The following is a 55,030-nucleotide window of genomic DNA, read 5'->3' on the forward strand; positions in this document are numbered from 1 at the left end:
TCTTCAGGCCCCGCCTTTGTGCTCTTCCCAGGAGGTCGCAGGGGCCCCGCGCAAAACAAGTTCGCCCCATCGAGCACAGCTCGAAACTCGCGCCCGGGCCAATGCCGCAGGCGAGGCGTTGATCGTCGACGCCGCAGGCGAGCACGAGAGCCGGAACGCCCCACCACAATCCAGTCGCCCCACCCCACCCCATCAGCCACCATGTCCCGATGCGCGTAATCCGTCACACCACCCTCCACGACTTCTGGTCAGCCGTAGAGCACCTCTACTCCGCCGACCCAATCCGGCACACCGTCGCCATGACGGTCCTCACCCGCCTCCAAGCCCTACCCGAGCCGCCAGCAGACATCACGCTGCTCACCACCCACGACGGTGACGCACTAACCGGCGCGAGCTTCCAGTTCGGTCCCTGGCCTCTAGCCCTATCCGGGCTCCCCACCAGCACCCACGACGCCGTCATCGAGGACCTCCTGGTGCATGGCGACACAATCCGTCGCGCACAAGGCCCGCGTGACGTCGCCGACCACTTCATCGTCCGGTGGACCAGCGCAACCGGTACGACCGTCGAGCGACTGCGCTCCGAACGGCTCTTCCGGCTCGGCGACTTGGTGCACCCCACCGTCGAGGGCCAGGTCCGGTTCGGCACCATCGACGACCTGGAGCTCCTCGGCAGGTGGTGCACCGGGTTCAGCGACGAGGCCCTGGACGGCGACGAGGGCCTTCCCGATCCGGTGGAGTTCGCCCGGGACGCGGTGGTGGGCGGGCGTGGTGTGGCGATCTGGACCGACGGCGTGCCGGTCGCGATGGCCATGGCGACCAAGCCGGTCCGGGGGATGTCGCGGATCGGGCCGGTCTACACGCCCAAGGAGCACCGAGGACACGGGTACGCCAGCGCGGTGACCGCCGCGGCAGCGCGGTGGGCCGGGGAACGGGGTGCCGACGACGTGCTGCTGTTCGCTGACCTGGACAACCCCGTCGCCAACTCGATCTACCAGCGGATCGGCTTCCGGCCGGTGTTCGATGCCGTGGAGGCGACCTTCGCCGGACGGAATACCCTCGGGGCGTGACGTCAGTTCTGGTCGTGCAGCTCGATGACACCGATCCGCCCGGCAGGCTCGCCGAATGGCTGGCCGACGCCGGAGCCGAGATCACCCTCGCCCAGCCCTACCGGGAGCCGCTGCCCGAGGGGGAGTACGCGGCGGTCGTGTGCCTGGGCGGGCCGATGGGGGCGAACGACGTCATCGACCACCCGTGGCTGGTCGACGTGCGCAGGCTGCTGGCGACGTCGGTGACCAAGCGGACGCCGGTGCTCGCGGTGTGCCTGGGTGCGCAGCTGCTCGCGGTCGCGACCGGTGGCGTTGTCGAGGTCGGGGACAACGGTCCGGAGGTCGGCGGCGGGCTCGTCGCCAAGCGGGACCTGGGTGCCGCGGACCCGTTGTTCGCGGAGCTGCCGATGATGCCGGACGTGGTGCAGTTCCACCACGACGCCGTGACCAGGCTGCCCGTCGACGCCGCGCTGCTCGCCTCCGCGACCCGGTACCCGAACCAGGCGTTCCGGGTCGGGCCGGTCGCCTACGGCATCCAGTTCCACATCGAGACCACCCCCGAGACCCTGCTCGCCTGGGCCGCGGACAACCCGGAGAGCGCCGCGTGGGCCAAGCCCGGCGCGTTCGAACCCGACCGGGTGGCCGAGCTGCACGACGACGTCGAAGAGGTGTGGCGGCCGTTCGTCGAGCGGTTCGTGCGGCTCGCCCGGGGTGAGCTGGCCCCGGTGTCGCCCACCCGGCCGACGCTCCCGCTCATCTGACGCCATGGCCGACTCCGCGCGCCACATCTCCTCAGCCGCCCGCTTCGGCCTGACCGACCCGCGCGCGGAGCAGGACCTGCGCGCCGCGGGGCTCTGGGGTGACGCCGGACCGCGGCGGGAGACCATCCTCAGCGCGCTCTCCCGCAGCCCGGACCCGGACCTGGCCCTGCGCGGCCTCGACCGGATCCGCGAGGCGGACGAGGACGGCTGGCTGGTGCTGCGCGCCGAACTGGAGTCCGACCGCAGGCTGCGCGCGCGGCTCATCGCCGTGCTGGGGTCGTCCACCGCGTTCGCCGACTTCCTCACCGCGCACCCGGACCAATGGCGCAGGCTCGATGGTGGCGGTACCGCGGTAGAGGACTACACCGCAGCCCTCTATGCCGCCGTCGATGCCACAGGCGACATTCCTACCGCCGCTGTACGGGGACACGACGCCGTGCGCGCGCTCAAGTCCGCTTACCGTGGCCTTCTCATGGAAGTCGCCGCGGACGACTTGGGCCACCTCGTCGACTCAACGCTGCCGCGTCCTGACTACGACCACGTCGCCCGGCAGCTCAGTGAACTCGCGGAGGCCGCGCTGCGTGCCGCGCTCGCTGTCGCGTGGGCCGAGACCGGGGGCCAGAGCACCGCGCGGCTCGCGGTCATCGCCATGGGCAAGTGCGGTGGCGGCGAGCTGAACTACGTCAGCGATGTCGACGTCGTGTTCGTCGGCGAGGACGACACGGCGGTCGCGACCAGGGCGGCCAGCGCGATGATGCGGGTCGCCACCGAGGCCTGCTTCGAGGTCGACGCCGGGCTGCGCCCCGAGGGCCGCAACGGGGCGCTGGTCCGCACCCTCGACGGCCACAGCGCGTACTACAAGCGCTGGGCCAAGACCTGGGAGTTCCAGGCGCTGCTCAAGGCCAGGCCGGTCGCCGGGGACGCCGAGCTCGGCCAGGCCTACCTCGACGTCGTCACCCCCATGGTGTGGACCGCGGCGGACCGGGAGAACTTCGTCCCCGAGGTGCAGGCCATGCGCAGGCGGGTCGAGGACCACGTGCCGGCCGAGCTGGTCGACCGGGAGCTCAAGCTCGGCCGCGGCGGCCTGCGCGATGTCGAGTTCGCCGTGCAGCTGCTGCAACTGGTGCACGGCCGCACCGACGAGCTGCTCCGCCTCGGGTCCACAGTGGACGCACTGGCCGCGCTCGGCGCGGGCGGCTACGTCGGCCGGACCGATGCCGCCGAGCTGGCCGACTCGTACCGGTTCCTGCGCACCCTCGAACACCGCCTGCAGCTGCAACGGCTGCGCCGCACCCACCTGTTCCCCGCCGACAGCGAGACCGACGACCTGCGCTGGCTCGCCAGGGCCAGCGGCATCGGGCCCGAGCGCGGCCGCAACGCCGCCCAGGTCCTGCTGGCCGACTTCCGCAGGCACACCAACCGCATCCGGCGGCTGCACGAGAAGCTGTTCTACCGCCCGCTGCTCGACGCCGTCGCCCGCGTCCCGACCGAACAGCTGCGGCTGACCACCAACCAGGCGCACGCCCGGCTCGCCGCGCTCGGCTACAGCTCGCCGCAGGGCGCGCTGCAGCACATCAAGGCCCTCACCGAGGGCGTGTCCCGGCGCGCGGCGATCCAGGGCGCGATCCTGCCCGTGCTGCTCGACCTGCTGGGCTCCACACCGGACCCCGATGGCGGCCTTCTCGCGTACCGCAAGGTGTCCGAGGCGCTGTCATCCACGCCCTGGTACCTGCGGGTGTTGCGCGACGAGGGCGCCGTTGCCGAACGGTTGGCAACCTTGCTGGGGACGTCCAAGCTGGTGCCAGACCTCGTCGTGCGCGCGCCCGAGGTGTTGCGGCTGCTCGCCGAGCCCAAGGAATTGGCACTCCGTGCGCCCGCCGAGGTCGCGGAAGCATTGCGGGCAGCGGTGAAGCGGCATGGCTATCTGGGCAACGCCGTTGCCGCGGCACGGTCGTTGCGTCGGCACGAGCTGTTGCGGATCGCTTGTGCTGACCTGCTCGGGTTCACAGATGTGCTGTCGGTGTGCTCGGCGCTGTCGAGCGTGTGGTGCGCGGTGTTGCAGGCTTCGCTGGCCGCGGTGGACCGGGCTGAGGCGGCGTCCGCGGGCGGGCACCTGGCGACGATCGCCGTCATCGGCATGGGCAGGCTCGGGGGCAGCGAACTCGGCTACGGCTCCGACGCGGACGTCATGTTCGTGTGCGAGCCCGCGCCGGGCGTCGACGACAGCGACGCCCTGAAGTACGCGGGCCGCGTCGCGCAGACCGTGCGCAAACTGCTCGGGTCGCCCACGCAGGACCCGCCGCTCCAGGTGGACGTCGACCTGCGGCCCGAGGGACGGCAGGGCGCGATCGTGCGCACCATGGAGTCCTACCGCGCCTATTACGCGCAGTGGGGCGAGATCTGGGAGGCGCAGGCCCTGCTGCGCGCCCACCCGGTCGCGGGCGACGAGGCCCTGGGCGCCCGGTTCATCGAGATGATCAACCCCATCCGCTACCCGGCTGGCGGCCTGGACGCCGCCCAGGTCAGGGAGATCCGCCGCATCAAGGCCAGGGTCGACACCGAACGCCTCCCGCGCGGCGCCGACCCCGCCACCCACACCAAACTGGGCCGAGGCGGCCTAGCGGACGTCGAGTGGACCGTGCAACTGCTGCAGCTGCGCCACGCCCACACCGAACCCGCGCTGCGCACAACCTCCACAATGGACGGCCTAACCGCCGCCACCGACGCAGGCCTACTGACCCCCGAGGACGCCACCGCCCTACGCGAAGCCTGGCTCCTGGCCACCCGCGTCCGCAACGCCGCCACTTTGGTCCGAGGCAAGCAAACCGACCAACTCCCCACCCACGGCCGAGAACTGGCCGCCGTAGCCGCCGCCATGGGCACCCCCCTGACCGAAGACCCCGGCACCTTCACCGACACCTACCGCCGCACCACCCGCCACGCCCGAGCCGTCGTAGAACACGTCTTCTACGACTAACCCCCTCACGCAGTCGGCCTCGACGTGCCCCTCTCAGTCGTTGGCCTCAACGCGCCCCTCGCAGGCGTTGGTCCCACGCGCCCCTATGCAACGTTGGCCAACCACGCGCTCCTCACGATCGTTGGCCGACAACCGCTCCTCGGATCCGCTGGTGCCAGGCCGGCTCGATGGGGTGGACTTGTTTTGTGTGGGGTGGCGGCGTCCGTAAACTCGCCAGCGTGGGGGAGGGCCGTCTCTTCAGGCCCCGCCTTTGTGCTCTTCCCAGGAGGTCGCAGGGGCCCCGCGCAAAACAAGTTCGCCCCATCGAGCACAGCTCGAAACTCGCGCCCCGGCCAATGCCGAAGGCGAGGCGTTTCCGTCGACGGCGAAGCCGAGCACGAGAGCCGGAACAACCCAGCTCAAGATCAAACCCGCCACAGCAGCCCCCGATATACAGCCTACCGAGAGCCACCGACAAACCGGTCCGAGCGACCAAGCCCCCTGTGGACAACCCCCACCTACGCTCCCCCCATGACCTGGACCACCCCCATCACCGTCCGCAGCTACGAACTAGACGCCCTGGGCCACCTCAACCACGCCGTCTACCACCAATACGCCGAAGTAGCCCGAGTCCAAGGCTTCGCCGCAGCAGGCTGTGAATGGGACGGCCTCATCAAAGCAGGCACCGCCCCCGTGCTACTCCAGTCCACAATCAACTTCCGCCGCGAGCTCCGCGCAGGCGACACCGTCCACGTAGACCTGGTGCTCAAGTTCGGCGCAAGCAAGACCTTCTCCGCCGATTCCACCATCACCAAGCTCGACGGCACCGTCTCCGCCGAGGTCACCTGTCTGCTCGGTCTGATGGACCTCACAGCGCGCAAGTTGGTCGCCGACCCCCAGGCCGTGCTCGCTGGGCACGGCCTGGACGTCAGCGTCTTGGGCTAGGCGAGGACTTCGTCGACTCCGTGGTCGACCAGTTGGGTCTCGGCCGACTCGGCTACCGCGCGGCGGAGGAGTTCGCCCGCGAGGGCGGGGGACTGCAGGTCGAGCGGGCCGTACACCGGGACGTCCAGGCCTGCCTGGGCTTCGCGGACGGCCAGGGGGGAGGCGGTGAGCAGGCCGCTGACCGCGAGGACCGGGTGGTTGCCCGCGCGCAGCCGCTGCACGCCGTAGAGCGCGCCGGAGGAGTCGGCGGCCGCGAACAGGACGCCGCTGGTGATCTTGCGGATCTCCGGGCGGTCGAGCAGTTGCGCGGTCTCGGGCTGCAGCAGGCCGTCGGCGATCTCCAGCACGATGGCGTCGACGCCGCGGGCCATCAGGTGGCCGTGCAGCAGCAGGGAACTGGTCACCAGGCGTTCCAGCGGGATGCGGAACGTGGTGGCCATGCCCGCGTCGGTGAAGTCCAGGGCCGCCACCGCGCCCGAGTCGCGGAACAGCCACGGGTCGCCGCCCGCCGCGGTGCCGGTCAGCTTCGCCGCGCCGACCCGCAGGCCGGAGCGGGACAGGCCGTGCACGAGGGACGCGCACGTCGTGGTCTTGCCCGAGTTCATCGACGTGCCGACCACGACGAACGTCGGGGGCTTGCGCAGCGCGGCCAGCGGGGCGCCCAGCGCCAGGTCGGACACGTTGATGACGTGCCCGGCGTGGTCGCCGACCAGCCCGAGCGGGCGGACCGTGGTCGGCGCGCTCACCGCGGCGTTGCGGCTGCGGACCTTGCCCAGCACGCCACCGGCCGCGACCAGGTCGCAGGCGCCGAGGTCGTCGGGCAGCTCCGCCTCGAAGTGGTCCGGGGCGTAGCGCGCGCCGTAGGCGACCAGGATCTCGTCCCCCACGTACAGCTTCGCTTTCCGGCCATCGGTCAGCTCGAGCACCTGGTGGTACCCGACCTTGGTGACCTCGGCGAGCACCAGGTCCCCGTGCCGGGGTTGGTGATCGCTGTGGTGGACGAGGCTCAGGCTGGCGCAGCGATCGAGGTTGCGCACGGAGTAAGCCGTTTTGAGGCGTTCGACGCGCGCGGCATCAAGGGGTGCGAACATGGCTGGGTCCTCGTCGATAGCGGGGAAACGTCCGAACGAGACGTGACCGGACGTGTGCGCGGGAGCGTAAAGCCTGCCGAGCCGACAAGGGAATCCCGTACCAGGTCTCGATTCGGGAAACAGTTCTGTAACCCAGCTAACAGTGCTGGTGGAACCGGATGGTCTACCTGATCGGGTGGATTTCAGGCAGGCCCCGGCCACGCCGGACGCACCCGCAGCGCCACCCGACCGGCCCGCACCCCGGCCACCCCGGCCACCACCGCCCCCGGGTCGACCGCGGCGCGCAACGCCGAAGCCGGGTCCACTTGCGCCCCCAGCAGGGCTTCCTCGTCGAACACGGTGACGGTGACCTCGGTGGTGACGACGAACTGGCGTCCGGTGTTGGTCATGGCTCCGAGCCTGCCCGCGACCACCACCCCGGCACATCCGGACCGGACCCGGGTTCGTTCTCAGGGTCTTCCCCTCCGGGACGCCGAACGGCCGAGGGGCTGGCAGCCCCTCGGCCGTCGAGACTTCTTACGCTTACCGGGTCACACGTCGTAGTAGAGCCCGAACTCGTAGGGGTGCGGGCGCAGGCGCAGCGGGTCGATCTCGTGCTCGCGCTTGAACGCCACCCACGTCTCGATCACGTCGGGGGTGAACACGCCGCCCTCGAGCAGGTAGTCGTGGTCGGCCTCCAGCGCGGTCAGCACCTCGCCGAGCGACGCCGGGACCTGCGCGACCTCGCGGGCCTCCTCCGGGGGCAGCTCGTAGAGGTCCTTGTCGATCGGGGCGGGCGGCTCGATCTTGTTCTTCACGCCGTCCAGACCGGCCATCACGATCGCGGCGAACGCCAGGTACGGGTTACCCGAGGAGTCGGGGCAGCGGAACTCGACCCGCTTGGCCTTGGCGTTGTTGCCGGTGATCGGGATGCGCACGCAGGCGGAGCGGTTGCGCTGCGAGTAGACCAGGCTCACCGGGGCCTCGTAGCCGGGCACCAGGCGGTGGTAGGAGTTCACCGTCGGGTTGGTGAACGCCAGCAGCGACGGGGCGTGCGCGAGCAGGCCGCCGATGTAGTGCCGGGCGGTGTCGGACAGGCCCGCGTAGCCGGACTCGTCGTGGAACAGCGGCGTGCCGTCCTTCCACAGCGACGAGTGCACGTGCATGCCGGAGCCGTTGTCCCCGAAGAGCGGCTTGGGCATGAAGGTGGCCGACTTGTCCGCGGCCCACGCGGTGTTCTTGATGATGTACTTGAACAGCTGCAGGTCGTCCGCGGCGTGCAGCAGCGTGTTGAACCGGTAGTTGATCTCGGTCTGGCCGCCGGTGCCGACCTCGTGGTGCGCGCGCTCGACGTTGAAGCCCGCGCCCTGCATCTTGAGCACCATCTGGTCGCGCAGGTCGGCGAAGTGGTCGACCGGCGGCACCGGGAAGTAGCCGCCCTTGAAGCGGGTCTTGTACCCCTTGTTGTTGCCGTCCTCGAGCGCGCCGGTGTTCCACCAGCCCTCCACCGAGTCGATCTCGTGGAACGAGCCGTTCTCGGTGTAGTCGAAGCGGATCGAGTCGAAGATGTAGAACTCCGCCTCGGGGCCGAAGTACGCGGTGTCGGCGAACCCGGACTCGGCGATGTACTGCTCGGCCTTGCGGGCGATGTTGCGCGGGTCGCGGCTGTAGGCCTCGCGGGTGAACGGGTCGTGCACGAAGAAGTTCAGGATCAGCGTCTTCTCGATCCGGAACGGGTCGATCCGCGCCGTGTACGGGTCGGGCAGCAGCAGCATGTCGGACTCGTGGATCGACTGGAACCCGCGCACGGACGAGCCGTCGAAGGCCAGGCCCTCGGTGAAGGCGTCCTCGTCGAACGCGCTCGCGGGCAGGGTGAAGTGCTGCATCACGCCCGGCAGGTCGCAGAACCGGACATCGACGAACTTCACGTCCTCGTCGGCGATGAAGCGCAAGACCTCGTCGGAAGAGTTGAACACGCTGCTTAGCTCCTTCGTCTCCGTCACGGGACCAGACCCGGCCCACCGCCGTCGCGGCCCTGCCGTACCCGCTCGGTGATGACGCTATGAGGGCGGTGTTGCCCGACCGTCACCCGGATGTTTCGCCAGTGTTAACGACGCCACGACGGCGGTGACGAGCATGCCAGGGCGCGTCCGAGCGGGCACCTTCTACGCTGGTCGGGTGAGCAGATGGACCGGGACATGGCTGTCCGGGCCCGGCGCGGGCCTCGACCCCGCCGACGGCCCCGTGCGCTACCGCGGCGAGCGCCTCGGCGCGCCGGAGAACGGACCGGGGTCGGTGGCCTCCAACGGCATCCGGCTCGGCGCGCTGGTGATCGACCTGGTGCTGTCGTCCCTGGTGACGTCGGTGTTCCTGCGGCCCGACTACGACGACCCGACGCAGATGTGGCGGTTCAACATCTGGGCGGGCCTGGTCTGGCTGCTGATCACCGTCGCCGGGGTCGCGCTGGCCGGGTTCACCCCGGGCAAGGGCCTGCTCGGCCTGCGCGTGGTCCGGATGGACGGCACCGCCCTGGTCGGCCCGTTCCGCGCCCTGCCGAGGACCCTGCTGATCGCGGTGATCATCCCGGCGGCCATCACCGACAAGGACGGGCGCGGGCTGCACGACCGGCTCACCGGCACGATCGTCCTGCGCACCCGCTGACCCGGCCGTTCAGGCGCCCGGTTCGACCAGGTGGACGGCGTTGGCCGCCGTGGTGAAGCCGACGGTCCGGTAGACGCGGTCCGCGTCGTCACCACCGGGGGTGAGCCAGGTCAGGTCGGCGCCGCCCAGCTCGGCCGCCACCCGCACGGCGTGCGCGGTGACCAGCGCGCCGAGCCCCCGGCGCCGGTACCGCTCGTCGGTCGCGACCCCGACGACCTCGGTGATCCCGTCCGCCACCTGCGTCCACGACGCGACCGCCGCGGCCTCCCCGTCGACGGTGGCCAGCACCGACCCGCCATCGGCAGGCTCCGGCGGCGGCCCGGTGGGCACCTCGACCGGCATCCCGAACGCCGCACCCGCCACCCGGGCCCCGGCGACCCGCCCGGCCTCGGAGCTGACGTACTCGATGGTGACCCCGTGCTCGGTCTCCGGGACCCGCACCTGCCCCGGCACCAGGGTCATGACCGGCAACCGCGCCGTGACCTGCAACCCCGCCGCCTGGAGCAGCTCCGCCGCCCCCGGACACGCCTGCGAGATCAACTCGAACCGCAACGTCCCCGCCGGGAAGACCTCCCGGAGCAACTCAAGCCCCTGCGCCACCTCACGGGCATCATCAACCTCTTCCCCCGGCCGCGACGCGACAGCGTAAGAGAGGTAGGCAGGCCCATCCGTCGCGATCAACCCGGTGAACGGCCCCGCAGGCACCACATGCCTGGTCTGCAACAACACCGGCACCCCGTCATCCCCCACCACCCGCCTGGCCCGACTCAACCCAGACAACTGCGCGGCAGCGATACGAGACGCGAGCGGATCAGCAAGAGGCACGCGCGGACGTTATCCCCGCCCGCCCGTGTCCGCCTCTCGTTATTTGAGGTCCAGCGACACCGGGAACGGGATGTCTGTCGTGTAGTGCCCGGTGATCTCGTCGCCCGAGTGGTAGCCGAACTGCTCGCTCAGGTGAGCGGGCAGCAGGGACGTCGGCTCGTCGAGGTCGACGATCCAGTAGTGTGGGATCCCGGCCTCGGCGTACTCCGCGTACTTCACGACCCGGTCGGTCCGCTTGGAGCCGGGGGAGACGATCTCGATGACCACCAGGACCTCCGCGGCGCGGAGCAGGCCGCCCGTCTCCTGCCTGCGGGCCACCTCGGCCTTCGGCACGATCACCATGTCCGGCCTTCTGCTGTATCCGGGGCCACCCGGGTCCGCGATGCCCAGATCGATGTCGACCTCGAGGATCAGGTCGAGGTCACTCGGTAGTTGGTCGAACAACTGGTAGCCGAACCCGAACATCGCCTTCTGGTGTTCGGGCGTGGGGCTTGGGGACATCAACAAACGGCCCTCTAGCAGCTCTGTGTAGCCGACCGCGACCTCGTCGAGGTCGGCGTACTCCGCGATGGTCAGTAGGTGCGTGGGCGCGCTGGATTCGATGTGATGCCGTCGCATCGCGATCACGGGCTCCTCCTCGCAATAGACCAAAAGGGTGCCACGGGGCTACGACAAAAAGTCTAGCGGGGTGCCTACCTGCGGCGCATTGTGCGCTGGACGCTGCGCATCTTGGCGCCTGCGGGCATGGGGCCCTTGGGCATGGCGGCGCCGCCGCGGGCGGAGATGGCGGCTAGGCGCTTCTCGACGGTGTCGATCTGGGCGGGGCGGAGGTTGTTGGGGAGCTTCATCAGGTGCTTCTGCAGCTTGCTGAGCTCGACCTGGCCCTCGTCGCGGCCGACGATCACGTCGTAGATGGGGGTGTCGCCGACCAGGCGGGCGATGCGCTTCTTCTCCTGGGCGAGCAGGGTCTTCACCCGGTGCGGGGCGCCCTCGGCGACCAGGATGACGCCGGGGCGGCCGAGGACCCGGTGGATGACGTCGAGCTGGGTGGTGCCGTTGACCGCGGTGGCCACCCGCCAGCGGCCGCGCAGGAAGTTCTCCAGCACCCAGCCCGCCGCCCCCGGCTGGCCCTCCGCCTTGCTGAACTGGGTGCGCTGCACCCGCCGCCCGAACAGGATCACGGCCGCGAGCAGGCCGAACATGATGCCCACCGGCAGCAGGTACCACTCGATCCCGAGCAGCAGCCCGATGCCGAAGGCCACCCCGCCCAGCACCACGACGGCGCCGATCATGAGCGGCAGCAGCGCCTTGTCTTCCTTGCGCTGCATGGAGAACGCCTGGAAGATCTGCGCGCGCCGGGCCTTGGACGCTGCCTTGCGCGTCTTCTTGGCTTCCTTGGCGGCCGCCTTGTCCTGCTTAGCCATAACCACCAGGATACGGGGCCGCCTCCCCCGGTTGGTGGGCGCGCTCTGTCAGGATGCACGGCATGGCTGGCGCGGACACGGACCTGATCGCCGGGCTCGACCCGGAGCAGCTCGCCGCGGTGCGCGCCCCGCGCGGCCCCGTGTGCGTGCTCGCGGGCGCCGGGACCGGCAAGACCAGGACGATCGTCAGCCGCATCGCGCACCTCATCGGCTCCGGCCACGTCACCGCGGGCCAGGTCCTCGCGGTCACCTTCACCGCCCGCGCCGCGGGGGAGATGCGCACCCGCCTGCGCGCGATGGGCGTGCCGGGTGCCCAGGCCCGCACCTTCCACTCCGCCGCGCTGCGCCAGCTGCGGTACTTCTGGCCGCGGGTCGTCGGCGACGCGCAGTGGGACCTGGTGGAGACCAAGCTGCGGCTGGTCGGGCAGGCCGCGCACCGGGCGGGCACGGGCACCGAGCGGGAGGCGCTGCGGGACCTGGCGAGCGAGATCGAGTGGGCCAAGGCGTCGCTGATCGCCCCGGAGGACTACCCGGCCGCGGCCGCCCGCGTGCGCCGCGACACCCCGGCCGCCCCCGAGCTGGTGGCGAAGGTCTACGCCGGGTACGAGGCGGTGAAGAACGCGGCGAGGCAGCTCGACTTCGACGACCTGCTGCTGCACACCGCCGCCGCGCTGGAGGAGCACTCGGAGGTCGCCGAGGAGTTCCGCGACCGGTACCGCAGCTTCGTCGTCGACGAGTACCAGGACGTCACGCCGTTGCAGCAGCGCGTGCTCGACGCCTGGCTCGGCCGCCGCGACGACCTCACCGTCGTGGGTGACGCCAACCAGACCATCTACTCCTTCGCGGGCGCCTCGCCGCGTCCGCTGCTCGACTTCACCCGCCGGTTCCCCGAGGCGGCCGTGATCCGCCTGGAGCGCGACTACCGGTCGACGCCGGAGGTCGTGTCGCTCGCGAACCGGGTCATCTCCGCGGCCCGCGATAGGCCTGCCGGGTCCAGGCTGCGTTTGGTCGGTCAGCGCCCGGCAGGGCCAGAGCCGAGGTACGCCGAGTACGACGACGAGCCCGCTGAGGCCACCGCGGTCGCTGCCCGGGTCAAGGAGCTTGCCGAGGCTGGTACCCCTCTTAGCGAGATCGCGGTCCTCTACCGGATAAACGCCCAGTCGGAGGTGTACGAGCAGGCGCTCACCGAACTGGAGATCCCCTACCTGGTGCGCGGGGGCGAGCGGTTCTTCGCCCGCCAGGAGATCCGCCAGGCGGTCGCGGCGCTGCGCACGGCGGCGTTCAACGCCCCCGAGGGTGAATTGCCCGCGGTCGTACGGTCCGCGCTCGCGCCGGTAGGGCTGACGGAGGAGCCGCCCACGGGTGGGTCTGCCCGTGAGAAGTGGGGCTCGCTGTTAGCCCTGGTCGAGTTGGCCGAGGAGTTGGCGGCCGCGGATCCTGACGCTGACCTGCCGCGGTACGTGGCCGAGCTCGACCAGCGCGCTCAGGCCCAGCACCCGCCCACGGTCGAAGGCGTCACGCTCGCCTCCCTGCACGCGGCCAAGGGCCTGGAGTGGGACGCGGTGTTCCTCGTCGGCCTTGTCGACGGCACCTTGCCCATCCAGCACGCCGACGGTGATGACGCTGCCATCGAGGAGGAGCGCCGACTGCTTTACGTCGGTGTAACCCGTGCGCGCGAGCACTTGTCGCTGTCGTGGGCTCTTGCCCGAACCGAAGGCGGTAAGCGCTACCGCAGGCGAAGCCGGTTCCTCTACGGCCTGATCCCCGAGAACCACCCCACCGCGCGCGTCGCGGCGTCCCGGCAGCGCGAGATGCCGCGGCAGGCGATGGCGCGGGGGATGAACCCGGTGCGCTACTGCCGGGTCTGCGGCGACAAGCTGGTCGGCACGATGCCGGTCAAGCTCGGCCGCTGCGAGAGCTGCCCGTCCGACCTGGACGAGGGCCTGCTGGAGAAGCTGCGCGAGTGGCGGATGGAGCGGTCGCGGGGGCTCAAGGTCCCGGCATACGTGATCTTCACCGACGCGACGCTGCTGGCCATCGCCGAGCAGCGCCCCGCCGACCGGGCCGCGCTGGTGGCGATCTCCGGGGTCGGCGCGACCAAGCTGGACCGGTTCGGCGCCGAGGTCCTGGCCATCGTCGCCCCCTGAACAACTGGTCGAGCTCCCAGAACCACGGGTCGAGCGCCCCGGCCACCGGTCGAGTGATGTGTGACCGGGGTCACGGGAAGTTCTGGAAATTGGGTTGCACGGCCTCTATCAGGGCCAATAATCTGCTGAGGCAGGGCACGAAGTGCCCTGGACAGTCCAGCCGAGTGATCAAGCGTAGCAGGAAGGTGGTGGCCACGATGGTGATCTTCATGACGAACCAGCAAGGCACCGGCTTCCCGTCGTCCGCTTGCGTTTCCGCTCGTCTGCGCGCCATCGGCGGCTATGTCCCCGCCACGGCGTGGCGCAGTGAGCGCGGCAATGGCACCGGTGTCTTCACCGGGGCCGCACAGGTCGCCGCCACCACCACAAAGACGGCTCCGCCCGTCGTCGTCGAGCACGCGCTGCCGGTCACCACCGCCCGCACCGCCGATCTCGTCGTGAAGCAGCACCCGTCCGCAGCCTTGGGCTGGGGGACTTGACGCGCCGTCAAGTAACTCCAGGCCCCGAGGCCGCGGACTCCGACACCGGAGACCGCGGCCTTTTTGTTTGCCCAGGAACACCACCACATGACACGTCACCAGGTTTCCCCAGAGCACCACCAGCAGGTTTCCCAGACTTCACAGGAGTTCACCACCATGAGTACCGCCACCGCACCCCCGCCCGGGGTGTTCCCCGACCTGCTGAGCCCCTCGGGCTCGGGGGTCAGTGAGCTGCTCGACGCGGCTCCCTCGGCCGGTTTCGACCTGCCCTGCCGGTCCACCGCGAACCCCGACCTGTGGTTCGCCGACGCCCCCGCCGAGCTGGAGCGCGCCAAGGTCCTCTGCGGCGACTGCCCGGTCCGGGCGGCCTGCCTCGCCTCCGCACTCGCCAGGCACGAGCCGTGGGGTGTCTGGGGTGGGGAGATCTTCGAGCGCGGCGTGGTCATCGCCCGCAAGCGGCCGAGGGGTCGTCCGCGCAAGGAGGACGTCGTCAGGGACGCCGCCGAGCTGGTCGCCCGCGAGCAGAACGAGGTCGCCGCATGAACGCGCTGCTCAAAGACCCGATGTTCGACTTCAAGCCAGAGGGTTCCCCGCAAATGTTGATCTATGAGAATCTCGCCCGTTCTCGAAGGCTCGAGGCGGAGCAGGCAGCGCACGCGCGGCGCCTGGTCCGCCGGTTGAGCGCGGCCAAGCGGTGGCAGCGGGTCTCGCAGTGGGCGGCACGGCGCGCCGATCGCGCCACCGCCACGCTGTAAGTCCGCACCCGAGCCCGAAACCCACCGTGGTCCCCCGCGGTGGGTTTCGGCCGTTCGGGTGGAGAAACACGGTGGCAACCCCGATGTCATCGAACCCGCCCATGCCGGCGCTACCGTGGCCTTTCCTGCCCTCGAGCAGCGTCTGGACGTGGTGATGCACAGCGACGACGCGAGCACCGCCGGTGGCGGGCGCGAGCGCGCGGTCGAGGTCGGGCGCACCGGCGCCCGGTTCGGCCCGCCGGGACAGTGGCGCGGCACCGACGACGAGGTGGAGCTGCCCGGCCCACCCCCCGACCTCGGACTGGTCGGGGCCCGCTTCGGCGGCCGCAGGCGCCTCGAGGCCGTGCCCGCCGAGGAACCCGAGGTCGAGCCGCCCGCCGCGGCCGAGCCCGAGGTCGACCCGGAGGCCATGTCCGACGCCGAGTGGATGTCGCGCCCGCAGGCCCACGCCCTCGTCCGCCCCTACGCCTGGACCGGCGGTCGCACGACGGCCAGGGCCGACCTGGCCCTCGAGGCCCTGGTCAGCACGGTCGAGGTGCCCGCGCGGGCGTCCTGGGAGCACCGGATGATCACCGAGCTGTGCCTGAGCCCCCGCTCGGTCGCCGAGGTCGCCGCCCTGGTCTCGGTCCCCCTCGGCGTCGCCAGGGTCCTCATCACCGACCTCGCCGAGCGCGGCGTCCTCGCCATCCACCAGGCCGCCGAGGGCGTCCCCGACCTCGACTTCATGAGCCGGGTCCTCTCCGGGCTGCGCAAGCTCTAGCCCTTCCGCTGACTTTCCCCAACCCGCCACCGCGCCTAGCGTCGGTGCCATGGCGCACGCGCACACCCACGACGGCATCGACTGGGCGGCCCGCGTCGGCCACCTGCGGCGGGCCGACGAGATCGAGGCCGACGCGCTCGCCGCGGTGGCCAGGCGGTTGCTTGCCCTGCTGCCCGGCAGACCGACGGTGGTCGACGTCGGGTCCGGCACCGGCGGCATGGCGGCCGCCCTCGCCACCGAGATGGGCGACGAGGGCGGGCGGGTCGTGCTCGTGGACGCCGAGCCCGCGCTCCAGGAGATCGCCGTGGACCGGGTCAGGGCCGCCGCGGGGGACCGGGTCGACGTGGTCACCGTGCTGGCCGACGCCATGGACCCGGACCTGCCCGGGCTCGTCCCGCCCGGTGACCTGCTGTGGGCCTCCGGCGTCGTGCACCACCTGCCCGACCAGCTCGCCTGCCTGACCGCGCTCGTCCGGGTCCTGCGCGCGGGCGGGCTGTTCGCCCTGCGCGAGGGCGGCCTCACCGCCCGGTGCCTGCCCTGGGACCTGGGCCTGGGCGAACCCGGCCTCCAGGACCGGCTGCACGCGGCGCGCGACGCGTGGTTCGCGCGGATGCGGACCACCATGGACGGCTCGGTGCGGCTGCCGCTCGGCTGGAATCTCGCCATGGTCAAGGCCGGTCTGGTGGACGTGACCTCGTTCAGCTACCTGGTCGACCTGCCCGCCCCGGCGCCGCTGCCCGTCCGGCGCGCGGTGGCCGACTGGCTGGGCGGGCTCGCCGCGGTGGCGGGGGAGGGTTTGGGCTCGGCGGACCAGACGACGTTGCGGCGGTTGCTCGACCCCGACAGCCCTGATTGGGTGGTGGACCGCAACGACGTGTTCGTGCTCGGGGCGTCCACGGTGTACCTGGGATCGGTGATCTGATGGCAGCGGTGATCTGATGGCAGCGGTGATCTGCTCGATGTGCGGGCGCGACCGCGGCGGCGACCCGCCGGTGGAGGCGCTGGCCTGGGTGGCCGAGCAGGACGAGCGCGGCATGACGTGGCTGTGCCCGGCGTGCGCGCGCAAGCACGTGCGCGACATCGAGGGCAAGCTGCCTGCCGACTACTGGTGAGCGCTCACTCCTCCTCGGCGAACCCCGGCTGCCACCGGGTGATGATCGCGCGCATGGAGAACTGGGCGTCGAGTTGGCAGAGTATGCCGGTCGCGCCCGCGGTCACCCGCTGGACCAGCAGGTACTGCGGCGGCAGGTTCAGCGACCGGCCGGTCTTGAAGTCCTGGCCGCGCAGGTCGCCGACCCGTTCGGCCTGCCGCTGCATCCAGGCCCTGGTGAAGTGGAACGTCTCCACCGAGGCGGGCTCGGCGAACGGCGCCAGGTAGGCCAGCACGTGGTCGGGGTCGAGCCGCATGCCCTCGCGGATGAAGCCCTCGTCGCGCATGAGCTCCATCAGCTCCGCCGAGCGGCCCTGCAGCGACAGCCGGGTCATCGCGCCCAGCGGCCACGGCAGGCCCTCGGGCAGCCGGGCGACCGCGCCGAAGTCGATCACGCACAGCCTGCCGTCCGGCGTGAGCATGAAGTTGCCCGGGTGCGGGTCGGAGTGCAGCAGGCCCGCGCGGGCGGGCGAGGAGAAGTGGAACTCCGAGAGCAGCCTGCCCGCGGTGTCGCGCTCCTCGCGGGTACCGCTCCGGATGACCGCGGCCAGCGGCGTGCCGTCCACCCACTCGGTGATGGTGACCTTCGGCGCGCTCGCCACCACCCGCGGCACCAGCACCAGCGGGTCGCCCGCGAACGCCTTGGCGAAGGCGCGCTGGTTCTCCGCCTCCGCCCGGTAGTCGAGCTCCTCGACCATCCGGTCGGTCAGCTCCTGCAGCAGCGGCTTGATCTCCATGCCCGGCGCGAACGGCTGGAACAGCCTGCTGAACCGCTGCAGCTGCCGCAGGTCCGACAGCAGCGCCTCGTCCGCGCCCGGGTACTGGACCTTGACCGCCACCGCGCGCCCGTCGTGCCACACCGCGCGGTGCACCTGGCCGATGCTCGCCGCCGCCGCGGGGGTGTCGTCGAACTCGGTGAAGCGCGCCGCCCAGCCCCGGCCCAGCTGCTGGGCCAGCACCCGGTGCATGGTCTGCGCGCTCATCGGCGGCGCCGCGGCCTGCAGCTTGGTCAGCGCCTCCCGGTACGGCTCGGCCATCTCGTCGGGCACCGCGGCCTCGAACACCGACAGCGCCTGGCCGAACTTCATCGCGCCGCCCTTGAGCTGCCCGAGCACGGCGAACAGCTGCTCGGCGGTGCGGGCGGACAGCTCGGCGTTGACCGCCTCCGCGCTCTGCCCGGCCAGCCGCTTACCCCAGCCGCCGACGGCCCGGCCCGCGACCCCGAGCGGGATGCTGGCCAGCCGAGCGGTCCGCGCGGCGGTCTTGCGTGGCATCTCGGTCACCCCCCGATTGTCCCTTGTCCCGCGCCGCGATCGCAGGTGTTTAGCGCTCCGAATATGGGAAGACGCCTCACACCGACCGCGTCCGCCCAGCTCGGACCGCGGAACCGGACAGCGGTGCCGAATGTCCCCACCCGGGTTGTTTAGTAGCCCGATCGGGGCGGACTACCCGGTCTGGCCGGGGTCGCGCGCCCGGATCAAGTGGCGGTAGGTGGGCTTGGTCGCCGCTCCGCACGGGCAGCTCGCGTGCGGCAGCCACCGCCGATGGTCGACGGTCGCGGTCAGCGGGTCGACCTCCACGGTCGCGTTCCAGGTCGCGGGCGGCCTGCCCGTCGGCTCGCGCAGCCACGACACCGCGCGCAGCACCTGCGTCACCGCCAGCCCCGCGGTGAGCTGCGTCGAGGCCAGGTCGGCCGACTGGGCCCGGCCCGCGAGCTGGGTCGCCAGCCTCGGCCAGCACGGGTCGAGGTCGGTGCGGTGCTGGTCGGCGCAGTGCAGGCAACTGCTCACCCCCGGCACCACCAGCGGGCCGACGATCCCGACCCCGTCGCGCACCAGGACGGCCAGGTGCGGCTGCCCCTGGGCGGCCAGCGCCGACGCCGTCGCCGGGTCCGGCACCAGGGCGTCGGCCAGGACCACCAGATCGGGCCGGAACCGGGTGAACCGCCGGAGGACGACCGCGTGGTCGACGCTGCTGACCGACTCCTGCGCGGCCACCACCCGCGGCCTGCCGACGTCCTCGGCGCGGTACCCGGTGCCCACGTCCTGCGCCAGCACCGACCCCCGCGCGGACACCTGCAACCGACCGACGCCGGACGCGGCGAGCAGCCGGGCCACCGCGATCGCGAGCCTGCCGTCGCCGTCCACCCGCACCCGCAGCCCGGCCCGGTCGCCGGGCGACGGCAGCCCCGGGCGCAGCGCCGCGGTCAGCTCGTCGGCCGCCAACCTCGGCGGCACCCGCGCCGACCTCGCCGCGTCGTCGACCAGGCCGTGCTCGACCAGATCGCGCACTAGCGCCCGCAGCATCCGCCGGTGCGGCGGGCCGACCCCGGCCACGACCTCGTCGGCCGTGCGGACACCGGTGAGCCCGGCGGCCGCCGCGGCCACCTGGTCCGGCAGGCCGCTGACCACGAGCGCCCGCCGCGGGTCGAGGCCGAGCTGGAGTTCGCCGTCGCGGCGGCGCAGCACCGCGAGACCCGGCCGCAGCCGGGGTCGTCGAGGGAGGGTCCGTTCACGCATGGGCACCAGGGTGCCCGCCTGGGCCGGATGGCGGATCGAGTTGTCCACAGGTGGAGAGTCACACCCGCCCGGTCCTCCCGCGTTGTCGGTGTTGCCCCTTACGGTTGTCCCCGTGGCCGAACCCCGCGTCGAGGTGCGCCGGAGCAAACGCAGAACCCGCACCGTCACGGCGTACCGCGAAGGTGACACCGTGATCGTCCTCATCCCGGCGAGGCTCTCCAAGAAAGAGGAGGCCCACTGGGTCCAGGAGATGCAGCGCAGGCTCCTGCGCAGCGAGACCAAGCGGCGCTCCCCGGCCCGCACCTCCGACTCCGCCCTGCTCGAGCGCTGCGGCGAGCTGTCCGCGAGCTACTTCGGCGGCCAGTGCCTGCCCCGCTCGGTCCGCTGGGTCCCCCCGATGCGCACCCGCTGGGCGTCCTGCACCCCGGTCGACCGCACCATCCGGGTCAGCGAACGCCTCCGCGAGGTCCCCGCCTGGGTGCTCGACTACGTCCTGGTGCACGAACTGGCCCACTTACTCGTCCCCGGCCACGGCCCCGACTTCTGGGAACTGGTGCACACCTACCCGAGGACCGAACGGGCCGTGGGCTACCTGGAGGGCCTCTCCGCCGCCGCGGGCTGGGGGATCGCCACCGAGGAGTGACCGCGACAACGGGGTGACTTGCAAAAACGGAGTGACCGCGACAACCGAGTGACCGCGACAACGACGAAGGTGGCCGACCGGAAGATCCCTGGTCGACCACCTTCGGTGCGTTCCGGCTAGTCGGTCTCCCCGCCTGGCTTCTTCTCCTCGCCCGCCTCGCGCTCGGCTTCCTCGGTGCGCTCGAGCTGGGCGATCGGGTCGTCGGCCGGGCTGGAGCCCAGGCGCTGGATGAAGTCGATCGGCTCGTCCAGGTCCTCGGTGGTGGGCATGAGGTCGGGGTGCGCCCACAGGCCGTCGCGAACGTCGATGCCGTGCTGGTCGGTGACCAGGCGCCAGAGTGCGGTGGCGGCGCGCAACCTGCGCGGCCGCAGCTCCAAGCCGACCAGGGTGGCGAAGGTTTGCTCGGCCGGGCCACCGGAGGCGCGGCGGCGGCGCAGGGTCTCGCGCAGCGCGTCGGCGCCGGGCAGCCGGTCGGTGACCGCCTCGCCGACGACCAGGTCGACCCAGCCCTCGACCAGGGCGAGCAGGGTCTCCAGCCGGGTGAGCGCGGCCTGCTGCTCCGGGGTCGTCTTCGGCTCGAGCATGCCCGACTGCATGGCCTGCTCGATGGTCGCCGGGTTCGCCGGGTCGACCTGGGTCGCCAGCTCCTCCAGCGCCGAGATGTCGACCTTGATGCCGTTGGCGAACTCCTCGACCGCGCCGAGCAGCCGCTGCCGCAGCCACGGCACGTGCGCGAACAACCGCTGGTGGGCGGCCTCGCGGGCGGCGATGAAGACCATCACCTCGCTGGCCGGCCGCTCCAGGCCCTTGGTGAACTCCTCGATGTTGGCTGGCAGCAGCGCCGCGGTCGCGTCCGGGCCGAGCGGCAGCCCGATGTCGGTGACCGTCAGCACCTCCGACCCCAGCTGCGCCAGCGCGCCGCCCAGCTGCGAGCCGAAGGCCATGCCGCCCATCTGCCCGACCATCGCCAGCAGCGGACCGGCCTGCGCCTTGGCCTCGGCGGGCAGCGCCTCCACCCAGGCCCCGGCCATCCGCTTGGCCACCGGGTCGCACAGCCGCTGCCAGGTCGGCAGCGTGTGCTCGACCCAGTCGCGGGCGGTCCAGGCCTTGGTCGTGGTGGCGCCCGCGGGCAGCGTCGTCACCGGGTCCAGCCACATCTCGGCCAGGTGCACCGCGTCGGTGACCGCCGTGTGCGCCTCGGCTGGCGCGGTGAACCCGATCTGCCCGGCGAGCTTCTGCACCGCGATCTGCTTGGCGAGGTCGTAGTTGACCGGCCCGCTCGACGTGCTCGCCTGGCTCATCATCTGGCCGAGCTGGCTGAGCATCTGGCCGAGCTGGTCGAACGGGTTCTCCTGGCCGTCGCCGCCCTGCTTGCCACGGTCACGGTCGTCGGGGTTCGGCATGTTGAAGCCGAACGGGAACTCGTTCATACGTCCACGGTACGCGGCATCCCGGCCCCCGCGCCGTCCGGTGATCCGCCCTGGGCGAACGCACGTACCCTGTGGCGTCGTGAGCACCGCACCGGAGTCACCCACCCCCCAGCCGCCCGCCCCGGACGTGCCGCTCGTGCGGGCGGGCCTGACCCGGCGCGGCTGGACGATCGTGGTCAGCTCCGTGCTGACGGTCGCGCTGCTGCTGGTCGGCCTGCTGGTGCCGATCCCGTACGTCTCGCTGGGCCCCGGCCCGACCTACGACACCCTCGGTGACGTCGACGGGGTGCCGATCGTGCGGGTCGACGGTGAGAAGAGCCACGCCACCACCGGTCAGCTGCGGATGACCACGGTGTCGGTCAACGACGAGATCAGCCTGTTCGGCGCGCTTGGCCTGTGGGTCAGCGGCCGCTACGCGGTGGCCCCCCGCGAGGACTACTTCCGGCCGGGGGAGACCGAGGAGCAGATCGAGCAGCAGAACACCAAGATGTTCCAGGACTCGCAGAGCAACGCCGAGATCGCCGCGCTGCGCCACCTCAAGTACCCGATGAAGGTCATCGCCACGGAGATCACCTCGGGCGCCCCGGCCGACAAGGTGCTCGCGCCGGGCGACCAGCTGCTGGTGGTCAACGGCAAGAAGGTCGCCGCGGCCGCCGACGTGCGGGCCGCGCTCGCGGGCACGACACCCGGACAGGGCATCTCCATCACCTACAAGCGTGAGGGCCAGGAGAGGTCGGCCACCATCACGCTGGCGAAGGCGACCGACTTCGGCCAGGAGGACCGGCCGGAGGGCTTCATCGGCCTCGGCGCCGGGGAGCGCCCCGACGTCGCCTTCAAGACCACCATCTCGCTGCAGAACGTCGGCGGCCCCTCGGCGGGGCTGATCTTCGCGCTGGCGATCATCGACCGGCTCACCGACGAGGACCTCGCCGGTGGCGCCACCATCGCGGGCACCGGGGAGATCGACGCGGCGGGCAACGTCGGCCGCATCGGCGGCATCCCGTTCAAGATGGTCGCCGCGAAGGAGGCCGGGGTGAGCGTGTTCCTGGTCCCCGAGGGCAACTGCGCCGAGGCCAAGGACAACGCGCCGGAGGGGCTGCGCCTGGTGAAGGTGTCCACCCTGGACGGCGCGGTGCAGGCCCTGCAGGACATCAAGGCGGGCCGCCCGGTGCCCGGCTGCTAGCGGAAGGTGTCCAGCAGCGCCGTGGTGAGGTTCTGCGCGAGGCCGGGGTGCTCGACGATCTCGTCGACGCCCTCGCCGTCCGCGCCATCGGCACCGCCGCTCGACCGCAGCCGCAGCACGCACGCCACCGTCCCGTCCCGCAACACCGCGGCCACCAGCCGGGCCTCGCGCGCGGCCGGGTGGTCCACCGCGGCGGCGGACACGGTGTCCGTGTCGGCGTCCGGCAGTTCGGCCTCCGCCTCCGGCGGCAGCATGACGATCTCCTGCGCCAGCGCGCACCCCACGACCGCGTCCGGCCACAGGATCGTGCCGAGCGCGACGCCGAGGTCACCATCGGGCAGCGCCTCTTGCGCTACCGGCGTCAACGCGGCGTCGGGGTCGACCTGGCCGACCAGGTCCGGCTCCTCGCGCAGCAGGTGCGCGGTCGGCACCAGCGCGAACAGTTGCGGCGGCTGGTCCCAACCGCCGGTCGCGACGAACTCCTCGACCTCGCGGGCCGCGGTCGGCAGGTCCTTGGTGCTCACGCGGGACATGGTCGCAGGGGCACCGGAGCAGGCGACCACGCACCCCGCCGGTCCACGAGTAGTCCACAACCCGCCGGGTTATCCACACATTTCGGACACCCGCGCGGGAACCCGGACCGGCCCTAATAGAGTTGAACAACCAGGACGGCCCAGCTCGTCCGTGGTGAACGTCGAAAGCCAGCGAACCTGGAGCGTGCCCAGTGGCCACTCGGCCCCCGATCGGTCTGCCGAAGCTGTCGCGGCGCAGTCGGATCCTGCTCATCATCGCCGCCGCGCTGATCCTGTTGTTGTTGGTCGGGTCCCGGCTGCTCAGCACCTACGTGAACTGGTTGTGGTTCGGTGAGGTCGGGTTCCGCTCGGTGTTCACCACCGTGCTGTGGACCAGGATCGCGCTGTTCTTCGCCGTGGGTGCCCTGGTGGGTGGCGCGCTCGCGGTGAGCCTGTGGGTCGCCTACCGCACCCGCCCGGTGTTCGTGCCGGTGTCCAGCGCGGACGACCCGCTCGCCCGCTACCGGTCCACCATCGTGCAGCGGGTCCGGCTCTTCGGCATCGGCCTGCCGGTGATCATCGGCCTGATCGCGGGCTCGGCGGCCCAGTCGGACTGGCAGCAGATCCAGCTGCTGCTCAACGGCGGCGAGTTCGGCGTGCGCGACCCGCAGTTCCAGATCGACATCGGCTTCTACGCCTTCACCCTGCCGTTCATCACCTGGCTGATCAGCTGGCTGTTCGTCACCGTCGCGGTGGCGTTCTTCGGCGCGCTGGTGACGCACTACCTGTTCGGCGGGATCCGGCTGGCGGGCAAGGGCGGCCAGCTCGCCGCGCCCGCCCGCATGCAGCTGTCGATCACCGCGGGCGTGTTCGTGCTGATCTACGCGGTCGACTACTTCTTCGAGCGCTACGAGTTGCTGTTCAACAAGCACGACCTGTTCAGCGGCGCGAACTACACCGACCTCAACGCGGTGCTGCCAGCCAAGCTCATCCTGATGTTCATCGCGGGCTTCTGCGCGGTGGCCTTCTTCGCAGGCGCGTTCCTGCGCAACCTGCAGCTGCCCGCGATCGCGACCGTGCTGCTGATCCTGTCCGGCATCCTGGTCGGCGCGGCCTGGCCCGCGGTCATCCAGCAGTTCTCGGTGCGGCCCAACGAGAACGCCAAGGAGTCGCTGTCCATCCAGCGCAACATCGAGGCGACCAGGCTGGCCTACGGGCTCACCGACAAGACGGTGAAGACCGAGGACTACGCGGGCACCACCGACGTCTCGCCAGCCAAGATCCGCTCCGAGCAGAGCAGCTCCAACACCATCTCCAACGTGCGCCTGCTCGACCCGAACATCCTGGCGCCGACCTTCACCCAGCGCGAGGGCCGGGAGAACTTCTACGGCTTCCCGGAGAAGCTCGACGTCGACCGCTACACCGTCGACGGCAAGACCCAGGACTACATCGTCGCCGCGCGCGAGATCAAGACCTCCGGGCTCACCGAGACCCAGGGCGGCTGGATCAACCGGCACATGGTCTTCACCCACGGCAACGGGTTCGTCGCCGCGCCTGCCAACACCATCAACTCGGCGCTGCAGGACTCCAACGACCAGGGCGGGTACCCGGTCTTCAAGGTCAGCGACCTGACCAACGACGGCCCGATCAAGGTCAAGGAACCGCGGATCTACTTCGGTGAGCTGGCCACCGACAACTACGCCATCGTCGGCGGCAAGGACAACGGCCGCCCGCTGGAGTACGACACCTCCACCAGCACCTTCAGCTACACCGGCGCGGGCGGCGTGCCGATCGACGGGCTGTTCAACAAGCTGGTCTTCGCCGCGCACTACACCGAGCGCAACATCCTGTTCTCGTCGCAGATCGAGGACGGCGCCAAGATCATGTACAACCGCAACCCGCGGGACCGGGTGAGCTCGGTGGCGCCGTGGCTGACCCTCGACGGCGACCCGTACCCGGCGGTGGTCGACGGCAAGATCCTGTGGATCATCGACGGCTACACCACGCTGGAGAACTACCCGTACGCGCAGCGGACCTCGCTCGGCGAGGCGACCACCGACTCGCTCGACGGCGTCGTGCGGCAGGACAACCGCACCATCAGCTACATCCGCAACTCGGTCAAGGCCACCGTCGACGCCTACGACGGCACGGTGAAGCTGTACTCGATCACCGACGACGACCCGGTGCTCAAGGCGTGGCAGGGCGTCTTCCCCGGCACCGTGCTGCCGTCCTCGGACATCTCCGACGACCTCCGCTCGCACTTCCGGTACCCGGAGGACCTGTTCAAGGTCCAGCGCGAACTGCTCTCCAAGTACCACGTGTCCGACGCGGTCGAGTTCTTCTCGCAGAAGACCTTCTGGAACGTCCCGGCCGACCCGACCGAGGACGGCGCGTCCAACGCGGCCAACAACGGCGCCAAGCAGCCGCCGTACTACGTGCTCGCCCAGGCGCCCGGCCAGACCAAGGCGACCTTCCAGATCACCAGCGCGCTCAACTCGCTGAACCGCCAGTTCCTCGCCTCGTGGGTGTCGGTGTCCTCCGACCCGGCCGACTACGGGCAGATCAGGGTGCTGCGACTACCCACCTCCGGCGCGGCCCAAGTGGAGGGTCCCGGCCAGGTGCAGAACCGGTTCCAGACCACACCGGAGGTCGCCGAGAACCGAACGCTGTTCAACAACCCCAGCGTCGCGCCGAGGTTCGGCAACCTGCTGACGCTGCCGGTCGCGGGCGGCCTGCTGTTCGTGGAACCGATCTACATCCAGCGCAAGGACGCCAACGCGTTCCCGCAACTGGCCAGGGTCCTGGTGTCCTTCGGCAACAAGGTCGGGTTCGCGCCGACCATCGACGAGGCGCTCGACGAGGTCTTCGGCAAGGGCACCGGCGACATCGCGCCCAAACCGGGCGAGACGACCAACCCGCCCAGCAGCACCGCGCCACCCACCTCGACCACGACACCACCGCCCGGCACCGGGGGCAGCGAGCTCGACCAGGCCGTGCAGGCGCTGAACACGGCCATCGCGCACCTGCGCCAGGCCCAGCGCGACGGTGACTTCACCGAACAGGGCAAGGCGCTGGCCGAACTGGACGCCGCCGCCAAGCAGTACGACGAGGCCAAGGCCAAGGCGGGCGGCACGACCACCACCCCGTCCTCACCCGGCGCCTCCCCATCACCCACACCAGCCCCAGGCGGCTGATCCCGCACCACCGACCCGGCAGGCCCGCCCCGCGACCCAGCGGCGGCGGGCCTGCCGCGTTTTCCGGGTTTCGCCGCCGCGAAAAGAACCGACACCGGTGACCCCACTCACCAACGCCCGCCCCGATTTGCCGTAACCCCACCCCCCGTGTACTGTTACAACTACCGACGCGGGGTGGAGCAGCTCGGTAGCTCGCTGGGCTCATAACCCAGAGGTCGCAGGTTCAAATCCTGTCCCCGCTACAAGGCTGGAGGGCCCCTATCCACGGAAAGCGTGGATAGGGGCCTTTTCGCGTTGTATTTGGGGGCCGAGCCCCCAAGCCCCCACGGTGCGGTCACTCTCGACCCAGCGTTGGCTCGCTCAGGCCTTCGGCCTTCGCGTCGAGTATGTAACCAATGAGCTTGTCGCCCACGGGGCGGGGGGCGCGTAGTGCGAGGGACGAGCACGTAGCTGGTGGGGCTCGTGTCGTGTGGGTGGCGGGTGGGTACCCCCGGTGAAAAGGGGTTGAGGGTGGGGTGTAGGGTTGGTTTTACCACCGCGGGGTGGAGCAGCTCGGTAGCTCGCTGGGCTCATAACCCAGAGGTCGCAGGTTCAAATCCTGTCCCCGCTACGAAGAATGAAGGCGGCACCCTTTTCGGAGGGTGTCGCCTTTTTCTTTTGGGCTTGAGGGGCGATGTTCGGGGTGGGGGATTCCGCTTGGGGGCGGGGTCAACGGGGAGTTAGTCCTGTATGGACTGTTTGATGGTGGAGGGGGTTGGGGGCGGGAGCGAGATGCGCGTGCATTTGCTTGGGAGGGTGGGGGTTGCGTTTGGAGGGAACGGATGTCGGGGGTGGACGTGCTGATAAGTCCACTTGGGACTGTGGGTGGGGGTCTTACTGTGACAGTCGTGGGGGGAGTGCACTGGGTGGGGGGTGCGTGGGGGCGGCGGTTTCCGGACGGGAAGCTGCCGCCGTTGGGGTGATCTGGACCACAATGGGGGGTGATCTCCGGCGGGAACCCGCGTCCTGCGGCGACTACGGTTCGCCCACCCACCACTGGGCCGAACGGGTAGCGGGCTGGGAAGAGATCCACTCCTTCGGGGGAGCAAGCTCGCCGAGTCCACGTGGGATAGTCCCGTTTTGGGCCAACCGGGGACACCTGTCGTCCGCTGATCGGTCCCGGGTCGGGTGTCCGTCAGCACCCCGCCGCCGATCAGCCACTGTGGACTGGCGCACATGGCCACTGTGGACAGCGCGCCCGTGTCGTGGGACCGTGGTCTTGTGTCTGAACTGAATGCGACCGCCGCCGCCCTGCTCGGCCTGCTGCACGAGGGCCCGCAGACCGGTGGCCAGCTGGTGTCCGCGGCAAGGGAGCGCTTCGGCTCCTTCTTCAGCGTGACCCGCAGCCAGGTCTACCGCGAACTGCCCGCCCTCGCCGACGCGGGCCTTGTCCGGCTGGGCAAGCAGGGTCCCCGTTCCAGCCAGCAGTACGTGATCACCGCGGCTGGCAAGAAGGCCTTCAAGACCTGGCTCGGTGGCGAGCCGGGACCCGACCACCTGCGCAGCCCGCTGATCCTGCGCCTGGTGCACGCGAGCACGCTGACCGCCAAGCAGCGGGTCGGCCTGATCGACTCGGCCAAGCAGGTCTACAACGGCGAGCACGAGGCGGCCAAGACCGCCGTCAAGACCGCCGAGGACCCCTACGCCAAGGCGATCGCCGAGTTCGGCGTGGCCAGGGCCAAGGCCGTGCTGAAGCTGCTGGAGTCCATCCCCAAGTCCTGACCTGGCTACCGCCGCAGCGGCGGCGCCCGCGTCCGCGTAGTCTTTTTCGACGTGAACCCGGACGTCGCCGCTGACCTCAAGGAACTGTCCACCTCGCTGGCCAACGTCGAGGCGGTGATGGACCTCGAGGGGTTGCGCGCGCAGATCGCGGAGCTGGAGGAACAGGCTGCCCGCCCGGACCTGTGGGACGACCCCGAGTCGGCGCAGAAGGTCACCAGCAAGCTCTCGCACCGCCAGGGTGAGCTGCGCAAGGTCGAGGACCTGCGCTCGCGGCTCGACGACCTCGCGGTGCTCTACGAGCTGGCCGAGGAGGGTGGCGACGAGGACGCCGCCGCCGAGGCGCGCACCGACCAGGACAAGCTCAAGTCCGACATCTCCTCCCTCGAGGTGCGCACCCTGCTCTCCGGCGAGTACGACGGCCGCGACGCGCTGGTGACCATCCGCTCCGAGGCCGGTGGCGTCGACGCCGCCGACTTCGCCGAGATGCTCATGCGCATGTACCTGCGGTGGTCGGAGCGGCACGGCTACCCCATCGAGGTGTACGACACCTCTTACGCCGAAGAGGCGGGCATCAAGTCGGCGACGTTCAAGATCGCCGCCCCCTACGCCTACGGCACCCTCTCGGTCGAACAGGGCACCCACCGGCTGGTGCGGATCTCGCCGTTCGACAACCAGGGCCGCAGGCAGACCTCCTTCGCCGCGGTCGAGGTCGTCCCGGTCGTCGAGCAGACCGACCACGTCGACATCGACGAGAAGGACCTGCGGGTCGACGTGTACCGCTCGTCCGGCCCCGGTGGACAGGGCGTCAACACGACCGACTCCGCGGTCCGGTTGACCCACATCCCGACCGGCATCGTGGTGTCCTGCCAGAACGAGCGCTCGCAGCTGCAGAACAAGGCCTCCGCCATGGCGGTGCTGCAGGCGAAGCTGCTGGAGCGGCGCAGGCAGGAGCAGCAGGCCAAGATGGACGCGCTGAAGGACTCCTCCAGCGGGTCGTGGGGCAACCAGATGCGCACCTACGTGCTGCACCCGTACCAGATGGTCAAGGACCTGCGCACCGAGCACGAGGTGGGCAACCCGGCCGCGGTGCTCGACGGCGACATCGACGGCTTCCTCGAATCCGGCATCCGGTGGCGCAAGACCCACGTGTGACCGCTCGGACACCACCGGTGACCAGGCGCGTCCGTAACGGACACCGAGGCTACGGCTCGATAACAACTGAAGGTAGACTCGCCGACCGTGATCCGGCTCGAACAGGTTTCCAAGGTCTACAAGACCTCCACCCGGCCTGCCCTGGAGAACGTTTCCGTGCAGGTCGACAAGGGTGAGTTCGTCTTCCTGATCGGCCCATCGGGCTCGGGTAAGTCGACCTTCCTCCGGCTGCTGCTGCGCGAAGAGGTCCCCAGCAAGGGGCGCGTGTACGTGGCGAACTTCGACCTGACCAGGATGGCGCGGCGCCGGGTGCCCCGGCTGCGGCAGTCCATCGGCTGCGTCTTCCAGGACTTCCGGCTGCTGGCGAACAAGACCGTCGCCGAGAACGTGGCCTTCGCCCTGGAGGTGATCGGCAAGCCCCGGCACACCATCAAGAAGGTCGTGCCCGAGGTGCTGGAGCTGGTCGGGCTGGAGGGCAAGGCCGAGCGGATGCCGCACGAGCTCTCCGGCGGCGAGCAGCAGCGGGTGGCCATCGCCCGCGCGTTCGTCAACCGGCCGCTGATGCTGCTGGCCGACGAGCCGACCGGAAACCTCGACCCGGACACCAGCCAGGACATCATGCTGCTGCTGGAGCGGATCAACCGCACCGGCACCACGGTGCTGATGGCCACCCACGACCACTCCATCGTGGACTCGATGCGCCGCCGGGTGGTCGAACTCGACCTCGGCCGCGTCGTCCGCGACGACGCCAGGGGCGTCTACGGCGTAGGTCGCTGAGACTGAGTCACTCTCTCCCGCCGCCCGCCCCCTCGTCCCCGCCCGGCACCGTCCCCGACCTGGCGGGTCGACGACCACCACCGGGCGGCGGGAACCCAGCCCACCAGTAACCATCCGCAACAGCGAGGAAGCCCAGCCCGATGCGTGCCAGCTTCGTGTTCAGCGAGGTCGTGACCGGTCTGCGCCGGAACATCACGATGACCATCGCGATGATCATCACGACCGCCATCTCGCTGCTGCTGCTCGGCGGTGGTCTGCTGGTGGTGCGGATGATCGACAACACCAAGGAGCTCTACCAGGACAAGGTCGAGGTCAACATCTACCTGACCAACGACGTGTCCGCCTCGGACAAGGACTGCAAGGCCGACCCCTGCCGGGGGCTGCGCTCGCAGCTGGAGTCCGACCCGGCGGTGGAGCGGGTGGAGTTCGAGAACCGCGACCAGGCCTACGAGCGGTTCAAGCGGATCTTCGAGGCGCAGCCGGAGCTGGTGAAGCTGGCTCGGCCGGAGGCGCTGCCGTCCTCGTTCAACGTCCGGCTCAAGGACCCGGACCGGCCCGAGGTGATCATCCAGACCTACAAGGGCAAGGCCGGGGTCGACTCGATCGGCGACCAGAGCCAGTTCCTCGACCGGTTCTTCAGCGCGCTCAACGGCGTGCGCAACGCGACGTTCTTCATCGCGGGCGTGATGGCGGTGGCGGCGCTGCTGCTGATCTCCAACACCGTGCAGCTCTCGGCGTTCACCAGGCGCACCGAGGTCGGCATCATGCGGCTGGTCGGCGCGACCCGCTGGTACACGCAGCTGCCCTTCCTCCTCGAGGCGGTGGTGACCGGCATCATCGGCGCCCTGGTGGCGATCGCGATGCTGGTCGGGGCGAAGCTGGCGTTCCTCGACGACGTGCTCGCCCAGCCGATCAAGTCCGGGGTGGTGAAGTCGGTGGAGGCCGGTGACCTGGCCTTCGTCTCGCCGATCCTGCTGCTGATCGCGATCGGCGTCTCGGCGTTCACCGGGTACGTGACCCTGCGCCTCTACGTGCGCACCTGATCCGGCGCGCGCTGCGTAGAGTTCCACGTCATGGCGAAGGAACGCGGCCGCAAGGCGATCGTCACCAACCGCAAGGCCCGGCACGACTACGCGGTCATCGACACCTACGAGGCCGGTGTGGTCCTGGTGGGCACCGAGGTGAAGAGCCTGCGCGAGGGCAGGGCGTCCATCGTCGACGCCTTCGCCACCGTCGACGACGGTGAGGTGTTCCTGCGCAACCTGTTCATCCCGGAGTACACGCAGGGCACCTGGACCAACCACGAGCCGCGGCGCACCCGCAAGCTGCTGCTGCACCGGGCCGAGATCGGCAAGCTGATCGGCAAGATCAAGGAGTCCGGGGTCTCGCTGGTCCCGCTGTCGATGTACTTCTCCGACGGCAAGGTCAAGGTCGAGCTGGCGCTGGCCAAGGGCAAGAAGGCCTACGACAAGCGGCAGGACCTGGCCAAGCGCGACGCCAACCGGGAGATCGCCAAGGCGGTCGGCCGCCGGGCCAAGGGCATGGGGTAGGTCGGGACGGCCCCAATGGGCCACGTCGAGGGGGTACGCCGCCAAGTCGGGGACGATGCCGGGCGGGGACGAGGGGGCGGGTGGTGGGGGAGAGTGATACGGACTGGGTCCGCGGCCTGGGGGTGCCGGGGCTGGTCGACGTGCACGTGCATTTCCTGCCCGAGCCGGTCCAGCGCAAGGTGTGGGCGTACTTCGACGACGCCGAGCGCAACTACGGCACGGCGTGGCCGGTCCACTACCGGACTTCGGAGAGTCAACGCGTGGCGACGCTGCGCGAGCTCGGCGTGGTCCGGTACGCGCCGTTGGTGTACCCGCACAAGCCGGGGATGGCCGAGTGGCTCAACGAGTGGGTCGCGGAGTTCGCGGCGCGGGTGCCGGAGGCAGTGCCAACAGCGACCCTCTATCCGGAACCATCGGTCTCGCGGTACCTGGAAGCGGCGCTGCGCTCGGGCGTGCGGTGCGTGAAGGCGCACGTGCAGGTTGGCGCCTACGACCCGCGAGACGCCCTCCTAGGGCCCGTGTGGGGCATGCTGGCGGACGCGGGGGTGCCCGTGGTCGTGCACTGTGGACACGGACCGTTGCCGGGCGCGTTCACGGGGCTACCGGTCTTTGAAGAGGTGCTGCGTCGCCACCCAGCGTTAACGGTCGTTCTGGCGCATGCGGGCATGCCGGAGATCTCGCGTGCGTTGGACCTAGCGGCGCGGTATCCGCGGGTGCACCTGGACACGACCATGGTCGGCGTCGGGTTCACCCTCGGATCGGCGCCGCTGCCCGCGGACTGGACGGCTCGGCTGGCCGACCTCGATGACCGGGTGGTGCTGGGCACGGACTTCCCCAGCATCCCGTACCCGTACGCCGAGCAGCTGCGGGCCATCTCGGGCTGGGCGCAGGCGCCTGGCCTGGGCGAACCGTTCCTGCGGGCGGTGTTGCACGACACCGGAGCCCGGCTGCTCGCTCTGGGCGAACACCCCGGGGGAACATAGCCCGGCTCAGGGAAGTTGACGTGATCAGACTCAACTCCTGGAGGCTGATCCCATGTCCGAGGCTCTGAACCTGCCGGTGCTGCCGCTCGACGACACGGTCCTGCTGCCCGACATGGTCGTGCCCATCCAGCTCACCGGCTCCGACAACGCCACCGAGGCCCGTGCCGCCGTAGCGGCCGCCCAGGCCGCGGGCGACGAGGCGCGGGTGGTGCTCGTGCCCAGGTTGGACGGCAAATACGCCCGGGTCGGCACGCTGGCGGTGGTCGAACAGGTGGGCAGGCTGCCCGGTGGCGAGCGCGCCGCCGTGGTGCGCGGCACCGGCCGGGTCCGCATCGGCGCGGGCACGACCGGTCCGGGTGCGGCGCTGTGGGTGCAGGTCGAGACCGCCGACGAGACGACCGACGCGCGCACCCGCGAGCTGGCCCGCGAGTACAAGGGCCTGGTCACCACGATCCTGCAGCAGCGCGGCGCGTGGCAGGTCGTCGACAGCGTGACCCAGGTGGACGACCCGGCCGCGCTGGCCGACCTCGCCGGGTACGCCGCGTACCTGTCCGACGAGCAGAAGGTCTGGCTGCTGGAGACGACCGACGTCACCGCGCGGCTGGAGAGGCTGCTGGAGTGGGGTCGCGAGCACCTGGCCGAGCTGGACGTCGCCGAGACGATCCGCAAGGACGTCAAGGAGGGGATGGAGCGCCAGCAGCGGGAGTTCCTGCTGCGCCAGCAGTTGTCGGCCATCCGCAAGGAACTGGCCGAATTGGACGGTAAGCCTGCCTCCGAGGAACAGGACTACCGGGCGCGTGTGTCCGAGGCAGACCTACCGGAGAAGGTCCGCGAGGCAGCGCTGTCTGAAGTGGACAAGCTGGAGCGCACCTCTGAGCAGTCACCGGAAGTCGGCTGGATCCGCACCTGGCTCGACACGGTGCTGGAGATGCCGTGGAACGAACGCACCGACGACGCCTACGACATCACCGGTGCGCGGGCCGTGCTTGACGCTGACCACGCCGGGCTTGAAGACGTGAAGGATCGCGTTATCGAGTACCTGGCCGTGCGCAAGCGTCGGGACGAGCGAGGACTCGGCGTGGTCGGCGGTCGTCGTAGTGGCGCGGTGCTGGCCCTGACCGGTCCGCCCGGGGTCGGTAAGACCTCGCTGGGTGAGTCGGTAGCGCGGGCGATGGGACGCAAGTTCGTCCGGGTCGCGCTGGGTGGGGTCAGGGACGAGGCGGAAATCCGGGGCCACCGGCGCACCTACGTCGGCGCGCTGCCCGGCCGGATCGTGCGCGCCATCAAGGAGGCGGGCTCGATGAACCCGGTCGTGCTCCTCGACGAGATCGACAAGGTCGGCTCCGACTACCGGGGCGACCCGACCGCGGCCCTGCTCGAGGTGCTCGACCCGGCGCAGAACCACACCTTCCGCGACCACTACCTGGAGGTGGAGCTGGACCTGTCCGACGTGGTCTTCCTGGCCACCGCCAACGTGGTCGAGGCCATCCCGGCGCCGCTGCTCGACCGGATGGAGCTGGTGCAGCTCGACGGGTACACCGAGGAGGAGAAGGTCGTCATCGCCCGCGACCACCTGCTGCCCCGGCAGCTGGACCGGGCCGGGCTGACCGCCGACGAGGTGGTCGTCACCGAGCAGGCGCTGCGGCTGCTGGCGGGTGAGTACACCCGCGAGGCCGGGGTGCGGCAGTTGGAGCGGGCGATCGCCCGGGTGCTGCGCAAGGTGGCCGCGAAGTTGGCCGTGGACGAGGCGTTGGTGCCCTCACGTGTGGACGCGCAAGACCTGCGCGGTTATCTCGGGCAGCCGAGGCACACGCCAGAGTCGGCGGAGCGGACCGCGGTGCCAGGTGTGTCTACCGGGCTCGCTGTCACCGGCGCGGGCGGCGATGTCCTGTTCGTCGAGGCGTCCCTGGCGGAGAAGGAGACAGGTGCGGCCGGGGTGACGTTGACCGGGCAGTTGGGTGACGTCATGAAGGAGTCGGCCCAGATCGCGCTGTCGTTCCTGCGGTCGCACGGTCCCGCGTTGGGGCTGCCGGTCGCGGAACTGGCCGAGCGGGGCGTGCACGTCCACGTCCCGGCGGGCGCCGTGCCCAAGGACGGGCCGAGCGCGGGCATCACCATGACGACGGCGCTGGCGTCGCTGCTGTCCGGTCGGCCCGTGCGCTCGGACGTCGCGATGACCGGCGAGGTGTCGCTCACCGGGCGGGTGCTGCCGATCGGCGGGGTGAAGCAGAAGCTGCTCGCCGCCCACCGCGCGGGCATCACCACGGTTCTGTTGCCGCAGCGCAACGAACCCGACCTGGACGACGTGCCGGAGTCGGTGCGGCAGGAGCTCACCATCCACCTCGTCAGCGATGTCCGTGACGCGCTGCGGTTGGCCCTAGAGCCGCAGGCAGCGCAACTGGCTGCGTGACGCCGAGCAGCGGGTGGGCCGATAGTGGCCCACCCGCTGCTGTTTACAGCGGCTGGAGGCTGGGCGCGCGGCTCCACTGGCGCTCGGTCCTAGTGCAGAGAGCTACGCCGGCAAGGACTAGGATTGCCCACGGGACTGGGCCTTCGAACAAGTTGGGGCCGTCAGGTGAGAAACCGCGGACGGTCAGACCTAGCAGTCCGGTCGCCGCGAAGAGGAAGCCTGCGGTGACGGCGCGGGCTGAGGGGATAGCCCTTCCGGCACCGGTTTCGAAACGGCCGAAGACACGGACTAGAGCGGCGAGCACCAAGCCGACACAGGTCACCCACATCGGTGCTACCGCGAACCACTCGACCGAACCCGGCTCCGGCGTGCGGTAGCCCATGCCGAGGACCATGACACCCGCGACGACCACGAGCGCGGGCATGTGCCAGAGGTAGATCGTGGTGCTGCGCGCCCCGACCGCCCGGATCGCCGGACCGTCGAGGCGGTTCAGCACCGGCCTGGCGAGCAGCAGCAGGCCCAGTTGGCCGACCGCGAGCGGCAGCAGGACGGCGGCGGGCGGGCTCATGTTCGACATCGGCGCCCCGGGCATCCCGATCATGCTCGGCGCGTACGGTCCGAACGCGACCATCGCCGCGACCACCGCGAACCCGCCGACCGCCATCGCCGCGTGCGCCCGCCTGCCCAGTTCGAGCCTGCCGTCGGCGTAGCAGATGCCGAGCTGGTGCACCGCGACCCAGACGACCACGGCGTTGACGAACCCGGCCTCCGGCAGGCCCGCGAAGCGCACCACGTCCACCAGGACGGCCAGCGCGGCCAACGGGACCAGCACGCCGAGCCCGAACCGCTCGTGCGCCCGCGCCATCACCGGCGTCGCCGCGACCACGACCAGGTACACCACCAGGAACCACAGCAACTGCGCGCTGATGCCGCCCGCGAGGTCAACCGGCTGCGGCGCGACCCCCGCGCGCAGCAGCAGTTCCGGCAGCACGACCCAGACGGCGGCCAGCGGCAGCACCGGCACCACCAGCCTGCGCAGCCGTCCCGCCAGCCACGCCCTGGGGTGCCCGGTGGCGCGGTAGGAGTGCAGGTTGGCCGCGCCGCCCGCGAAGAACACGACCGGCATCACCTGCGACAGCCAGGTCAACAACCACCACCCCGGGGTGGCCAACGCGTTCCCGGTTTCCACGGTGTGCCCATTGCCCGCCAACACCGGCATCAGCCAGTGCTGGCCCACCACCAGCACCACCGCCGCCACTCGGATCACGTCCAAGAACGGGTCCCGCGCCGTCCTGCCCACTGCCGTCCCCCTGCCTTTCGCCGCCGTCCTCCTGCCGGGTTCGAGCATGTCGGGACGGGTGCGCCGGGGCAGCGAGGCCAGCAGGTGTCCTGATCCGGGTGGCGGCACCAGCACCGGGGGTGGGGACAGCCCTACCGGTGTGAATTCACACGCGCTTTCGTTAATTCAACCGGCAGATATGCGGCATCGTGCGGCGATAGGGCACGAGCTATGGACTGAACAGCGGAATTCATTCCCGTGTCCTGGCGGCACCGGGTGTGATCGTGGTTGTTTCTCACGACCGGCATGCCGAGCCGGTAACGAACGTCGTCCCCTGATCCCTGCATCGCTTTATTGGAGTAATCCCATGAGACAAGTTCGCGCGAGCCTGCGCAGACGCGTTCTCGGCGCGGGGGTGGTCGCCGCCACCGCAGCCGCGTTGGTGGTGGGCATCGGAACCGCCGAGGCCGCGGAAGGTGCCGTCATCGGTGCCGACCGCGCCGACGCCATCCCCGGCAGCTACCTGGTGACATTCAAGGACAGCGCCGCCATCACGTCCGATGTGGACCGTGCGGTCGCCGATGTCGCGAGCCGCTACGGCGCCACCGCCCGCACCACGTGGCGCCACGCGCTGCGCGGGTTCGCGGCGTCGATGTCGGCCACCCAGGCCCGCAAACTCGCCGCCGACCCGGCCGTGGCCCTCGTCGAGCAGGACGCGGTCGTGCGGGTCGCCGGGAACCAGCCCAACCCGCCGTCGTGGGGCCTGGACCGCATTGATCAGCGCAACCTGCCGCTGGACCAGAACTACAACTACGACACCACCGGTGCGGGCGTCACCGCTTACATCATCGACACCGGTATCCGTACCTCCCACCGCACCTTCGGCACCAGGGCCACGTGGGGTACTAACACCGTCGACACGAACAACACCGACTGCCACGGCCACGGCACGCACGTGGCGGGCACGGTCGGCGGCACCGAGTACGGGGTCGCCAAGGACGTCAAGCTGGTCGCGGTCAAGGTGCTCAACTGCGCCGGTTCCGGCTCCAACACCGGCGTGGTGAGCGGCGTCGACTGGGTGACCCGCACCGCGACCAAGCCCGCCGTGGCCAACATGAGCCTCGGCGGCGGCGCCTCCGCGACGACCGACACGGCCGTGCGCAACTCGATCGCCGCGGGCATCACCTACGCGGTGGCCTCCGGCAACGACAACACCAACGCGTGCAACTCCTCCCCGGCACGCGTGACCGAGGCGCTGACCGTCAACGCCTCCGCCGAGTCCGACGCGCGCGCGTCGTTCTCCAACTACGGCACCTGCACCGACCTCTTCGCGCCGGGGCAGAACATCACCTCGTCGTGGAAGGACAACGACACCGCGACCAACCGGATCAGCGGCACCTCGATGGCGACGCCGCACGTGGCCGGTGCCGTCGCGAGGTACCTGCAGGGCCACCCGAGCGACACGCCGCCGCAGGTCGCCACCGCGATCCTCGCCCAGGCGACCTCCGGCAAGGTGACCAACCCGGGCACCGGGTCCCCGAACAAGCTCCTGTTCACCGGTGAGAGCACAGGCACCCCCACCACCGTCACCCCGCCCGGCAACCAGTCGGGCACGGTAGGCACACCTGCCAGTCTGACGCTGTCGGCCAGCGGTGGCACCGCGCCGTACACTTGGACCGCTTCTGGTCTGCCCGCCGGGCTGTCTATCTCTACGGGCGGCGTTATCTCCGGTACCCCCACCACTGCGGGTTCCTACAACGTGACCGTGACCGCTACCCCCTCGGCAGGCACGCCGGGTAGCGCCTCGTTCACGTGGACGATCGTTGCCCCGCCCGCGGGCGACGCCGAGGTCACCGACCCCGGTGACCAGACCGGCCGTGTCGGCTCACCGGTGAACCTGACCCTGCGGGCTACCGGCGCCACACCGCCGTACCGCTGGTCCGCCGTGGGTCTGCCTACCGGGCTGTCTATCTCTACCGACGGTGTCGTCACCGGTACGCCTACCACAGCTGACATCTACGGCGTCACCGTCACCGCTACCCCGTCGTCGGGCAACCCGGGCAGCGTGAAGTTCAACTGGACCATCACCGACGCGCCCGGTGGCGACATCACCATCGGCGACCCCGGCCCGCAGTCGGGCAAGGTCGGCGTGAAGGCGGGCCTGAAGCTGGTCGCCACCGGTGGCACGGCCCCGTACTCGTGGTCGGTCACTGGCCTGCCGGACGGTCTTACCTCCGACCACGGCGGTAGCGACACCCTGGTTGTTCGCGGTACGCCGAGCAAGGCAGGCACGTTCCGCGTGACTGTTACCGCCACCGGCACCACTGGCGGCAGCGGCTCGGCCAGCTTCGACTGGACCATCAGCGATGGCGGCGCCGTTATCACCATCACCGACCCTGGCGCGCAATCGGCGAAGGTCGGTCAGCGGGTAAGCGTCGCGCTATCGGCTTCCGGTGGCACTGCGCCGTACCGCTGGACCGCGCGTGGCCTGCCCGGTGGGCTTTCCATCGACGGTAGTGGACTCATCACCGGTACTCCTACCGCTGAGGGCACGTACTCGTCGGTGGTCTTCGCGGCCGCCACTGACGGCCAGGGCACTGTCGTCATCGACTGGACCGTTGGCCCTGCCGGCACCTGTAGCGCCAACCCGCAGCTGGTGACCAACCCCGACCTCGAGAACGGCAGCTCCGGCTGGACCCAAACCGCGGGCGTCATCGGCTCCCACGGCGGCCAGGGCATCCCGGCGCACAGCGGCACCTACTCCGCGTGGCTCGGCGGCCGCGGCACCACCGCCACCGAGAACTTCGGCCAGTCCCTCACCATCCCGACCGGCTGCACGTCGTACACCTTGTCGTTCTGGCTCTACGTCAACACCTCCGAGACCACCCAGACCCTCGAATACGACAAGATGTCCGTCCGCTTCGGCACCACCACCCTCAAGACCTACTCCAACCTCGACGCAGGCGACTACCAACAGATAACCGTTGACGTCAGCGCCTACGCGGGCCAAACCACCACCCTCCAATTCCTCTCAACCGAAGACGCCTCACTGCAAACGTCGTTCGTCCTCGACGACATCACTCTCGCAGTGAGCTGAAAAAACCGCTCGCGGGGCGGCCTCAACCCCCGCCCCGCGAGCGAACACCCACCCGCGGCCCCCGGTGCATCCCACCGGGGGCCGCGGGCAATCCATTAGCCCTTGAAGTGCCCCAGAACGCCTTCGCGCCAAAACTGGAGGTTATGGGGTCTCGATCTCCGCGGGCGTAGGCGCGGCAACGTCAACGGCCTGTCCCCAGTCGCTGTAGGTGGCGCGAGAGGATTTCCCGCTCCGGTCGTCGATGTGCGCGTCGAACCGCACCAGTCGCCCGCCCGCACCGACCCACACGTCCACCGGGAACGCCCTGTCCGGCAGCATCGACAGCACCGTCTCGCTGACGCCGAACCCGGACCCGGTCGGAGTCACCTGCACCCGGTACCGAGTCGTGTCGCCGTCCTGTGCCGACTCGATCAGCTTGCCCGCACCGAGGTCCGCCGCCAGCACGCGCGGGTCGAGCGACCCGAACCCGCCCGTCACCGCCGCGATCGCCTGGTCCGACTTGCCGGTCGACTTCGGACCGATCTCCCGCCACAGTCGGCTCGGCGGTCGAGACAAGTACGTGTGCTCCCCGCGCACAAGTACCTTCCACGTCTCCTGCCCGTTGCCCACCTCGATCTGCAAAGCAGGCCCAGGTTGCTCCAACCGCGCCGCGCCCGAGGACACCATCGACTCGTAGCCGGGCCTGGACGGGATGGTGATGCGTACCGTCTTCTCCCGGTTCGCGGCAGCCTCTAAAGCTGACCCGAGTGCCTTAGCGTCACCGTATTCGGCGACAAAGTCCTTCGAGCATCCAGATAACGCCAACAGCAGGCAAACCACGGCGACGGCACCGCGCATAACGACCACCCCCTAGAGCCGCACAATAGCCCTAGCCGCGGTCGAGAAAGGTAAGGACCGCGCGGACCCTGCGGTGCTCTTCCGAGCTGGGCTCCAGCCCGAGCTTGGAGAAGATGTTGCCCACGTGCTTCTCGACCGCGCCGTCGGAGACCGTCAGGGAGCGGGCGATGGCGATGTTGGACAGGCCCTGCGCCATCAGGCCGAGGACCTCCCGTTCGCGCGGGGTGAGCAGGTCTATCGGGTTGCGTCGTCCTCTGGCCATGAGCTGTGCGATCACCTCCTGGTCGATGCAGGTGCCGCCACCGGCGACTCGGTGCACGGCGTCGACGAAGTCCGCCACGTCGGCGACGCGCTCCTTGAGCAGGTAGCCCACGCCCCCGGCGCCCCCGGCCAGCAGTTCCACCGCGTAGCGCTCCTCGACGTACTGCGAGAGCACCAGCACCGGCAGCCCGGGGATCTCCTCGCGGGCCCGCAGCGCGGCCCGCAGGCCCTCGTCGGTGAACGTCGGCGGCATCCGCACATCGACGATCGCCAGGTCGGGGCGGTGTTCGCTGACCGCGCGCAGCAGCCCGTCCCCGTCGTCGACCGCCGCGACGGTCTCGATGTCCTCGTCGGCGAGCAGCCTGGTCACCCCGACGCGCAGCAGCACCGAGTCCTCGGCGATCACCACGCGCACGGGAGGTCTGCCCTGATCACTGTCGGCCCACCGATGGGGCTCACCACGGTCATCACGCCGTCAATCGTCGCAGCGCGGTCCGCGAGCCCGGCGAGGCCACCCCCCGGACGCAGGACGGCGCCTCCGTCGCCATCGTCGGTGATCTCGACGACGACCTGGTCGCCGGTGGCCCGGTCCGCGCGCCACACCCGCACCGTGACCGCGTTGGCGTTGGAGTGCTTGGCGATGTTGGTCAGCGACTCGCCGACGATGAAGTAAGCGGTGCTCTCCACCGCCGCGGGCGGCCGTGGCTCCACGTTGACGGTTACCTCTACCGGCACCGGGCACTTAGCCGCCAGCGATGACAGTGCCGCGTCCAGTCCCCGGTCGCCGAGCACCGCCGGGTAGATCCCCCTCGCGAGGTCACGCAACTCGGCCACGGCGAGCTTGGCGTCCGCGTGCGCCTCATCGATCAGGGCCTTGGCCATCTCCGGGTCCGCGTCCAGCTTGCCCTTGGCCCTACCCAGCCCCATTGCGACAGCCACCAGGCGCTGCTGCGCGCCGTCGTGCAGGTCGCGCTCGATGCGCCTGCGCTCGGCCTCCGCCGCGTCGACCCCTCGGGCTCGCGACGCCTGGAGGCGGTTCGCCCGCGCGGTCAGGTCCTGCGTGCGGTCGGGTCCGAGCATCGCGATGGTCAACTGCGAGTGCAGCCAGGCGTAGCGGGGTGCGAGGAACAGCGCCAACGGGAACAGCGGGATGCTCACGATCCCCAGCGCGAACCCGATGATCGACAGCGGGAACTCCATCATCAGGTAGGTGACGTCCCGCCAGGTCCGCCGATCGGTCATCAGGGTCTGCCACTGCCGCAGCACGCCGTCCTCGCCGGGGACCATCACCGGCCGTGTAGGCAGATCAGCGCCGAGCAGCAACCGCGCCCACGCTCTATGCACGTTGCCGAAGGCCCTCGCCAAGAGCGCCGCCCCGACAAGGATTGCCACACCGACCCAGATCACCACAGTGCTGATACCGACGCTGATAAGCGTGACCGTGACGACGAAGGTGAACAGGCTAAGAGGGAACGCGCCGATCAGGTACGCGATCGCTCGTGCGGGGTGAGGGTAGGTGCGTGACTCCATCGTTAGACCCCACTCGGCAGCGGCTCGGCACGGTAAGAGCCGAAGAACGACGGCGCAGGACCCAGCAGCGCCCTGGCGTAGTAGGCGTGTGCCCGACCGAGGCCCTTGGTCACCGGTAGCGCCACCGCCAACAGCAGCAGCCCCAGCGCCGCGAACGGCAGCGACTCCACAAACGAGTCCACCACGATCAGCGGGTGGTCCCAGTCGCCGACCCGCCAACTCGCCTCAGGCAGGTACCGGTAGTAGATGGGCAGGAACAACAACCCGAGCGTGAGCGACCACATCGTGATCATCACCGTGAACTCGAACACCCCGATGGGCAGCAACAGCACGAAGTAGCTCACATCCCGCCACGTCGCGACATCCCGCACCCGGGTCTTCCACCGCCCTCGCTCCGGCAGCGGCACGTACGGGCTGGCGATGTAGGTGTCGAGCATCGCGTAGACCCGCGCCCGCTCCACCCGAGCACCCAGCCTCGCCCCCATGACCGCCAACGCCAACACCGGCAGCCCCACCCAGACCACCGCCGTGCTCAACCCCACGCTGAACAGCGTCACCACCGCCACGAACCCGGCGATCCCCAGCGGCAAGTTCATCGCCAGGTACCCGAGCGACCCCAGCACCGACGGGTTCGGCCGCGTCCCGTCCCGCTCGATGACCCCACCGCTGTCGACCGCGCCCATCGCGTCTCGCCTCCTCATGCCGTTGACCACCAGCATCGCGGCCGGAACGGCTCCCCTCCATGGGGGACGCTACCGAGCCAGGGGTAGGGCTGGCCCTACCTCCGGTATCCGGGATGAAACAAGAACCCGGGAGCGTTAGACTGGACGGAAGTTGTCCCAACCCACACGGGGGTGAACGGTTTCGACTCTGGACGTCGAGTCAGGGGAAGCGTGCAGGTGCAGGCGAGATGACCACCTCAAGCGTCGCTCGCAAAACAATAAGCGCCAAGACTAACAGTCGCGCTGACTTCGCCCTCGCTGCCTAAGCGAGCGCAAGTCTGTCGGCCCGGGGAAGCCTCCGCCCCGGTAGCCGGCATCAGCTAGGAGGCTCACCGCCCGCCCCGGTCACGGGGGCGAAGCGGGAAACCCACAGTGGCTGGGCCCGTCACACCGGCTTGTTCGCGTGACCGGTGGGGCCGAGTAGAGACACTGCGAACTGCGCACGGAGAAGTCCTGGTGAAGCGACAGAGGACCCGGGTTCGATTCCCGGCACCTCCACGAGCGACGGGCGACCCATACCTGCGGAGAGCGCAGGTGGGGTCGCCCGTCAACGTTTCTGGGGGACGACCCCAGACCCCCACGGTGCGGTGGGCGCGTGGCGGGGGATGGGCGCGTTGTGTGGTCGGTCTCGAACCAGCGTGGGGCTGGGCCTTTGGCCTTCGCGGGGTTAGGTGGGGTGGGTGGATACGATCTTGGGGGAACTGGGGATGGGGGTTGTGGTGCGTGGGGTTGTTGTTGGGGTTGTGGTGTGTTTAGTGGGGCTGGTGGGGTGCTCGGAGAGGGCTTCCGAGGGCGTTGGGGGGACGACGGGGGCGCCTAGTACGGCGGCGTTCCCGGAGCGGCAAGGTCTGGTTCGAGCTCGACCAGGGCAAGGCGGACAACCCGATCATCCGCGTCTTCACGGCGTTCGCGTCGATCGACCCGCGGCAGGTCGGTACCGCGGTGACCAAGGGCACCCTCGTCGAGGCCAAGCGGGACTACCTCGACGGGCAGGAACTCGCCAAGTACACCCTGGACATCGACGCCACCGCGCTCCCCCCGGACGTCTTCGGGATGCCGATCGGGGACTACGAGACCGAGACCGACAAGGTCAAGACCGAGGTCTGGGTCGGTCCCGGCGGCAAGCTCGCCCGGTTCCAGGCCAGGGTCGACGCGCCGGGCGTCGAGGACGTGGTGGTGAAAGTGGACTACCACCACTGGGGGGACGCGGTGAACGTGCAGGCGCCCCCGCCAGGGGAGGTCGAGGCGATCAGCCCCTGATCGTCTCGGTGAGGAGGAGGTTCGAGGAGTGCGCGGCGGTGGTGAGGCGTTTGCCCGGCCAGCTCAGGACCGCGAGGGCGGCCGTCTTGAACTCCGGGCGCGTGCCGGTAAGAGTCTCCACGACGTCCTCTAGGTCCGGGTTGTGCCCGATCAGCAGGACCGTCTTCGCACCCTCTGGTACTGACCGCAGCACGGTCAGTATCGACTCGGCGCCCTCCCCGTAGAGCTGCTCGTCGAAGGTCGTGGGTGGGACGGCGGTTAACTCGGCCGCGGCCAGCTCCCAGGTCTGCCTGGTGCGGGTCGCGGGCGAGACCAGGGCTAGGTCGATCGCCTCGACGTTGTCGGCCAACCACCTGCCGACCGCGGGGGCGTCACGCCGACCTCGGTCGTTGAGCGGGCGACGGTAGTCCGGCACGCCCTCCGGCCAAGCCGACTTCGCGTGTCGCAGCACCACCAACCGGCGCATGGGCTCCTCCTCATCAGTGGAACCCCCATCGAACCAGCTTTACTTTCGTCAGTGTCGACAACGCACCCCTGGCTTGTAGCGTCGGTCGGGTGGAACGGACGCGAACAGTCGCCGTTGATGTTGCGATCGGGGTAAGCCTCTGCACGTTGTTCGGCCTAGAGGTCCTGTTGAACATGCCGGTCTCGAAGCTCACGTGGGACGTGTTCGCGTTGTTCGGCCTGCTCGTGACCGCGGTCGTAGTGTCCCGGCCGCAGCCTCTCGCGTCGTTCGTCCTGGCTTCTGCCGGTCTGGCTTACCTGGTGCTGGCGGGTGTCGGGAGCGCCAGCTACACCATTGCCGCCGTGTTGACGAGTTACCTGCTCGGGCGCCGCTTGGAAGGGCCTCGACCAGCCGTATACGCGTTCAGCGCTCTAGCCGCCGCCGGGCTCGGTTACGCCATGTTGCTGGGTGTCATCCGGGGCAGGTTGGACACGCAGGTCATGCAGTGGCTGTGGATGGTGTTCGGCCTGGTCCTGCTCGCCGTCTTCCCGTGGTTCGCGGGCCGGTTCATGCGGCAGCGGGCCGAACTGCTGCGGGCCGGGTGGCAGCGCGCCGAGCAACTGGAGCGCGAGCAACGGATCATCGCCGAGCGCGAGCGGCTGCGTGAACGGGCCCGTATCGCCCAGGACATGCACGACTCGCTTGGCCATGAACTGGCTCTTATCGCGCTCCGCGCCGGAGGCCTGGAGGTCGATAGAGGGCTCGATCAGCGCCACCGCCAGGCGGCTGGCGAGCTGCGCATGACCGCCGGACAGGCTTCGGAGACGCTGCGCACGATCATCGGCCTGCTGGGGGAGCCGGGGAGGCTGGCACCGCTGCGGCCTACCAACGACTCCGTCGCGGACCTGGTCGAGAGGGCTAGAGCCTCCGGCATGGCCGTCGACCTCGATGGCGAGGTTGACGTGACCGGGGTTGTTGGGCTCGCCGTGCGCCGGGTGGTGCAAGAGGGCCTGACCAACGCGGCCAAGTACGCCCCTGGGGCCTCAGTGGACGTGCGGGTCGAACGGAACGAGAGCTTCACGTCGGTGTCCGTGGTCAACGGGCCTCCGGTCCGGTCGGTTGCGGCTGACGGAGGTACCCAGCGCGGGCTCATCGGGCTGCGGGAGCGGGCGTTGCTCATGGGTGGCACGTTCGCCGCCGGGCCGGAGGACGGTGGGTTCGCGGTTCGGGTACGGCTACCGCATGACGCGGGCACGGTCGTCGAACCTATCGAGACGACCGAAAGTGTCCGCGAACAAGTTAGGCGTACCGCCCGCCGTGGGCTGATCGTCGCGGTGGGCGTGCCTGCGGCTATCGCGACCGGTCTAGTGGCGGTGATGTTCGGCTATTACGCCTATTCGGTCACGCACTCTGTCCTACCGCTAGAAGACTATGACCGGCTGTGGATAGGTCAGTCCAAGGAGGGAGCGGAGGACATGCTGCCGGAGATGGAGATGCTGGACGCTCCGAGCATGCCCAACCCGCCCGGGGCGGGATGCCGTTACTACCTAGCGGAGCCCGCCATCCTCAACTTCAACACCGCCGTACTCAGGGTGTGTTTCGACGGCGACCGGTTGGTGGCCAAGGACGTTGTCAGGGAGCCCCATCAGTGATCCGCATCCTGCTCGCCGACGACGAGGCCATGATCCGCGCAGGCGTTCGCGCGATCCTGGCCGCCGACGACGGGATCGAGGTAGTCGCAGAGGCGGGAGACGGTCGGACGGCGGTAGAGCTAACGCTTGCGCACAGGCCTGACGTCGCTCTACTCGACATCCGCATGCCCAGCATGGACGGCCTTGCCGCCGCTGTTGAGATCCGCCGGTCTGCGCCGGACACCGCGGTCATCATCCTCACCACCTTCTCCGAAGACTCTTACATCGCGCAGGCGCTCGGAGGTGGCGCGAGCGGGTTCCTACTCAAGTCCGGTGACCCACGAGAGTTGATCGCGGGCGTGCACGCTGTCGCCGAGGGGGCGGCCTACCTGTCGCCCCGGGTCGCTTCGCGGGTCATCGCGGAGCTGTCATCCGGGCCCGCCGCGCGCATGGGCGCACGGGTTGAGGCGCGGGAACGGGTGGAGGCGCTCACCGCGCGGGAGCGGGAGGTGCTCGCGTTGGTCGGCGCCGGGCTGGCCAACGCGGAGATCGCGCGACGCCTGCACCTGGTCGAGGGCACCGTGAAGGCGTACGTCAGCGCGATCCTGACCCGCCTCGACGTCCGCAACCGGGTGCAGGCGGCGATCATCGCGTACGAGGCCGGTCTCGTCGGGCCGACACCCGCTTGATCACGAACCAGCCGACGGCCAGCACGACCAGGCCGAGCACGACCTTCTCGAACACGGAGGCGTAGCCCTCGATGAGGTGCCAGTTCTGCCCGAGCAGGTAGCCCGCGAGTACGAACGCGGAGTTCCAGATAAGACTGCCGGCGGTGGTAAGAAGCGTGAACTTCACCAACGGCATGCGGTTAAGTCCCGCTGGGACGGAGATAAGACTGCGGAAGATGGGCAACATCCTGCCCAGGAACACTGCTTTGCCGCCGTGCTTGTCGAACCAGCGTTCCGTTCTCTCCACATCGGACACATCGAGCAACGGGATCTTGTCCACCAGCGCACGCAGCCGCTCCCGGCCCAACTTCGCTCCGAGCCAGTACAGGGCTAACGCGCCCAGGACTGAACCGAGCGTCGTGAAGAAGATCGCGCTGAACAGCGTGATGCCGCCACGACTGGCGGCGAAACCGGCCAGCGGTAGGAACACCTCGCTCGGTAGCGGTGGGAACAGGTTCTCGGCAGCCACAAGCAGACCGGCGCCAGGGCCGCCGAGCATGTCCATGACGTCCAACGCCCACCCGGTCAGCCCGCCCTCGGGTCCGCTGCTCACGTGTCCTGCCTCCTTTCGCGCCTGCCCGATGGCGTACCCGTTTTGTCGGGTTTCGGAACCCGCGACTCGATCACACCCCGGATGTCGATCACATCGCCCCCTTCGTCGGCTGCCCACGACGCTAGGGCGCGCACCAGTCGGGGCGCAGTGGCTGATCGACACCCCCGGACCCCCGACTTTCGTCAGCCCGAATCACCTGTCCGAGTGAGGCGAACCGCCGTGTCCGCTGTCAATATGGCTGTGTGGAGCCATTTCCGACTACCTGGTCGGCGGGTTCCGCTGGGGAGATCGCTTCCGGAGGTCCCGGTACTCGCGCAGGACGAGCGCGATGGTGATGAGGTCCAGGGCGGCGAAGAACGGCAGCGCGATCGAGCCGGTGTGCACGGCTCGGATCAGTTCGTAGACGACGAAGGCGGTGAGGATGAGCGCGGCGATGGGGTACGCGGGACGGATCTGGCGGTACAGGGCGGCGACGAGGCCCAGTTTCACCATGCCGTGCAGGAGCAGGAAGACGACGGCGAAGACCCGGGTGCTGGGGTTGCCGAAGTCGCGGATCGCGTTGGCCAGGTGGTGGGCGAGGGTCCCGTCGTGGTTGCCCACCAGGTCCCGGGTCAGCAGGTCGTTCGCGAGGCCGGTGAGGACGGTGGTCGGGATGATGGCGAGCACCAGGCCGCCCAGCAGTTGCGCGCCGCCGTCGACGGCCTTGACGGCCAGGGCCGCTCGGAACAATCCATGCACCGGACCAGCATGGGCCCGCCTGCGCCCGCTGTCCTGGCGAGGGTCACCGGCCGCGGTTGATCGTGTGCCGGGTCGGTGGGGCCGTCATCGGGTCCTCCGGCCAGCGGTGCTTCGGGTACCGGCCGCGGAGTTCGGCCCGGACCTGCTGGTAGCCGCCCGACCAGAACGAGGTCAGGTCGGCGGTCACCGCGACCGGGCGACCGGCGGGCGAGAGCAGGTGCAGCACCACCGGCACCCGGCCGTCGACCAGCGTCGGGCCGCTGGTCCAGCCGAACACCTCCTGGATCTTCACCGGCAGCGCGGGCGCGTCGCCGGAGTAGTCCAACCGGATCATCGAGCCCGAGGGGACCTCGACCCGCTCGGGGGCCAGCTCCGCCAGCCGACCGGCCTGCGGCCAGGGCAGCAGCGTGCGCAGGGCCGTAATCATGTCGAGCTTGCGCAGGTCGGCGCGGTTGCGGGCGGACCCGATCCACTGCTCGCCCGCTGCTACGAGCGCCTCGTCCGTCACCTCCGGCCATGGCGGGCCCAGCACGCGGCGCACCAGAGCCAACCGGTCCCGCAGGGACGCCGCCGCCGGGGAGAACCGCACGACGCTGAGACCTTCCCGGCGCAGCCCGGTCAGCACCGCCTCCCGCACCGCCGCGGTGGGTGGGTTCGACAGCGGTTTCTCCCGCAGCACGATCGCACCGAGCCTGCGCACCCGGCGGGCGACCACATCGCCGTCCGCCCAGATCACCTCGTCGCCCTCGACCAGCAGCGGTGCCGCCGCGCTGACCGCCAGGGCCTCGTCAGCGCGGGCCGCGAGCCGGACCCGTCCGTGCGCGGCGCCGGGGCGGCGCTCGGCGATGGCCACCGCCAGCCACTCCGGGTCGCCGAGGCCGCCGGGCGCCTCGACCGCGGTGCCGTTGACCATCAGGTACGCCGTGGACCCGGGGGAGCGGCGCCTGGCCAGGCGCTCCGGGTGCGCGAGGGCGACCACCAGCGCCGGGTCCACCCGCGCTCGCGTCGAACCGGGGACCAGCGCGGTCAGGCGGTCCACCTCGCGCCGCCACCGGCCCGGGTTGGCGCGGAGAGCGCGCAGCGCCGCCTCCAGGTCGACATCGGTGGCCAGGGTGTCGTCGTCCAAGACGGCCACCACCTCGGCGGTGGCCCTGGCGCCCAGCTCGGCCGCGCCGTCGAGCAGGGCGCGGGCCAGTCGCGGGTGCAGGCCGAGCCGGGCCATTGCCCGGCCCCGGTCGGTCACCGCCCCATCGGCGAGGGCGCCCAACGCGGTCAGGGTCTCCCGACCTGCGGCGAGCGGACCCGCGGGCGGCGCGTCCCACCAGCGCAAACCCGATCCGTCCGGGGTACCCCAGCACGCCAGCTCCAGCGCCAACCGGGTCAGGTCGGCGGTGCGGATCTCCGGCTCCGGGTATCGGGGCAGCGTCGCGTGCTCGTTCTCCGGCCAACACCGGTAGACCCAGCCAGGAGCTTCTCGGCCCGCGCGACCCGCGCGCTGCTCCGCCACCGCCGCGGACACCCGCACCGTCGTCAGCCCGGCCATCCCGCGCCGGTGGTCCACGCGTGGCACCCGGGACTGTCCGGCGTCCACCACGATCCGCACACCAGGCACCGTCAGGCTCGATTCGGCGACCGCGGTCGAGAGCACGACCCGTCGGCGTTGACCCTGTCGGAGCGCGGCGTCCTGGTCGGTGCTCGTGAGCCTGCCGTGCAGGGGGAGTACGTCAGCGTCGACTCCGCGCAGGGCGTCCGCGACCCGTCGAATCTCGGCGGCGCCGGGCAGGAACACCAGCACATCGCCGTCCTGCTCCGAGAGAGCACTGTGGACGGTCCTCGCGACGCACTGCTCTATGCGTTCACCGCGCAATGGTGGGCGGTAGAACACATCGACCGGGTAGGTCCGCGCCTCGACGCGTATCACCGGTGCGTCGCCGAGCAAGGTGGCGAGCGTGTCGGAGGCGACGGTGGCGCTCGTGGCCAGCAGTCGCAGATCGGGGCGGAGCCCGTCGCGGGCATCGAGCAGCAGTGCCAGCAACAGGTCGGCGTCGAGGTGCCGCTCGTGGCACTCGTCGAGCAACACGGTGTCCACACCGGACAACTCGGGGTCGCTCTGCAAGCGGCGCACCAACAACCCGGAGGTGACCACCTCGATCCTGGTGTCACGCGAGGTCTTGCGGTCACCCCGCACCGAGTAGCCGACCGTGCGGCCCACCGGCTCGCCGAGGAGGGCGGCCATTCGTGCCGCGGCAGCCCGGGCGGCGAGCCTGCGCGGCTCGGCGACGACGACCTTGCCGGTTTCGGCCAAGGCCAACGGCACGAGCGTGGTCTTGCCGGTACCCGGGGGCGCGACCAGCACCGCCACGCCGTGGTCGGTCACCGTTCGGGTGATCTCGGCCAACGCGGCGCGCACCGGCAGGTCGGGCAGGTCTCTCGGGAGCACCGCACCAGCTTCTCAGGTTGCGCTCAGCGTGCCCGGGTAGCCTCGGTGACCGTGACGAAAGGGACGGTGTTCGACATCGTCGGCACCCTGTTCCGGCTCGGGTTGGCCGGTGTGTGGCTGGTGTCCGGCTGGCTCAAGGTGAGCGACCCGAACCAGACCTACATCGCCGTGCAGGCCTACGACGTGCTGCCCGGCGGGTTGGTCAGCGTGGTCGCCGCGGCGATGCCGTTCCTGGAGCTCGCGCTCGGCGTGCTGCTGCTGCTCGGCCTGGGTACCCGGCTGACCGGCGTGCTGTCGGTGCTGGTGCTGCTGGCGTTCATCGCCGCCGTGGCCCAGTCCTGGGCACGGGGCCTCAGCATCGACTGCGGCTGCTTCGGCGGTGGCGGAGCGGTGGCCGAGGGCGACACGCGCTACCCGCAGGAGATAGCCAGGGACGCGGGCTTCCTGCTCATGGCCGTGTGGCTGGTCGTGCGACCGCGCACCCGGCTGTCGCTCGACGGCCGCTTCGCGCCCACCGCGGCGGACGAGGACGTGGAGCCGGACGACGACCTCGACGACGCTGACCTCGACGACGCTGACCTGGATGGCACCGATCTGGATGGCACCGATCTGGATGGCACCGATCTGGATGGCACCGATCTGGATGGCGCGCAGCTGGATGGCGCCGGCCCGGCCAACACGAGGTTGGGCGGCGCGGGGCTGAGCGGCGCGGGGTCGGCGGGCGTGGGTCTGGTGGACGGGCGCGCGCCTGCGAGCGGGGCGCGGGTGGACGGGGCACGAGCGGATGAAGTGCCGGGACGTGACGAAGCGCCGGGGCGTTCGTCCGGAGAGCGTGGGCCCGCGCGGTAGCGGGTCGGTGGTGACGGCATTGGTGATCGGGGCGTCGGCGGGTTCGCGGGCCGGCGGGCTGGAGGAGAGGTACTGATGGGCGGAGCGCAGCGCAGCGCGCGGAAGCGGCGGCAGAACCAGACGGCCGGTGGCGGTGTGGCGACCTCGACCGGGTCGAGGGGCGCCGCGGCGGCCAAGGCGGGTCCGGCCGGGCGGAAGGCGAGTCCGGTCGCGGCGGCCAGGCGCTCCGGCGGGAATCGCAACCCGATCATCGTCGGCGTGCTGGTCGTGGTGGTCATCGCGGCGGCCGTGATCGGCGGCGTGATCTACACCAACAGCCAGAAGAGCGCCACCGAGGGCGCCGCCATCGCGCCCAAGTCCGTGAGCGTGACCGTCCCGGTGACCAGGGACGGCGCCGTCGTCGTGGTCGGCAAGGCGGACGCCAAGGCCACCGTCGACGTCTACGAGGACTTCCTCTGCCCGGCTTGCCGCTCGTTCGAGGACACCTACGCCGGGCAGATCGAGGGCAAGCTCACCGACGGCACCCTCAAGGTCCGCTTCCACATGCTCAACATGCTCAACGACCGCTCGGACCCGGCCGGGTACTCGACCGACTCGGCCAACGCCGCCCTGCTCGCCGCCGACGAGGGCAAGTTCCTCGCCTTCCACAAGAGCCTGTTCGCCAACCAGCCCGAGGAAGGCGCCCGCGGCTGGACCAAGGAGCAGCTCATCACCCTGGGCGGCGCCCTCGGCCTGACCTCCCAGGCCTTCACCGACGGCGTCCGTTCCGGCAAGTACGACCAGCAGATCACCGACGCCTTCAACCAGGTCAGGAGCACCGACTACCTGCAGCAGGAGTACAACGGCCAGAAGGCGTTCGGCACCCCGACCCTCGCCGCGAACAACAAGGTCATCGACACCAGCGACCCGAACTGGCTGAGCGCCCTGACGGGCTGAGCGCCCTGACGGGCTGAGCGCCCTGACGGGCTGAGCGCCCTGACGGGCTGGTCCGTGTGGTCACTCCCTGATCAGTGGCCCGCGTCCTCGTGGCGCGGGGCGTCGGGTTCCAGGTGCTCACCCGGGCGCCGCTTGGTGGGCGGCACCGTCTGGGTGCTCGTGGCCGCCGGGCGAGGCGAGCTCGGCGTCAGTCCCAGGTCAGGCCAGGCAGGGGGCTGTCGCCGTCGGTCCAGCGGGCGAGGCGTTTGGCCTTGCCGGTGTCGGTGCGGGGGATGGCGCCGGGGGGCAGGACGCGCACGTCGCAGCCCACGCCGAGGCGTTCGCGCAGCGCGGCGGTGAGGGCCGCGGCCACGGGGGCGGGGTCGATGTCGGTCCTGGTCTCCACCGCGAGCCGCAGTTCGGGGCGCGCGGGCACCCGGCGGTCCTCGACAACGAGGTAGTGCGGGCTGAGCCGGGCGTCGGCGAGCAGCACCGCCTCCACCTCGGTGGGGAACACGTTGACCCCGCGGATGACCAGCATGTCGTCGGTGCGGCCGAGCAGCTTCGACATCCGGTGCGGCGCGTCCGCCGTGGGCGGGGTGAGGGTCGCGACGTCGCCGGTGCGGTAGCGCAGCAGTGGCATGCCGGTCTTGGTCAGCGTGGTGAACACCAGCTCGCCGGGTGTCCCGTCCGGCACCGGCTCGCCCTCGGCGTCGACGCACTCGGGGTAGAAGTGGTCGTCGGCGATGTTGAGCAGCCCACCGGAGTCCAGCGCCTCGCACGCCACCCCCGGCCCGATGACCTCGGACAGCCCGTAGATGTCCAGTGCGCGGATCCCCAGCAACCCCTCGATCTGGACCCGCATCTCCTCCGTCCACGGCTCCGCCCCGAACAACCCCACCCGCAGGCTGTTCGGCGCCCCGCCCAGCGCCTCACCCAGGTGGATGGCGTACGACGGCGTGCAGGTCAGCACGTCCGGCCGCAGGTCCTGGATCAACCGCACCTGCCGCTCGGTCATCCCGCCCGAGAGCGGCACCACCGTCGCCCCCAACCGCACCGCCCCGTGGTGGATGCCCAACCCCCCGGTGAACAGCCCGTACCCGTACGCGTTGTGCACCACGCTCCGGCTCGTCACCCCGGCCCCCGCCAGCGCCCGCGCCACCACCTCCGCCCAGATCTCCAGATCCCGCGCGGTGTACGGCACCAGCGTCGGCCGCCCACCCGTCCCCGACGACCCATGAACACACACCACGTCATCGGCATCCACCGCCCGCAACCCGTACGGGTAGTGGTCCCACAGATCCCGCTTACCGATCGTGGGCAACCGCCGCAAACTCACCAGGTCGACATCACCCCCACCGGTGACCCCGCAGTCCCGCAACCGCTGCCCCTGCACGCCCCCAGCGGCCAACAACCGGTCCACCAGCCCACGCAACCGGTCGAGCCGCAATCCAACCCCCAACACCTCACCAGCGGTCATCCCCACGGTCTAACACCCCGAACCCCCCGACGGGAACCCCCAACCCACCCCCCGATTTCACCCACCCCCACCCGGTGTTGTAACGTATGCGCAGCACGCCGGGTACTTCACCGGCATGACTGGTACGGGGCTGTAGCGCAGTTGGTAGCGCATCACACTGGCAGTGTGAGGGTCAGGGGTTCGAATCCCCTCAGCTCCACAATTGAATGTTCGTCATTTTCGCCCGCTGACCTGCGTGAACTTGGTCGGCGGGCGATCTTGTTTGTCCGTCCCGAATGGACGGTGACGGCGGTAAGTGGAGCGAAACTGGAGCAGCGCCCGAAATCCCGCGATATAGGGTCATGGGTTTGCTCCAGCTCCACGTAGACGTTCGAAGGCCATGTCGTGTTCGTGGGGTAGTTCCGTGCCTTGTGGGGCGGCGTCCCGGTCGTGGCTGTGCACGTGGATGTGGTCGATTTGGTTCCGTGTCCTAGGTGGCGGTCCTGGGGGATCGTTGCGGCAGAGCGTGCCGCGGTCAGGTCGAGGGGCGAGGTGGTTGCGCCGTGGTCTCTCGTAGCAAGGTGGGAGGCGGGGGTGGGTGGCCGGTCAGTCGGGACATGGCGTGCGCGATGGCCCAGCGGTGACGGCTCAACCACTGCGGGCTCGGGCGGTGCGGACTCGGATACGCCTACCTCGCGGCCATTGCCGCGGTCGCTCGACCAACTCGGCCCGGTGCCACATCGGGACGCACGCGGCGGCCACCCACGGACCCGGTCAACTGCCTGCTGTCCTTCGGCTACGCCATGCTCCGCGTCGCCGTCCACGGCGCCTGGACCAGGTCGGCCTTGACCCCTACCTCGGATTTCTACGGCATCTGTCAACTTGACCGCGGTGCGTTCAGCGCGGCTCGCCATCTCGGTGCCGCTATGGACGCACGGCACCACGGGCCGTTCATCATCTGATAGAACCACCCATGGCCTGTCAACAGCAGGTACGTGTGTGAGGTGCCAGAGGCGCCGCACGCGTGTTCGGAACCTCTAGCGTGCGTTGACACGCCGGGAGGTCCCGAACCTCGACACGGCGCGTCATCCCAGACAGCGGGACGATCAACCGGACCGAATGACCTGCCATTGGCATAACCCCTGCTCAGGCAGGGCAGCGCCGACCCTCGCGGGTCGGCGAGGATCGCAACC

49 protein-coding genes, 3 tRNA genes and 1 other RNA gene are annotated in these 55,030 nt (G+C 70.3%); 33 read left to right on the forward strand and 20 right to left on the reverse strand.

Annotated elements, in window-relative coordinates; translation table 11 throughout:
• Nucleotides 1–209 precede the first annotated feature (209 nt).
• From BMY07_RS24085 to BMY07_RS24100, 4 genes are all read left to right on the forward strand, one after another.
• Nucleotides 210–1,067 carry a GNAT family N-acetyltransferase gene (locus BMY07_RS24085; protein WP_218150751.1) on the forward strand — a complete coding sequence of 286 codons (858 nt, stop codon included), beginning with the start codon at nucleotides 210–212 and terminating at the stop codon, nucleotides 1,065–1,067.
• Nucleotides 1,064–1,807, forward strand: coding sequence for a type 1 glutamine amidotransferase (locus tag BMY07_RS24090; RefSeq protein ID WP_092783087.1), 744 nt, complete (start codon nucleotides 1,064–1,066; stop codon nucleotides 1,805–1,807). The genes BMY07_RS24085 and BMY07_RS24090 overlap by 4 nt, the downstream gene beginning before the upstream one ends.
• 4 nt (nucleotides 1,808–1,811) lie before the next feature.
• Nucleotides 1,812–4,784, forward strand: a complete 2,973-nt coding sequence (locus BMY07_RS24095) for a bifunctional [glutamine synthetase] adenylyltransferase/[glutamine synthetase]-adenylyl-L-tyrosine phosphorylase (protein WP_092783090.1) — start codon at nucleotides 1,812–1,814, stop codon at nucleotides 4,782–4,784.
• Between the two features lie 510 nt (nucleotides 4,785–5,294).
• Nucleotides 5,295–5,708, forward strand: coding sequence for an acyl-CoA thioesterase (locus tag BMY07_RS24100; protein ID WP_092783093.1), 414 nt, complete (start codon nucleotides 5,295–5,297; stop codon nucleotides 5,706–5,708).
• Here BMY07_RS24100 and BMY07_RS24105 read toward each other — a convergent pair.
• From BMY07_RS24105 to glnA, 3 genes are all read right to left on the reverse strand, one after another.
• On the reverse strand, nucleotides 5,705–6,799 hold the full coding sequence (locus BMY07_RS24105) for a P-loop NTPase family protein (RefSeq protein ID WP_092783096.1): 1,095 nt from the start codon (nucleotides 6,797–6,799) through the stop codon (nucleotides 5,705–5,707). The genes BMY07_RS24100 and BMY07_RS24105 overlap by 4 nt on opposite strands.
• A 182-nt stretch (nucleotides 6,800–6,981) precedes the next feature.
• Complete coding sequence (locus tag BMY07_RS24110) at nucleotides 6,982–7,188, reverse strand: hypothetical protein (RefSeq protein ID WP_143073617.1); 207 nt, start codon at nucleotides 7,186–7,188, stop codon at nucleotides 6,982–6,984.
• A 141-nt stretch (nucleotides 7,189–7,329) separates the two neighbouring features.
• Nucleotides 7,330–8,754, reverse strand: coding sequence for a type I glutamate--ammonia ligase (glnA, locus tag BMY07_RS24115; RefSeq protein ID WP_092783102.1), 1,425 nt, complete (start codon nucleotides 8,752–8,754; stop codon nucleotides 7,330–7,332).
• Nucleotides 8,755–8,956: 202 nt separating this feature from the next.
• Here glnA and BMY07_RS24120 point away from each other — a divergent pair, with 202 nt between their 5' ends.
• Nucleotides 8,957–9,439 carry an RDD family protein gene (locus BMY07_RS24120; RefSeq protein WP_092783106.1) on the forward strand — a complete coding sequence of 161 codons (483 nt, stop codon included), beginning with the start codon at nucleotides 8,957–8,959 and terminating at the stop codon, nucleotides 9,437–9,439.
• 9 nt (nucleotides 9,440–9,448) lie between these two features.
• Here the strand turns inward: BMY07_RS24120 and BMY07_RS24125 are convergent, their stop codons facing one another.
• From BMY07_RS24125 to BMY07_RS24135, 3 genes are all read right to left on the reverse strand, one after another.
• Entirely contained in the window at nucleotides 9,449–10,174 is a 726-nt protein-coding gene (locus BMY07_RS24125) for a GNAT family N-acetyltransferase (protein ID WP_143073618.1), read from the reverse strand.
• A 129-nt stretch (nucleotides 10,175–10,303) separates the two neighbouring features.
• Nucleotides 10,304–10,882, reverse strand: coding sequence for a Uma2 family endonuclease (locus tag BMY07_RS24130; RefSeq protein ID WP_092783711.1), 579 nt, complete (start codon nucleotides 10,880–10,882; stop codon nucleotides 10,304–10,306).
• A gap of 74 nt (nucleotides 10,883–10,956) precedes the next feature.
• Entirely contained in the window at nucleotides 10,957–11,688 is a 732-nt protein-coding gene (locus tag BMY07_RS24135) for a DUF4191 domain-containing protein (RefSeq protein ID WP_092783111.1), read from the reverse strand.
• Nucleotides 11,689–11,750: 62 nt separating this feature from the next.
• Here BMY07_RS24135 and BMY07_RS24140 point away from each other — a divergent pair, with 62 nt between their 5' ends.
• From BMY07_RS24140 to BMY07_RS34505, 7 genes are all read left to right on the forward strand, one after another.
• On the forward strand, nucleotides 11,751–13,835 hold the full coding sequence (locus tag BMY07_RS24140) for an ATP-dependent DNA helicase UvrD2 (protein WP_092783114.1): 2,085 nt from the start codon (nucleotides 11,751–11,753) through the stop codon (nucleotides 13,833–13,835).
• A 164-nt stretch (nucleotides 13,836–13,999) separates the two neighbouring features.
• Complete coding sequence (locus tag BMY07_RS24145; protein ID WP_092783117.1) at nucleotides 14,000–14,314, forward strand: hypothetical protein; 315 nt, start codon at nucleotides 14,000–14,002, stop codon at nucleotides 14,312–14,314.
• Between the two features lie 156 nt (nucleotides 14,315–14,470).
• Nucleotides 14,471–14,857 carry a WhiB family transcriptional regulator gene (locus BMY07_RS24150; RefSeq protein ID WP_092783120.1) on the forward strand — a complete coding sequence of 129 codons (387 nt, stop codon included), beginning with the start codon at nucleotides 14,471–14,473 and terminating at the stop codon, nucleotides 14,855–14,857.
• On the forward strand, nucleotides 14,854–15,069 hold the full coding sequence (locus tag BMY07_RS24155; protein ID WP_092783123.1) for a hypothetical protein: 216 nt from the start codon (nucleotides 14,854–14,856) through the stop codon (nucleotides 15,067–15,069). The genes BMY07_RS24150 and BMY07_RS24155 overlap by 4 nt, the downstream gene beginning before the upstream one ends.
• Before the next feature lie 154 nt (nucleotides 15,070–15,223).
• Entirely contained in the window at nucleotides 15,224–15,829 is a 606-nt protein-coding gene (locus tag BMY07_RS35005) for a DUF742 domain-containing protein (protein WP_218150762.1), read from the forward strand.
• A gap of 49 nt (nucleotides 15,830–15,878) precedes the next feature.
• Entirely contained in the window at nucleotides 15,879–16,751 is an 873-nt protein-coding gene (locus BMY07_RS24165) for a class I SAM-dependent methyltransferase (protein WP_092783126.1), read from the forward strand.
• Between the two features lie 16 nt (nucleotides 16,752–16,767).
• A complete protein-coding gene (locus tag BMY07_RS34505) occupies nucleotides 16,768–16,941 on the forward strand; it encodes a hypothetical protein (protein ID WP_092783129.1) in 174 nt (57 codons plus the stop codon).
• A 4-nt stretch (nucleotides 16,942–16,945) separates the two neighbouring features.
• Here the strand turns inward: BMY07_RS34505 and BMY07_RS24175 are convergent, their stop codons facing one another.
• Nucleotides 16,946–18,253: an ABC1 kinase family protein gene (locus BMY07_RS24175; RefSeq protein WP_092783717.1), complete on the reverse strand. Its 1,308-nt coding sequence runs from the start codon at nucleotides 18,251–18,253 to the stop codon at nucleotides 16,946–16,948.
• A gap of 171 nt (nucleotides 18,254–18,424) precedes the next feature.
• Nucleotides 18,425–19,498 (reverse strand): TOMM precursor leader peptide-binding protein, encoded by a 1,074-nt coding sequence (locus BMY07_RS24180; protein WP_092783721.1) that lies wholly within the window; start codon nucleotides 19,496–19,498, stop codon nucleotides 18,425–18,427.
• 112 nt (nucleotides 19,499–19,610) lie between these two features.
• On the opposite strand from BMY07_RS24180, the gene BMY07_RS24185 reads away from it, so the two are divergent.
• Nucleotides 19,611–20,141 (forward strand): M48 metallopeptidase family protein, encoded by a 531-nt coding sequence (locus BMY07_RS24185; protein WP_092783132.1) that lies wholly within the window; start codon nucleotides 19,611–19,613, stop codon nucleotides 20,139–20,141.
• Nucleotides 20,142–20,257: 116 nt separating this feature from the next.
• Here BMY07_RS24185 and BMY07_RS24190 read toward each other — a convergent pair whose 3' ends face one another.
• On the reverse strand, nucleotides 20,258–21,571 hold the full coding sequence (locus tag BMY07_RS24190) for a zinc-dependent metalloprotease (protein ID WP_092783135.1): 1,314 nt from the start codon (nucleotides 21,569–21,571) through the stop codon (nucleotides 20,258–20,260).
• A gap of 79 nt (nucleotides 21,572–21,650) precedes the next feature.
• Between BMY07_RS24190 and BMY07_RS24195 the strand changes: the two genes are divergently transcribed.
• Nucleotides 21,651–22,754: a YlbL family protein gene (locus BMY07_RS24195; protein WP_177215744.1), complete on the forward strand. Its 1,104-nt coding sequence runs from the start codon at nucleotides 21,651–21,653 to the stop codon at nucleotides 22,752–22,754.
• Here BMY07_RS24195 and BMY07_RS24200 read toward each other — a convergent pair.
• Nucleotides 22,751–23,287 (reverse strand): PPA1309 family protein, encoded by a 537-nt coding sequence (locus BMY07_RS24200; RefSeq protein WP_092783141.1) that lies wholly within the window; start codon nucleotides 23,285–23,287, stop codon nucleotides 22,751–22,753. The two genes, BMY07_RS24195 and BMY07_RS24200, sit on opposite strands and share 4 nt — an antisense overlap.
• Before the next feature lie 191 nt (nucleotides 23,288–23,478).
• Here BMY07_RS24200 and BMY07_RS24205 point away from each other — a divergent pair, with 191 nt between their 5' ends.
• From BMY07_RS24205 to lon, 10 genes are all read left to right on the forward strand, one after another.
• Entirely contained in the window at nucleotides 23,479–26,460 is a 2,982-nt protein-coding gene (locus BMY07_RS24205; protein WP_092783144.1) for a UPF0182 family protein, read from the forward strand.
• Between the two features lie 168 nt (nucleotides 26,461–26,628).
• A tRNA-Met gene (locus tag BMY07_RS24210) sits at nucleotides 26,629–26,702 on the forward strand.
• 294 nt (nucleotides 26,703–26,996) lie between these two features.
• Nucleotides 26,997–27,070: transfer RNA gene (locus BMY07_RS24215), tRNA-Met, on the forward strand.
• 650 nt (nucleotides 27,071–27,720) lie between these two features.
• On the forward strand, nucleotides 27,721–28,221 hold the full coding sequence (locus BMY07_RS24220) for a PadR family transcriptional regulator (protein ID WP_092783724.1): 501 nt from the start codon (nucleotides 27,721–27,723) through the stop codon (nucleotides 28,219–28,221).
• A 51-nt stretch (nucleotides 28,222–28,272) separates the two neighbouring features.
• A complete protein-coding gene (gene prfB / locus BMY07_RS24225; protein WP_092783147.1) occupies nucleotides 28,273–29,373 on the forward strand; it encodes a peptide chain release factor 2 in 1,101 nt (366 codons plus the stop codon).
• Between the two features lie 87 nt (nucleotides 29,374–29,460).
• Nucleotides 29,461–30,150 carry a cell division ATP-binding protein FtsE gene (gene ftsE / locus BMY07_RS24230; protein WP_092783152.1) on the forward strand — a complete coding sequence of 230 codons (690 nt, stop codon included), beginning with the start codon at nucleotides 29,461–29,463 and terminating at the stop codon, nucleotides 30,148–30,150.
• Between the two features lie 140 nt (nucleotides 30,151–30,290).
• Nucleotides 30,291–31,193: a permease-like cell division protein FtsX gene (gene ftsX / locus BMY07_RS24235; RefSeq protein WP_092783155.1), complete on the forward strand. Its 903-nt coding sequence runs from the start codon at nucleotides 30,291–30,293 to the stop codon at nucleotides 31,191–31,193.
• A 30-nt stretch (nucleotides 31,194–31,223) separates the two neighbouring features.
• Nucleotides 31,224–31,700, forward strand: a complete 477-nt coding sequence (smpB, locus tag BMY07_RS24240) for an SsrA-binding protein SmpB (RefSeq protein WP_092783158.1) — start codon at nucleotides 31,224–31,226, stop codon at nucleotides 31,698–31,700.
• A gap of 83 nt (nucleotides 31,701–31,783) precedes the next feature.
• Entirely contained in the window at nucleotides 31,784–32,683 is a 900-nt protein-coding gene (locus BMY07_RS24245) for an amidohydrolase family protein (RefSeq protein WP_245782621.1), read from the forward strand.
• 52 nt (nucleotides 32,684–32,735) lie between these two features.
• The gene (lon, locus tag BMY07_RS24250) at nucleotides 32,736–35,093 is read left to right on the forward strand and encodes an endopeptidase La (protein ID WP_092783164.1); all 2,358 of its coding nucleotides are present in this window, start codon (nucleotides 32,736–32,738) and stop codon (nucleotides 35,091–35,093) included.
• A 43-nt stretch (nucleotides 35,094–35,136) separates the two neighbouring features.
• On the opposite strand, the gene BMY07_RS24255 is transcribed toward lon, so the two are convergent.
• Nucleotides 35,137–36,393, reverse strand: a complete 1,257-nt coding sequence (locus tag BMY07_RS24255; protein WP_245782622.1) for an acyltransferase family protein — start codon at nucleotides 36,391–36,393, stop codon at nucleotides 35,137–35,139.
• Nucleotides 36,394–36,739: 346 nt separating this feature from the next.
• On the opposite strand from BMY07_RS24255, the gene BMY07_RS24260 reads away from it, so the two are divergent.
• A complete protein-coding gene (locus BMY07_RS24260; protein WP_092783167.1) occupies nucleotides 36,740–39,469 on the forward strand; it encodes a putative Ig domain-containing protein in 2,730 nt (909 codons plus the stop codon).
• A 141-nt stretch (nucleotides 39,470–39,610) separates the two neighbouring features.
• Here BMY07_RS24260 and BMY07_RS24265 read toward each other — a convergent pair whose 3' ends face one another.
• The 4 genes from BMY07_RS24265 to BMY07_RS24280 are packed head-to-tail and all read right to left on the reverse strand — an operon-like array spanning nucleotide 39,611 to nucleotide 42,798.
• Entirely contained in the window at nucleotides 39,611–40,306 is a 696-nt protein-coding gene (locus BMY07_RS24265; protein ID WP_143073619.1) for an LppX_LprAFG lipoprotein, read from the reverse strand.
• Nucleotides 40,307–40,337: 31 nt separating this feature from the next.
• Nucleotides 40,338–40,982: a response regulator transcription factor gene (locus tag BMY07_RS24270; RefSeq protein ID WP_170224681.1), complete on the reverse strand. Its 645-nt coding sequence runs from the start codon at nucleotides 40,980–40,982 to the stop codon at nucleotides 40,338–40,340.
• Nucleotides 40,970–42,097, reverse strand: a complete 1,128-nt coding sequence (locus BMY07_RS24275) for a sensor histidine kinase (protein WP_092783173.1) — start codon at nucleotides 42,095–42,097, stop codon at nucleotides 40,970–40,972. The genes BMY07_RS24270 and BMY07_RS24275 overlap by 13 nt, the downstream gene beginning before the upstream one ends.
• A 2-nt stretch (nucleotides 42,098–42,099) precedes the next feature.
• Nucleotides 42,100–42,798, reverse strand: a complete 699-nt coding sequence (locus BMY07_RS24280) for a sensor domain-containing protein (RefSeq protein ID WP_245782623.1) — start codon at nucleotides 42,796–42,798, stop codon at nucleotides 42,100–42,102.
• 149 nt (nucleotides 42,799–42,947) lie between these two features.
• Between BMY07_RS24280 and ssrA the strand changes: the two genes are divergently transcribed.
• Both ssrA and BMY07_RS24290 read left to right on the forward strand, forming a co-directional pair.
• Nucleotides 42,948–43,320: a transfer-messenger RNA gene (gene ssrA, locus BMY07_RS24285) on the forward strand.
• Between the two features lie 294 nt (nucleotides 43,321–43,614).
• A complete protein-coding gene (locus tag BMY07_RS24290) occupies nucleotides 43,615–44,079 on the forward strand; it encodes a hypothetical protein (RefSeq protein WP_092783176.1) in 465 nt (154 codons plus the stop codon).
• On the opposite strand, the gene BMY07_RS24295 is transcribed toward BMY07_RS24290, so the two are convergent.
• Nucleotides 44,069–44,545: a SixA phosphatase family protein gene (locus tag BMY07_RS24295; RefSeq protein ID WP_092783179.1), complete on the reverse strand. Its 477-nt coding sequence runs from the start codon at nucleotides 44,543–44,545 to the stop codon at nucleotides 44,069–44,071. The genes BMY07_RS24290 and BMY07_RS24295 overlap by 11 nt on opposite strands.
• Before the next feature lie 89 nt (nucleotides 44,546–44,634).
• On the opposite strand from BMY07_RS24295, the gene BMY07_RS24300 reads away from it, so the two are divergent.
• Both BMY07_RS24300 and BMY07_RS24305 read left to right on the forward strand, forming a co-directional pair.
• Nucleotides 44,635–46,176 (forward strand): sensor histidine kinase, encoded by a 1,542-nt coding sequence (locus tag BMY07_RS24300; protein WP_092783182.1) that lies wholly within the window; start codon nucleotides 44,635–44,637, stop codon nucleotides 46,174–46,176.
• Nucleotides 46,173–46,844: a response regulator gene (locus tag BMY07_RS24305; protein ID WP_092783185.1), complete on the forward strand. Its 672-nt coding sequence runs from the start codon at nucleotides 46,173–46,175 to the stop codon at nucleotides 46,842–46,844. Before BMY07_RS24300 ends, BMY07_RS24305 begins: the two co-directional genes overlap by 4 nt.
• Here BMY07_RS24305 and BMY07_RS24310 read toward each other — a convergent pair.
• The 3 genes from BMY07_RS24310 to hrpB form a co-directional block, all read right to left on the reverse strand.
• Nucleotides 46,801–47,436: a DedA family protein gene (locus tag BMY07_RS24310; protein ID WP_425426347.1), complete on the reverse strand. Its 636-nt coding sequence runs from the start codon at nucleotides 47,434–47,436 to the stop codon at nucleotides 46,801–46,803. The genes BMY07_RS24305 and BMY07_RS24310 overlap by 44 nt on opposite strands.
• Before the next feature lie 258 nt (nucleotides 47,437–47,694).
• Nucleotides 47,695–48,174: a DUF2127 domain-containing protein gene (locus BMY07_RS24315; RefSeq protein WP_092783188.1), complete on the reverse strand. Its 480-nt coding sequence runs from the start codon at nucleotides 48,172–48,174 to the stop codon at nucleotides 47,695–47,697.
• 43 nt (nucleotides 48,175–48,217) lie between these two features.
• Nucleotides 48,218–50,614: an ATP-dependent helicase HrpB gene (gene hrpB / locus BMY07_RS24320; RefSeq protein ID WP_092783191.1), complete on the reverse strand. Its 2,397-nt coding sequence runs from the start codon at nucleotides 50,612–50,614 to the stop codon at nucleotides 48,218–48,220.
• 66 nt (nucleotides 50,615–50,680) lie between these two features.
• Between hrpB and BMY07_RS35940 the strand changes: the two genes are divergently transcribed.
• Both BMY07_RS35940 and BMY07_RS24330 read left to right on the forward strand, forming a co-directional pair.
• Nucleotides 50,681–51,463 carry a MauE/DoxX family redox-associated membrane protein gene (locus BMY07_RS35940; RefSeq protein WP_425426353.1) on the forward strand — a complete coding sequence of 261 codons (783 nt, stop codon included), beginning with the start codon at nucleotides 50,681–50,683 and terminating at the stop codon, nucleotides 51,461–51,463.
• 75 nt (nucleotides 51,464–51,538) lie between these two features.
• Nucleotides 51,539–52,399: a DsbA family protein gene (locus BMY07_RS24330; RefSeq protein ID WP_092783194.1), complete on the forward strand. Its 861-nt coding sequence runs from the start codon at nucleotides 51,539–51,541 to the stop codon at nucleotides 52,397–52,399.
• 187 nt (nucleotides 52,400–52,586) lie between these two features.
• Here BMY07_RS24330 and BMY07_RS24335 read toward each other — a convergent pair whose 3' ends face one another.
• On the reverse strand, nucleotides 52,587–53,858 hold the full coding sequence (locus tag BMY07_RS24335; protein ID WP_092783197.1) for a phenylacetate--CoA ligase family protein: 1,272 nt from the start codon (nucleotides 53,856–53,858) through the stop codon (nucleotides 52,587–52,589).
• 126 nt (nucleotides 53,859–53,984) lie between these two features.
• Between BMY07_RS24335 and BMY07_RS24340 the strand changes: the two genes are divergently transcribed.
• Both BMY07_RS24340 and BMY07_RS35570 read left to right on the forward strand, forming a co-directional pair.
• Nucleotides 53,985–54,057 (forward strand) — tRNA-Ala (locus tag BMY07_RS24340).
• Nucleotides 54,058–54,622: 565 nt separating this feature from the next.
• Nucleotides 54,623–54,799 (forward strand): hypothetical protein, encoded by a 177-nt coding sequence (locus tag BMY07_RS35570; protein ID WP_245782650.1) that lies wholly within the window; start codon nucleotides 54,623–54,625, stop codon nucleotides 54,797–54,799.
• The last annotated feature ends 231 nt before the right edge of the window (nucleotides 54,800–55,030 follow it).

The organism is Actinokineospora terrae, assembly GCF_900111175.1.
GTDB lineage: Bacteria > Actinomycetota > Actinomycetes > Mycobacteriales > Pseudonocardiaceae > Actinokineospora > Actinokineospora terrae.

Coding starts and splice junctions, on each gene's coding strand:
- BMY07_RS24140 (WP_092783114.1), top strand. CDS start 11,751: ATGGCTGGCGCGGACACGGACCTGATCGCCGGGCTCGACCCGGAGCAG.
- BMY07_RS24180 (WP_092783721.1), bottom strand. CDS start 19,498: ATGCGTGAACGGACCCTCCCTCGACGACCCCGGCTGCGGCCGGGTCTC.
- BMY07_RS24165 (WP_092783126.1), top strand. CDS start 15,879: ATGGCGCACGCGCACACCCACGACGGCATCGACTGGGCGGCCCGCGTC.
- BMY07_RS35005 (WP_218150762.1), top strand. CDS start 15,224: ATGCACAGCGACGACGCGAGCACCGCCGGTGGCGGGCGCGAGCGCGCG.
- smpB (WP_092783158.1), top strand. CDS start 31,224: ATGGCGAAGGAACGCGGCCGCAAGGCGATCGTCACCAACCGCAAGGCC.
- BMY07_RS24200 (WP_092783141.1), bottom strand. CDS start 23,287: ATGTCCCGCGTGAGCACCAAGGACCTGCCGACCGCGGCCCGCGAGGTC.
- BMY07_RS24085 (WP_218150751.1), top strand. CDS start 210: ATGCGCGTAATCCGTCACACCACCCTCCACGACTTCTGGTCAGCCGTA.
- BMY07_RS24155 (WP_092783123.1), top strand. CDS start 14,854: ATGAACGCGCTGCTCAAAGACCCGATGTTCGACTTCAAGCCAGAGGGT.
- BMY07_RS24295 (WP_092783179.1), bottom strand. CDS start 44,545: ATGCGCCGGTTGGTGGTGCTGCGACACGCGAAGTCGGCTTGGCCGGAG.
- ftsX (WP_092783155.1), top strand. CDS start 30,291: ATGCGTGCCAGCTTCGTGTTCAGCGAGGTCGTGACCGGTCTGCGCCGG.
- BMY07_RS24280 (WP_245782623.1), bottom strand. CDS start 42,798: ATGAGGAGGCGAGACGCGATGGGCGCGGTCGACAGCGGTGGGGTCATC.
- BMY07_RS24175 (WP_092783717.1), bottom strand. CDS start 18,253: ATGCCACGCAAGACCGCCGCGCGGACCGCTCGGCTGGCCAGCATCCCG.
- BMY07_RS24095 (WP_092783090.1), top strand. CDS start 1,812: ATGGCCGACTCCGCGCGCCACATCTCCTCAGCCGCCCGCTTCGGCCTG.
- BMY07_RS24330 (WP_092783194.1), top strand. CDS start 51,539: ATGGGCGGAGCGCAGCGCAGCGCGCGGAAGCGGCGGCAGAACCAGACG.
- BMY07_RS24275 (WP_092783173.1), bottom strand. CDS start 42,097: ATGGAGTCACGCACCTACCCTCACCCCGCACGAGCGATCGCGTACCTG.
- BMY07_RS24110 (WP_143073617.1), bottom strand. CDS start 7,188: ATGACCAACACCGGACGCCAGTTCGTCGTCACCACCGAGGTCACCGTC.
- BMY07_RS24105 (WP_092783096.1), bottom strand. CDS start 6,799: ATGTTCGCACCCCTTGATGCCGCGCGCGTCGAACGCCTCAAAACGGCT.
- BMY07_RS24130 (WP_092783711.1), bottom strand. CDS start 10,882: ATGCGACGGCATCACATCGAATCCAGCGCGCCCACGCACCTACTGACC.
- BMY07_RS24260 (WP_092783167.1), top strand. CDS start 36,740: ATGAGACAAGTTCGCGCGAGCCTGCGCAGACGCGTTCTCGGCGCGGGG.
- BMY07_RS24135 (WP_092783111.1), bottom strand. CDS start 11,688: ATGGCTAAGCAGGACAAGGCGGCCGCCAAGGAAGCCAAGAAGACGCGC.
- BMY07_RS24335 (WP_092783197.1), bottom strand. CDS start 53,858: ATGACCGCTGGTGAGGTGTTGGGGGTTGGATTGCGGCTCGACCGGTTG.
- BMY07_RS24265 (WP_143073619.1), bottom strand. CDS start 40,306: ATGCGCGGTGCCGTCGCCGTGGTTTGCCTGCTGTTGGCGTTATCTGGA.
- lon (WP_092783164.1), top strand. CDS start 32,736: ATGTCCGAGGCTCTGAACCTGCCGGTGCTGCCGCTCGACGACACGGTC.
- BMY07_RS34505 (WP_092783129.1), top strand. CDS start 16,768: ATGGCAGCGGTGATCTGCTCGATGTGCGGGCGCGACCGCGGCGGCGAC.
- BMY07_RS24100 (WP_092783093.1), top strand. CDS start 5,295: ATGACCTGGACCACCCCCATCACCGTCCGCAGCTACGAACTAGACGCC.
- BMY07_RS24150 (WP_092783120.1), top strand. CDS start 14,471: ATGAGTACCGCCACCGCACCCCCGCCCGGGGTGTTCCCCGACCTGCTG.
- BMY07_RS24190 (WP_092783135.1), bottom strand. CDS start 21,571: ATGAACGAGTTCCCGTTCGGCTTCAACATGCCGAACCCCGACGACCGT.